We start from the raw sequence: 54,185 nt of genomic DNA, 5'->3' as shown, positions 1-54,185 counted from the left end.
TTTCAAAAATCTATGGCAATAACATAAAGTTCATTGTCAGTATTCTATTAACTACTTTAGTCACGATTGTTATTTTGGAATTTATTTGGTGGGGAATATTTTACTCAGAAGGCTCCATTCCAATTCGAATTTATGTATGGAATATAGCAATCCTAACTTTACCATGGTTGCCAATTATTAGTATTCTAGTCACCCAAAGATGGAAAAAATAGAAACTTTAATCGTAAGCGTCCGCTGAACCCCATGCATATTTTTTTAATTTGGCTCAGGCTTCCAGTTATGTGGCAGTAGCGCTTCAATATCTTTCATTTTATGTGTCGGCAGCCTTTTCAGCACATCACTGAGATAGGCATACGGATCTAAGCCATTCAGCTTGGCTGACTGGATTAAAGTCATGATGTTCGCTGCCCGTTGACCACTACGCAGTGATCCTGCAAATAGCCAATTCTTTCTGCCTAAAGCCCATGGGCGCATTTGATTTTCCACCCAATTATTACAAATAGGCAAATTCCCATCATCCAAATAGTGGCTTAAGGCTTGCCAGCGTTTTAGACTGTAATTGATGGCTTTCGCTGCAGGCGAACTCTTGGGTACTTTATCCTGATATTCTTCCAGCCAGTCATACAGTTGTCGCATGATCGGTTGACTGTCCTGTTGCCTTCGCTGGTGGCGTTGTTCGGCACTACAGTTTGGTAACTCTCTTAATTCCGCTTCAATTTGGTAAAGCTGTTGAATCAATTGCAGGGCTTGTTCAGCAATGAAACTTTTCTTCGTCACATGCAGTTCGTGAAATTTACGACGCGCATGCGCCATGCAACCCACTTCAATGACCTGACCTGATTTAAAGCTTGCCTTATAACCACTGTAATCATCACAGACCAAATGACCCTGCCAGCCTTTCAGGAACTCTTCAGCATGCTGACCTGATCGACTCAGTTGAAAGTCGTAAATGACCGCCTGAATGGGATTGTATTGTGTGGTGGCATAGGCCCAGACATAACCTTTCTTGGGTTTCTTCTCGGCAATCTGCATCACAGTCACTGGTGTTTCATCTGCATGAATCACCTGTTGCTGCAATATGATCTGTTTTAAGGCTTCTGCCAATGGCTCTAGCTCAACCCCGCAGCGACCTATCTGAGAAGCATTGCTTCGCAAGAGATAATGTGAATCTAGACAGATCAACACCTGCGCGCAGAAAGATCTGGCGTTGGCGATACAGAGGTAAATGATCGGCATATTTGGACACCAGCACATGGCTGAGCAGTTCAGGACTGGCAATGCCTTTATCAATCACATAGGCAGGCATCGCTTGCTGCGTCAAGGTATCACACTGATCACAGACCCATTTGCCACGGATATGCTGTTCCTTATAGAACTGTGCCGGTCTGAAATTCAATTTCTCGCTGATATCTTCACCAATACGACGTAATTGGCAGCCACAGGCACATTTTGTCGATGCGGGTTCATGCTCAATACGGAGGGTTAGCAGGTGATCCGGTAGCGGTCGACGTTTAGGTTTGTTGACTGGGGCTTTTTGTGCAGCTGCATCAGTTTTATCCGCATTTAGCCGTTCCAATTCCAGATCAACGGCTGCGATATCTTCTTCGATGGCTTCATCTAACAGGTTGATTTGTTTGGCAGTGAGGTGTTCATTCTTCTGAGCGAATTTGTGCCGTTTAAACAAGGCAAGTTCATGCTCGTATTTTTGCGTAAGAATAGAAAGATGTTGAACTTTGGCATCTAGGTGTTGATTGGATTGTTCAAGTCGTTGTTTATCTTCTACAAGTTGCTGATGCTGCATCGCCAACTGTCTGGTAAATTCCAGCAATTGTTCATGGCTCAGTTGGCTTAAATCGGGCAGCGTATTCATGACTGCAGTATGCCTGAGGTCATGACAAGAATGAAATAGAACATTCGGAGAATAGCAGAATGCATACATCTGGTTTAGAGCAGAGTGACCACCTGTTGTTGTCCAATGCGCTGCCAGGGCAAGCCCTGAATCAATACCTGTAACTGTTCTGCACTGATGCTCATCGTTTCACCCTGATGAATCTTCGCCCAGTGGAACTTTCCTTGTTCCAATCGCCGGGAACACAGCCAAATCCCCAGCCCATCATGCACCAACACTTTCATACGATGGCCACGTTTATTACAGAACAGGTAGGCACAATGCGGTTTGATCGAGCCAAAGGTTTTCATGATCTGGACCATGGCAGTATCTATACCTGCACGCATATCCATGGGTTGGGTAGCGAGCCAGATTTCATCAATGCGGATCATGTCGCCAGTGCCTTGAGTAATTCTGCCAAAGCGGACATTTCTGATACCTGCTATTTCTGTAAGTCCCAAATAGAAATGTCCGGTTTCTCCAAAGTAAAAATGTCCGCTTTTAGAATATGCACTTTTGCGATTATCAAAGTGGACGGTTTGATATATTGGTGTCTATGTCGGATAAAGAACTTAAACGATTGTCGGTCTTGCAAGAAATTTGTGACCAACGCTTAACTCAGTCTCAAGCTGCTCAATTACTGCATATCTCGGACCGTCAGATCAGACGCTTACTGCAAAAATACAAAGCTCAAGGTCCAGTTGCATTAGCACATGCTGCACGTGGCCAAACCAGCAATTCAAGGCTTCCTGAAGAACTCAGGCTCAAATGCCTCAACATTGTTGCTGATCAACTGCATGGTTTTGGGCCAACTTTAGCGCATGAAAAGCTGACCTCCGTTCATGGCTTTGATATTTCCGTGGAAACATTGCGTTCCTGGATGATTGCAGCCGATTTATGGATTCCTCGATCCAAGCGCCTAAAACGCCCATATCAGCCGCGTTATAATCGGGATTGTTATGGTGAACTGATCCAAATTGATGGCTCATACCATGACTGGTTTGAAGGACGTGCTCCTAAATGCTGTTTACTGGTGTTTATTGATGATGCTACAGGGAAATTACAGCACTTACGTTTCTGTGAATCAGAATCAGCCTTTGACTATATGATTTCAACACGTTTGTATATCGAGCAGCATGGTAAACCCTTGGCATTTTACAGCGATAAACATTCCGTCTTTAGGGTGAATCAAAGCAGCAAGAAAGACACCAAGATTACGCAATTTGGACGCGTACTTAGCACACTCAATATCGATATCATCTTTGCTAACTCACCACAGGCCAAAGGACGTGTAGAACGTGCCAATAGAACACTGCAAGATCGTCTAATTAAGGAGATGCGGCTGGAAGGCATATGTTCGACTGCAGAAGCAAATACATGGCTGCCCTGCTTTATTGAGCAATTTAACCGTAAATTTGCCAAGATGGCCTTTAATCCCAAAGACTTACATCGGACTGTCACTGAAACTGCTGATGAATTAGATGATATTTTTACCTGGCGTGAACCACGTAGAGTGAGTAATAGCCTGACGATTACTTATGATAAGTGTATGTACATTCTGGAAAATACTGAAGAAAATCAGAGGCTGCTTGGCAAGTATATTGAGTTTCTAGAATACCCAGATGGTACCTTCGCAATTGAATACCAAGGTAGAAAAATTCGTTACAGCATCTTTGATAGATTAAGCCAGCTCAACCAACGAGAGATTGTTGAGAATAAACGATTAGGTGCTGTTCTCAATCATATTCAGCAACAGCATGAACTATTGGAACAACAAAACAAGCGGAATCGTTCTCAAAAGATGCCAAGCAGACGTGCACAGAAAACTGCAGTTCAACAACGAAATCTGAATCCTGTACTTGACTTGGAAATATCTGTATAGGACATTTCTATTTAGTTTTAAGGTAGGACATTTCTACTTAGGAATAACAATATGTGCTAATAACTAAATAAAATTTTATAAATCAATATATTAATTATCTTTAAAAGAGGATGTTTCTAGGGCTTGTCCTCATTTGAGGAAATAGCTTAAAAATGAGTATGTTTATGCCTAAATTTGATTATTTAGTAAATAATATGATTGTTTTTTGACTAAAATAAGAGCTAATTTGCCTCATAAAATGAAATGAGGACACGCCCTAATATTTTTTTTATATTCTTTTCTTTTTTTACTTTCCATTCATCACTGATTAAACCAAAAAGTTCAATTTGTTTTTCAAAAATGATACGACGGAAATCTTGTCCTCTAATTCTATTTTTAAGCTCAAACTGATACGAATAGCTAGATATAAAATTATCCATTATCCAATAAAGCAACTCTTCAAAATCCTTGGTTGTTTTTTCGAAGTATACTTCTCCTCTTTCTTCAGAAATATACCAATATTTGTCTTCATGGATTAATACATATGGAGCTCCATCATTCTGAACTGCGGGCCAAATTCTTTTTTTTCCAGCCCAATTTTTTCACAAACTTGATCAACCTTAGCTTGAATTTCTAAAAACGTAAGCATTATTCTTTGATTCTCCAAATGTTCTTAATATCTATTTAACATAAATCTCTTATACAAAATTAAAGTTTTAAGACATCTATCCCTACAGAATATAAATATAAAAGCCTTGAACAATATTTCACAAGGATGAGTAACATTTGTGCTCAATTTCTACTTTTATTAAAAATATTGCAAAAATTGGTTTGGCTTGAACAGTTGCAGATGACATTTTCGCGCACCTCATTTCAATCTACCCCTTATCCTGCACCAGACTATGCACATACGCCACCGCCGCCGTGCGGTTTTCAACCGCCAGTTTGGCAAAAACATGCTCAAGATGCTTATTTACGGTACGAGGACTCAGTGCCAAAATTTCCGCAATATCCTTATTGGTTTTTCCTAAAATCAGCCAGTGCATGACTTCTGCTTCGCGCTGCGTCAGTTGCGGACAAAACTTCAGAATATCTGCCACGCTTAAAGTTGCAGTCGCCAGTTTAATTTGCACCAAATAATTTTGATTGCTACGTTCAACTTGCCACGGCGTCAGCAACAAAAGCTGTAAATTCTGGGTCGGTGTGGCATAACTACAACTCATCAAACGCTTCGGGTCTTTGTCCTGTTTCAGTTCGCTAAACCAGTGCTTGAGTCCCTGTGCAAAGCCTGCTCTGTCAGGCAGACATTCTTGTAAAATTTGCTCGGCTTTTTGAGTTTGCCACAGCATTTTTCCTTCGGAATCGAGTGCCAAAATCGCGGTTTCGGTGGCATCAATCACCTGTTTTTGTTGCTGTAATAACTTGGCATGCGTCAGGTGTGTACGCACCCGCGCTAGCACTTCTTCGATATTTAACGGCTTGGTGACATAGTCCACGCCTCCGACCTGAAAACCACGCACAATATGCTCGGTTTCCGACAGCCCTGTCATAAAAATCACGGGAATGAGCTGGGTAATCGGGCTGGCTTTGAGTTGCAGACAGCTTTCAAAACCGTCCATGTGTGGCATGTTACCATCGAGTAAAATCATGTCGGGCTGACAGCGATGGGCAATTTCAATCGCACTTAAACCATCGGTGGTGACCAGCACCCGATAGCCTGCCTGATCAAGGCTTTCATGCAAAAGCCCCAAATTTTCGGGCACATCATCCACAATTAAAATTACCGCATCATGATGATTCATCAATGCTAAAGTCCTGAAGCTGCTGTTTGGCCATTTTGAGGTCAAATTTTTGCACAGATTGTGCCAACTGCAACCATAATTTTTGCTGTTCGGGAAAATCCTGCTGATACTGTTGCAGCGCCTGTTGTGCCCCGCGAATATACCCCTGACTGAGCACGTCCTGTAAATGTGCCAAGGCTTGCGGCAAGCTCTGTACTGAAGTTGCTGATAATGTTTCAGTGACTTTCTCTGAGTTTGATGATGCTGGCTGAGTCGATTGCACTTGATTTGGCAAATTGGGCTGCTGCGCTTGCTGCTCGGCATTCAGCCACGTTAAATCCAGTTTGTCGCCAATTTTGCTCAGCAATAAATTCAGATCAATCGGTTTCAGTAGAAAATCTTCTGTCAGCACCGCATCTTGTGGATTCACCGCACGCTCATTGGCATCGGCGGAAATAATCACGATCGGCACATTGGTAATATGGTTTTGGCGGAGCAAACGTGCGGTTTCCCAACCGCCCATCAACGGCATATTGAGATCCATCAGAATCAGGTCAGGCTGAAACATCGGCACTTGGCGCAGACAGTCAATTCCCGATTCGGCTTCTTGCAACTCAAAACCCAGCGGGCGCAAAAAGTTGGCGACCAGACCACGATCGACCGCTTCATTGTCCACCACCAAAATCCGTTTACGCTCACCGACATAACCCACGATCTGATTGCTATGCAGGTTACGAATCGGATGAATCAGGTCTTTGGATGGTAAATACAGCTTGATATGAAAACTGGTGCCCTGATTCAGCTCGCTGCTCACGGTCAGTTGTCCGCCGAGCAAATCCACCAGTAATTTAACTATCGGTAGCCCTAGCCCTGTCCCCGAAAAACCGCCCTGCACCACATTACGCCCACGTTCAAAAGGCGTGAAAATGCGCTGCAAATCTTCCTTGGCAATCCCGCAACCCGTGTCCTGAACGGTAAAATAGGCGGTCTGAAAACGGTAATCCACCTGTAAACGGATTTCGCCTTTACGGGTAAATTTCAGGGCATTACCCAACACATTAATCAGCACCTGTTCCAGACGTTTTTTGTCGCTACGCACATATTGTGGCAGGTGTTCACTGATCTCACAGACAAATTTCAGATGCTTCTGCTCGATCTGCGGCTGAAACATTTGCACAATTTGCTGAATAAAATCAGGGAAATGGATATCCACCATATTCAGGGAAATCTTGCCTGTTTCGATGCGCGCCAAATCCAGCAGACCATCAATCAATGATGTCAGGTGCTGCCCGCTACGGCTAATCACCCCCAAAGCCTTTTCGCCCTGTTCCGAGAGTTTTTCCTGCTTTTGCAATAACTGGCTATAGCCCAAAATACTGTTCAATGGCGTGCGTAGTTCATGGCTAATCCCAATCACATAACGGCTTTTGGCCTCGTTGGCTTTTTCTGCCTGAATCCGCGCATCTTGCAAATGTTGCGAGGTGACTTCATGCGCCGCTATTTCTTCGAGGAGCAGGCTATTTTGCTGCTCACTTTCCTGTTCGGCATTTCGGCGGCTTTCATCATTCAACACCAGCCACCACGCCGCTACACTGATCAAGAGAAATAAAATGCAGTAAATTTTCACAAACAGGGCAAACAGTTGCTGCTGCCCTGCAGTATGAATCGCGTCCAAGCTGCTTTTTTCCTGCAAATACACCAAGCTCAGACAGACCGCCAGTGCCAGCACCAAACTCAGCATCACCAGTAAATACAGACTCAAACGCGTATTCAGGCGCTGTGCCCAGCGACTAGGCAAGTAACGAATCAGCAGACTTTTCCATTGCTCCGACCAGCGCGCATGCGGTTTGCAACGGTCATGGCAACGCGCTTCCAGCGAGCAGCACAAGGAGCAAATTTCCCCGCTATAGGCAGGACAACTCGCCATATCGGCTACTTCATATTCACGCTGACACACCACGCAGGTTGCCACTGAAGTCATCGCTAAAGCTTCAGGCTGACGGGCAAGGTAATATTTGCCTCGGGTCAAATAAGCAATGATCGGGACACTTAGCATGGCTGTACCCAGTGCAATAAAACTCGCTAAGCCTTTTGCCAGTTCTCCGAAAAATCCCAGATAACTCAGCATCGACAGCAAGGATGCCAACAGCAGCGCACCCACCCCGACAGGATTAATGTCATACAGATAGGCACGGCGAAACTCGATGCCTTTCGGGCTTAATCCTAAAGGTTTACAAATGATTAAGTCTGCAACCACCGCACCCATCCATGCCAATGCGATATTGCTATACAACCCCAAAATCTGCTCAACCGCATGGCTAATGCCCATTTCCATCAGCATGATGGCAATCAGGATATTGAAAATCAGCCAGACTATCCGCCCGGGGTGGCTATGGGTTAAACGGGCAAAGAAATTTGACCATGCCAGTGAACCTGCATAGGCATTGGTCATGTTGATCTTGATTTGTGCTAGACACACCAGTAGCACCGTGAGCCAAAGCGCGACATCTGCCGAGGAAATGCCCTGCTGAAAAGCCACCCAATACAGATAGGTCGGATTGCTGAGTTCAGTCTGCGGTACGGCATAGCGATAAGCCAATACCATCAGCAACATGCCCATCAGGATTTTGACAAAACCAAAAATAATCCATGATGGCCCACCCAAAAACACCGCCAGCAACCATGAACGCGGATGTTGTTCACGCGGTGGTAAAAAGCGCAAATAGTCGGCTTGCTCGCCAATCTGAATCACAAACACAAACAGCAAGGTACAGGCTGCGCCAAAATACGTCAGGTTAAATGCGGTTGAATGTGAGGTAACGCCAATAAACTGCATACTTTGCTCAAGCAGTTGTGGCTGTTTCCACCACACAAAGATCCACGGCAATAGCAGTAAAATCAGCCAGATCGGTTGGGTAATGGCTTGAACTTTATTGATAAATCCAACCCCTTTCACTACCAAAGGCAAGATGATCAGGGCGGAAATTAGATAACCTATGCTCTGCGGGATATGCAGCGCCAACTCCAGTGCCATCGCCATAATTGCAGCTTCAAACGCCAGCAAAATAAAAGTGAAACTGGCGTAAATGACCGAGGTAATGGTCGAGCCGATATAGCCAAAACCCGCGCCACGGGTGAGTAGATCTACATCGACATTGTATTTGGCAGCATAGTAACTGATCGGCCAACTGGTCAGGAAAATCAGGCTACACACCACAATCGCTGCCATCAACGCATTGCTAAAACCATATTGCCACAGCAGGGTCGCGCCAATCGCTTCCATCGCCAGAAAACTCACCGTCGACATGGCGGTATTTGTTACCCTCCACGGCGACCATTTCCGTACCGAGCGCGGTGCATAGCGCAAGGCAAAATCTTCAATACTCTCATCCGCCACCCAAATGTTGTACTCACGGCGGGTTGGAATCACCCGTTGCGGGGCTGAAGGTGGCGTTGGCGATTTCGGCATGATGGAATTCCAGCAAGGCATGAACATTCAAGTGCTGCTTGCACTTTGCCAAAATTTGCCGATTTTGACCATGCTTTTATCCTGCGTACAGATACGCAATATAACGTATTTTCGATTTTGCCCCGACACGCCACACTGAATGCAACTCAAAAATTCAGCATCGATATCGGGGAGGATGGCGATTATGAGCGTATCTCAACATTCAGATGTAAACAGCCTGCAAGGCAGCAGTGACAATCAAAAAGCAGTCAACGAAACCCTAGAAGACTATACCCTGCGTTACGCACCACACAGTTTTAGACGCTGGAGTCCGAAAGTGGTGGCAATTACCGCACTCGGTGGCATTGCCTATCTCGCGGATTTCTCGATTGGTGCGAGTATTGGCATGTCTTACGGTACCACCAATGCCGTATTCTCGATTTTATTTGCCGCGATCATCATTTTCCTGACTGGGATTCCACTCGCCTACTACGCTGCACGTTATAACATCGACCTCGATCTGATTACCCGTGGTGCAGGTTTTGGCTACTTCGGTTCGGTGCTGACCAGTATTATTTTTGCCAGTTTTACCTTCATTTTCTTTGCGCTCGAAGGTTCAATCATGGCGCAAGGTTTGCTACTCGGTCTCGGCATTCCGCTGTGGGCAGGCTATTTGCTTTCAACCTTTATGGTGATTCCACTGGTGATTTACGGCATGAAAGCCTTGAGTAAATTACAGGTCTGGACGACTCCTGTCTGGTTGATTTTGATGATTGGCCCTGTCGCCTATCTCATCAATAAAGAGCCGAATCTGGTCGGTCAGTTTGCTCAATTTACAGGTCATGACGGCTTTGCCCCTATGGATATGGCTGCAATTATGCTCGGTGCAGGCGTGTGTTTATCACTGATCATGCAAATTGGTGAACAAATTGACTACCTGCGCTTTATGCCAGCTAAAACCAAAGACAACAGCAAACAATGGTGGGCAGCCGTCATTTCCGCAGGGCCAGGTTGGGTGATTTTGGGTGCGCTCAAACAAATCATCGGTGCATTCTTAGGCTTCTACTTGCTGACCAAATTACCGGGCGTGAATGCCACTGAACCTGTACAACAGTTCAATGCCGCTTTCCATGACATGCTTCCAGGTTGGTTAGCCTTGGCCTTGGCGGTAATTTTAGTGGTCATTTCACAAATCAAAATTAACGTGACCAATGCTTACTCAGGCTCTTTGGCGTGGACCAGTGCTTACACCCGTATCAGCAAACATTATCCTGGTCGTATTATCTTTGTCTTGGTGAACTTAGCAATTGCCCTCGCACTGATGGAAGGCAACATGTTCGCGGTGTTGGGCAAAATCTTGGGCTTCTACTCCAACTTTGCCATCGCTTGGGTGGTGGTAGTTGCGACTGACATTGCCATCAACAAATATGTTTTGAAACTTTCACCAAAAGAACCTGAATACCGCCGCGACATGCTTTACAACATCAACCCTGTGGGAATGGTGGCTTTCCTTGCCGCAGCAGGTCTTTCGATTGCAGCATTCTTTGGGTTATTCGGGAGCTTCCTTGCAGCTTACTCACCATTGATTGCGCTTGTGGTTGCCTTTGTGCTGACTCCAGTGATGGGCTTGGTAACAGGTGGAAAATACTATATCAAACAAGAGCATGATGGTATTAAAGAATCGCGTTATGACGCTGAGGGAACACCTGTGGCAACTGTGTATAGCTGCGTGGTGTGCGATGAAGCTTATGAACGCCCAGATGTGATGTTCTCACACAAACATAGCGGCACGATCTGCTCACTCTGTAAAACTTTGGACAAATAATTAAAACTACAAAAACTCGAACAACACCCCTTTTTTACCCCCAGCGATGTCCCCCAACATCGCTGTTTTTTTATTTATTGGGATGATGAAATACGTCGACTAAGTGGCATCAAACAATTGCAGTAATTCATCTTCACTAAAGGACGTATTGATCTGACTGTTTTTCGATAAAATCGACTGCGCCAGTTGTGCCTTGTTTTTCTGCATCAACAGGATTTTTTCTTCAATACTCTGATTCATCAGCAGTTTATAAACGAATACAGGTTTGTCCTGCCCAATGCGCCATGCCCGATCCGAGGCCTGATCCTCTGCGGCAGGGTTCCACCACGGATCATAGTGAATCACGGTATCAGCAGCGGTCAGGTTCAGCCCCACCCCGCCTGCTTTCAGGCTGATCAGAAAAATCGGCACTTCACCCGACTGGAAACGCTGAATCACATCATCACGTTTTTGGGTCTGACCTGTCAGTTTGACGTACTCAATGCCCTGTTTTTGCAAGGCATCCCCAATCAGACTGAGCATGCTAGTAAATTGGGAAAAAATCAAAATCTTACGCCCTTCCTGCAACATGTCAGGCAAGGTGTCCATTAAATAATCGAGTTTGGCAGAATGAATTTTGTGACTGTTCATCCCTTCCAAATTCAATAAACGAGGATGGCAACACACCTGACGCAGTTTCAGCAAGGCATCCAAAATCTGAATATGACTGCGTTTTAGCCCACGCTCCGCCAGAATGCGACGGACATTGCTTTGCATCGCAGTACGCAGTGCTTCATAGAGCTTGAGCTGTGCATCATTCATGTCAATATTGACTTCAATGGTGGTTTTCTTCGGTAGCTCTTTCGCCACTTCATTTTTCAGACGGCGTAAAATAAACGGACGGGTACGTAGCACCAGTTTTTCTTGCAAATCAATACGCTGCTGTCGCTCAATCGGGTAACGGTATTTACGGTTAAAGTGGTCCTGAGTCCCCAAGAAACCGGGCATTAGAAAATGGAACAACGACCACAACTCACCCAAATGGTTTTCTAGCGGCGTCCCTGTCAGGCACAAGCGATGCTGTGCTTGTAACTGCCGCGCAGCTTGTGAGACTTTGGCATTCGGGTTTTTAATGTAATGCGCTTCATCGAGCACCACCATGTGAAACTTTTGATCTTTCAACAGATGAATGTCACGCGCCAACAGCGGATAGGTGCTAATCACCACATCATATTCAGCCAAACGCTGAAAATGCACATGACGGTTATGTCCGTGCAACACCAGCACTTTAAGTTGTGGTGCAAATTTTTGTGCTTCTTTAAACCAGTTTGAGGTCAATGAAGTCGGGCAAATGATCAGCACAGGGGTTTTATTGAGCTGCCCTGCCTGCTGCTGCAACAAGATATGTGCGAGGGTTTGCGCGGTTTTCCCCAAGCCCATGTCATCAGCCAAGATACCGCCATGACGGGTTTCAGTCAAAAACTGCAACCAGCCCAAACCTTGCTGTTGATAACTTCTGAGTTCTCCACAGAAACCTTCAGGCGTTGCCAAAGCCTGCTGCTCACCTTGCTGCAAACGCTGAATAAACTGTTTTAAACGATCAGCATGGTACAGATTCAAATTTAAATCGGTGGCTTGGGACAGCAGCGCGACATCATAGACATCCAGTTGAATGTCATCATCCTGATTAAACAACTGATTCAGATGAACCAAAATCGGCTTAATGTCTTTAAAGTAAATCAGCAGACTCGGCGCATTGCTGATTGGAACCACAAAATAATGTTCTTCATCAAACTCATGCAACCGCTGCATGTCGAGCAATTTCGGATGCAACTGAATCAGACGTGCCAGTAGTTCCGCCAGATTATGCTTATTGCCCCGTTGATCCTGAATGGTCATGCCGATGTTAAACCATTCATAACGCTCATCGGCTTGGCTCAGAGCAACATCGACATGTTGAGCAAGCTGTAAATTAAACAGGCTTTGTGCGCCATGCTCGACTGTCCAGCCCAATTTCTCAATCAGATTGATCGGAAGCAATGCTGCAATCAATTCATGCGCATCAATACAGACCAAATTTTGAGTATCAATATGCGGAAACTGAATATGCGGAAGTTGTTCAAACCAAGCTGTATCGGGTAAACATTGCCAAAATTTTTCGAGTAATGCCTGTTCTTGTTCAAGATCACGCATTTGCCGCACAGGCTTTTGCTGTTGCTGTCCAACAAAACTGTCTTCAGGCGTATTGGCTGCGACACGCCCCGCAGGATAGTCAAAAAATACACTGGCACAAGCCAATTCATTTTTTGAAAACATCCGATCTATCTGTATGTGATCACCAAAACGTAGAACTGCTTTGGGCTGCCCTGATATTTTTTTTAGTTTTTGGTCTGAGGATGCCAGCGTTACATTTTGATCGATCCGATAGCGCTGTAAAGTCTGCTCCATTTCTTCAAGTAAATGACTTGGAATCGATGGCATTTTCAGGAGATCATTGATAATTTCATAACGATATTCTGCATCGACCAGACCAATGGTTTTCTGCTTGGTATCGACATAAGTCACAGGCTGTGTATTTAAAATACGGATGTGCTGGGCATGTTTTAACTCATGCTTACTGCCTAGCGCATAAATATCGGCAATCAACAGTTCAGACTGACCATCTGCCTGCGTTTCCCACGTAAAGTCCAGTCGATACACCGCATCTGACCACTGCAATGTAGGGTTTTTATAATCATTGGCATACAACCAGCCAAACTGTGCAGCTTGCTGTAACAAGTTGGCGGGCAAGCCTTTGAGGCTTAAGCTATGTGGCGGAAGCAGGTTATCTTTTTCGGTATTTAATGCACTATAAATCTGCTGGAACAGTACACGTTCTTGCACCGTGGCATCGACATGTGAATTTAGAATATTGGCATAGTTGGTATATTGTTTAGCTTCACGCAATTCGCCCTGTTTGTTGCGGCGAACCTTATACAGTTGCAGGGTATTTAGCCCTGTTTGCTGACGCTCTACGATATAAATGAAATGATTTTCATCTAAAAATGCAGGCGTTTCCGTGCTGACCTGAAAGTGACTGAGTGTCGACTCAAAACGCTGCGACCACGCGGAACGGTTTTCCAGAGCAGGTGAATGAGCAATCAACTGATGCTGCACGGCATACTGCACGATAGCGGCAGCATGTTTACAGTGATCACCTACAGGGCAACTACAACGGGTCTGTAGAACCTGTTGTTGATTGGCATCAACGGTTACACGGGTGCGATAAGGCTGCCGCCCCTGAACGTAGGCATCGATTAACCATGTGTTGCTTGGCTGAGCGCGTACTGAAATTTGTTCGGCATCAATCTCACTGATATATCCACGACTTCGCTCAACGGTCGCACGATCAAAAGTTGAAAGTAATTGAACAATCTTCATATTTCCCAAACGTCATGACACTAAACTAAAACGCAAGCAGCTATAGTAACGATATTGGCTTTAAAAGTGCATGCTTTTTTAGGAACAATAAAAAAAATCTCTTTGCTCATTGAAATTCATAAACAGAAAAGATGTGTCTCTTTCAGCCCAGTCAATCGCTAAAATTTACTCTAATTATTTATGATTTAGATTTTTTGTCTTTTGCATAGACAGCAATACCCATTTTAAAGTTCACAAAAGCTGCACCTCATTTTTCTAGGGCGTGTCCTCATTTGAAAAATTAGTTTAAAAGGTTTAAAAAGTGATTTAATCCCTTTTTATTTGTATATTTATCAATGGCACGTACTCTACTCACCGATGATATTTGGCAACAAATCCAATCTACGATGCAATTTCATGGTTGTTATTGTTCAAAGAACAGTAGAAATATCATGGAAGCCATCTTATGGAAATTACGTACTGGTGCGACATGGCGTGATATTCCTGAAGAATTTTGTCCTTGGAAAACAGCATATAACCGCTTTAATCGTTGGGCAAGCAAGGGCTTGTGGGATAAATTTTTTTTAAACTACGAGGCGTACTGGATCAAGAATGGGTATTCATTGACGGAAGCTACATACGCGTGCATCAGCATGCAAGTGGAGCTCGGCATGGTTTCGAGCGAGCAATTGGACAGTCTAGAGGTGGAAGAACCACAAAAATCCATATTGCAACCGACGCGAATGGATTACCGATTGATTTTAAAATCACTGGAGGTGAAGTCCATGACAGCCAAGTTGCGGAGCAGTTGATTGGTAAGATTGGTCAGGCAGATTATCTGATTGCGGATAAAGGCTATGATTCAGAAAAAATTAGGATGTTGGCAAGAAAGCAAAATATTGTGCCGATCATCCCAATGAAATCAAATAGTAAGAGAGAAAATAAAGAATTTGATCAGTACTTATATCGTTTAAGGCATTTAGTTGAAAATGCCTTTGCGAGATTAAAACATTTCCGAGCGATAGCAACCCGATTTGACAAGCTTGCACGAAATTACCAGTCTATGGTTTACATTGCTTGTATGTTGATTTGGTGCAAAGCCAAATGAGGACACGCCCTAATCAAATGATTTATTTTTTAAATAAGCTTATTTTCATTTTTGACGTTGTCTCTCTCTTTCTTTTTTCGTTCTAGTTTATTTTGTACCCAGAATATAGGGAACATAAAAAGAAGTGCGAATACTGTCAAGCCATCTATCCCTTCACGCTGGATGCTTAATTGTCTTTCACCCTCTTTTAGACTAATCCATGTTTTGCCATCAACTTTTAGTGCAACCAATCTTTGACTATAGCCAATAGCTTGATCTTGTTTGAACCACAATACCTCAGCAGGCTTACCTGTATTAGCTTTAAGCTCATCAAATTTTTGATGAATCAAACAATTATTACGCCTCTCCATTGGGCTACGGCAGGTAAAATAATTTGTTTGACCATGGCTTGTAATTCCGACTAAATAGCCTGTTCGAGTGCTAAGCGACTTATAATTTAAAGTCCCGACTTCTTTATAAAGCTGATTTTTTGGAGGTAAATTTGAATGATATTTAATGACATACCACGGTAAGACAAAACTATAGAAAATAAAAATTACTGCAAAAATTTTAAACCAGTATTTTTTAAAAATTTTCCATAACCATGTCATTCTGGTTCTAAAGTTCACAAAAGCCATCCCCATTTTTAAGTCATCAATTTTTTAAATAAATCTTGTCTTGGTTTGTTTTAAATTTTTCAAATATTCAAAAATATATTGATCAAAGTTTATTTATAACAAAATTCATATCTAAATAAGCGTGAATGATTGTCGCATGTAGCAGACCATAATCCCATCAATTATATCGCGCTACCATCTTGATTTACATAAAAAAAGAACCTGAATTATCAGGTTCTTTTTTAACAACTATATCTCTAGTAGGTGTCAGAACGGCAAATCGTCATCTAGATCTGCTGGTGCAGGGGCTGCCGCTGGTTTTGGTTTCGCAGCTTGATTATTGAAACCACCTTGTGCATTGTTGTTGCCATAACCGCCTTGGTTCGCATTATTGTTGCCTGCGCCATAGTTGTTAAAACCACCGCCTTGTCCGCCCGCTTGCTGGTTATTAAAGCCCGTGTTTTGACCATAACCACCGCCGTAGTTGTTACCACCTTGCTGATTATTATTGTTAAAACGAGGTTGACCATAACCAGCGTTATCACCCGCGCCCTGTTCAGACTGACCACGGGTTGAGTCTAACATTTGCATTTGATCGCCACGGATTTCAGTGCTGTAACGCTCCTGACCATTTTGATCTGTCCATTGACGGGTACGCAATGAACCTTCGATATACACTTTCGAGCCTTTACGCAAATATTGCTGTGCAATTTCACCTAAACGGTTATGCAAGACAATACGATGCCATTCTGTTTGTTCTTTTCGCTCGCCTGTACTTTTATCTACCCAAGAATCACTCGTTGCGATAGAAAACTGGGTTAAAGACCCACCATTTGGAAAGGTCTTAGTTTCAGGATCTCGACCTAATGTACCGACTAAAATAACTTTATTAACACCACGCATTCGCTACTATCTTCCTATATGTTTCTATGTTTTACTTTATAAGAGTTATCTTCAAATGACTAGCTCTTTGCCTAACAAGTGCGTTAAATGTTGTCGTGCAGATTCATCGAGCTGCTTTTTATCTAGTTTCACGTAAGCGACTTGCTGATCCAGCATGACCACCACTTCTTCAATACCATGAATTCCCAAAAGCTGGGAAGTCCATTCATCCGTTTGTTTACCCTCAGGCAAACGCAAAATCACAGAAGTTAAATAACGTGGTTGCTGCAAACCAAAGCTGACCAAGGTCCAGATCACCGCAATTCCAGCCAGAATGCCCCAACCTGTTGACGCATTATGTAACATTAATAATTGACCGCCGAGCGTCCCCCCAAGGAATGCACCAAAGAATTGAGCACTGGCATTCACGCCCATGGCTGTCGCTTTGGATTGGATCGGTGCAGCTTTCGACAACCAAGATGGCAATAATGCTTCCATCACGTTAAAAGCGACAAAGAAGATGCCTAAGCCAAGCAGCAAGGTATATTTCGAGTGATAACCAAAAGTCAGCACCAACAAGCCCACAACCACGCCAACAATCGCACCCAAGAAAATGCCACGCATCTTACGGTGTTTTTCAGCAATAATGATGCTCGGAAACGAACAGAATACCCCGATCAGCAACAAGGGTAAGTACACCAAACCATGTTTTGATAAAGGAATGCCTGCATATTCGATCAATTGCGATGGCACATAAATAAACATCGCTGTGAGCAGTAAATGCAGTGAAAAAATAGAAAAATGCAGACGATTCAGATCTGCCATTTTCAGCACATGTTTAAGCTGCTGCAAATAACCATGTTGAAAATTACGATGGTGACGTGTGGTTTTCGGCACCAAAAACAACATCATAATGGCACACAGCCCCATGATGGTGGTGACCCAGAACAATCCAGAAATCCCCACAATATGCGTCAACCAAGGCCCGATACTAAAAGCGACCACAAAGGACAATCCGATACTCATGCCCATGGCTGCCATGGCTTTGGTACGGTTTTCTTCACGGGTCACATCGGCAAGTAATGCCATGACCACCGCAGACACCGCACCTGCCCCTGCAATTGCTCGTCCTAAAATCACCCCATAAATGGTATGTGACATGGCTGCAATCGCACCGCCCAATGCGAACAACAATAAACCAATTACCACCAATGGCTTACGACTAAAACGGTCTGCCCATAAACTAAATGGAATTTGTAAAATGGCTTGAGAAAGCCCATAAACACCAACAGCAAAACCCAGCAATGCAGGAGTTGCATATTGATAGGTCTGCCCCGCCACAGCAAACACAGGAATAATCATGAACAATCCCAACATGCGTAAGGCAAAAATACTGCTTAAAGCAAAAGTGGAACGACGTTCTAAGGCATTCATCATATCAATCTGTAATCTCTTGGGGGACGTTTGAGCAAAGCATAAAAAATGGGGCACAAAATATTGTACCCCATCATTTTATACATTTTTCTGAAATTTGGCTTAATCAGTCGTAGGATGTTTACGATATTGAATTGAGGCAATCACTGCCCACACAATAAATGCAATCCCAATCAAACCTGTCACCACTTCAGGAATATGCATGCCTGTACCACTGGCAAACATAATCACCGCCAATGCACCGATTGCATAGTGCGCGCCATGTTCCAAGTAAATATAAGCATCTAACGTGCCTTTTTCGACCAAATAAATCGTCATGGAACGCACAAACATCGCACCAATCGCCAGTCCGAGCATAATGATCACCACATCAGAGGTAATCGCAAATGCACCGATCACCCCGTCGAAACTAAACGATGCATCTAGCACTTCAAGGTACAAAAAGCCGCCAAAACCTGCTTTGATCAGACCATTGGCAGCATTGCCTGCATTGCTTTCATCTTCATCGACTTCAGGTTCACCACCCAGTAAGTGACCCAAAACTTGTACGCCAATATAGACCACAATCCCCCAAATCCCCGCCAGTGTTACAGCTAAACGTTCGCTTTCAACCACATGGTGCGCCATGATCAACAGTGAGATCAGGGTTAAAAATACCGACATCGCAGGCACATTCGCCAAATTGGCAAGACGCTTTTCAAGCCACTTAAACCAGTGGGTGTCTTTTTCTTCATCGAGGAAGAAGTTTAAAAACACCAAGCCAAGGAATGAGCCACCAAACGCTGCAATTTCAGCATGGTGTTCAATTAAACGCATCGAATAGGTTTTTGGATCATTCAACGCCATGCTGACCACATCCATCATGTTCATGTTGGCTGTCACCGCCACAATCACAATTGGGAACACCAGACGCATACCAAATACCGCAATAATCATCCCCACGGTGAGGAAAATCATTTTCCAGAAATGATCCCAACTGCGAAGCACTGAAGCATTGACTACAGCGTTATCGAAAGACAAAGATACTTCCATAATCGCCAAAATTGCGGTGATAGAAAGTGCTTGTAACATCGTTGAAAAGCCTGCTGCAGGTCCATGAGTAAAGCCCCAATATGCTGCAATCGCTAAGCAAACGATGGTGAAAAAAAACGAGAAACGAAAATGTTTCATGAACTGACCTATAAAACTAAAATGACCCGTCGCAGTGACATGGATCAACACAAACTACTGCACATTATACCTACTTCTGTTTTTGATGGATTTAAAAATCAAGCGCTAGCAAAACCCGTTATAGTGCTACTTTTGTTTCATCATGGAGTTAACATGCGTTTTTCAGAACAACTCTGGCAAAATAACCTTGCCCTATATCAAAAAATTGTTCAGCACCCATTTAATCAAGAACTGGCACAAGGCACATTAAAATCAGAAGCCTTTCAACATTATATTATTCAAGATTCACACTATTTACTGGCCTATGGTCGGGTACTCGCAGTTGCTGCTGCCAAAGCCTTTGACGCAGATGACATCATGCAGTTTTCTGAAGGCGCTAAAATTGCGATTATTGTCGAGCGCAGTTTGCATGAAGGCTTTATGCAGCAGTTTGGAATTAGCCCTGAACAGTTTGCCCATACCCCTTTGAGTCTGGCTTGTCATCACTACACCTCATTTTTATTGGCAACCGCATGGTCGGAAAGTTACCCTGTAGTTCTTGCTGCGATTCTGCCGTGTTTCTGGATTTATGCTGAAGTGGGTCTGGCAATTGTTGAAAAGTCAGCTGCCAATAACCCGTATCAAGCTTGGATTGACACTTATGCAGGTGAAGAATTCCATACAGCAGTTCGTAATGTAATTGCCACCATCGACAAGGTGGCTGAACGCTGTGATGCCGATACTTTGGCAAAAATGCAACAGGCTTACCGACGTGGCGCTGAACTTGAATGGCTGTTTTGGGACAGTGCCTACCATCAACAACATTGGCTAGGTCTCGATCCTGCTTAAGCCGATTAAAGCACCTTTCATCAGGTGCTTTTTAATTGTGTCATATATCTGTAATTTCATATATACGGATATTCATATATAATATTTTCTATCGACGATGTATCTTGAGTATTAGACATGACAACCCACATTAAAATTTATCATAACCCTGCATGTGGAACCTCACGCAATACCCTCGCCCTGATTCAAAACACTGGTGTAGAGCCTGAAGTGATCGAATACCTGAAAAACCCACCTAGCCAAGCAGAACTGGTGAACATGATTGCCGATGCAGGCTTAACTGTACGTGAAGCGATTCGTAGCAATGTTGAACCGTATGCCAACTTACACCTTGAAGAACCTCATTGGTCAGATGATGCTTTGCTGCATTTTATGTTGCAGTATCCGATTTTGATTAATCGCCCTTTTGTGATTACTGAAAAAGGAACGCGTCTGTGCCGTCCGTCTGAAGTGGTTCTGGATATTTTACCGTTGCCGCAGCTCGGTGCTTTTTCTAAAGAAGATGGCGAACAGATTATTGATGAACACGGACAGCGTGTTTCAGGTTAAGTGTATGGATCAAGTTCAATTTTTTAAATGCCTTGCCGATGAAACTCGCCTCAATCTAGTGCTGTTGGTGGTTGAACATCAGGAATTATGCGTGTGCGATCTGACTGAAAAACTTCAGCTCAGTCAGCCCAAAATCTCACGCCATTTGGCACTGCTACGTAATTTAGGCGTGCTCCAAGACCACCGTAAAGGTCAATGGGTCTATTACCGCTTGCATGAACAACTTCCAGTCTGGTGTATTGAGATTTTACAGATCGTTCAGCAGCAAGCTCCCCTTTCATTCGCAACCACACTGTCAACGCCAGTGCATTGTTGTGACTAATTTTTAGATGAACCTTACTATGGCTCAATCTCGTTTATCGTTTCTTGATCGTAATTTAACGCTGTGGATTTTTCTGGCGATGGGACTTGGCATTGCGATTTCGCAATTTTTCCCGCAAGCCTCTACAGCAATTGATCATTTAAGTGTGGGTTCGATCAATCTGCCGATTGCAATTGGTCTGATTTTGATGATGTATCCACCACTTGCCAAAGTAGACTATGCCGCACTGCCTGAAATTTTTAAAGACAAAAAAACCCTGACCTTGTCTTTGGTGCAAAACTGGTTGATCGCACCTGTACTGATGTTTGCGCTCGCGGTGATTTTTCTGCATGACTCGCCTGCGTACATGACAGGACTAATCCTGATTGGGCTAGCACGCTGTATCGCAATGGTACTGGTCTGGAATGGTCTGGCTTGTGGTGACAACCAGTATGTTGCAGCACTGGTGGCATTTAACAGTCTGTTCCAAATTCTGTTTTTCAGTACCTACGCATGGTTTTTCCTGAGCTTCTTGCCGCCTTATTTTGGTTTAAAAGGTCAGGTGATCGATGTCAGCTTCCTCGACATCAGTAAAGCCGTGCTGATTTATTTGGGTATTCCATTTTTTGCAGGCTTTCTGACACGTAGCATCTTGGTCAAAGTCAAAGGCTTAAATTGGTATCAAAGCCATTTTTTACCCAAAATCAGCCCCATCAGCTTACTGGCACTGCTGTTTACCATCGTGGCGATGTTTAGCCTGAAAGGGGGTGAAGTGCTGAGCTTACCAAGTGATGTATTGCGGATTGCCATTCCACTGACCATCTACTTTATTGTGATGTTTTTCCTGAGTTTTGCCATGAGCAAATGGCTCAGCAATAACTATGCACGCAGTACTGCAATTTCCTTTACTGCTGCGGGAAATAACTTTGAACTGGCATTGGCCGTTGCAGTGGCAACCTTTGGACTGGCTTCACCTGTGGCATTTACCACCGTGATTGGCCCTTTGGTAGAAGTACCTGTGCTGATCTCACTGGTCAGTGTTAGTTTCTGGATTCGCAAGAAATTCTTTAATAGCTAATCTGATGTATTCTCTCAAGGCAGCTATACAATATAGCTGCCTTAATTTTATAAACTCTAGGCAATCTAGCTATTTACGCACCTAACAATTTGCGGAACTGATCAGGTGGATAATGCATGCGTTTTTTAAACATATTAATAAATGCCGTCGGTGTGCTATAACCAACTGATAATGCTATAGATTCAACTGTACAGCCCTGCTCTAACATTTTTATCGCATGCATGAGCTTCATGCGCTGTTTCCATTCATGCAGTGACATACCCAATTCTTTTTGACTATAACGGGTCAGGGTTTTTTCTGTCATATGCACCCGATCAGCCAATTCTGCCAATGAATCGGTACAGGCAGGATGTGCCTGCAAATAATCCAGTAATTCGGCCAAGGCGGGATGTGAAGTCGTCGGCAAATAACTGTCAATCACATCGGCATGTTTAAGCTGCTCAGACAGCACCAACAGCAAATGCTGGTTTTCTTCAGTCAAAGGCAAGGTTGGTGGAGACTGCTTTAAATGCTGTAACAACGCACGAATCAATGGTGTTGTCATCAAGATACAAGGGGTTTCTGGTAAATGTGTACAGTCCTGCTGCTCTATATAAAAAACACTGTGTGACATTTCTCCCCAGTTCAGCGAACCATGTTCCGTATAAGGTGGCAGCCAGATTGCATAAGAAGGTGGAACCACATAACAGGTTTCAGCAACTTTTAATTCCAGTGTGCCCTGAAATACATAAATAAACTCTCCCCAACGATGTCGATGTTCCTTATAACTTACGCCCAACTGGGTATCGATAAAACGAATCCAGCGATTGGCGGGTACTTCGTTGTAAGGCGTCATTTCTTGCAAGTTCGCGGCAAGTCTTTTTTTCATAATTTGACCGAATGTATAAAAAGAGCGATCGATTGTCCATTTTGGATTATATCTTTGATTCTGATCAAAGCTAGCATAAGACATCACTTCTACCGTGGTGGGTAAAACGATGGAACTTCGTAAGTCGCTGGATTTACAAGCAGGCGGCATCATGACAGCTTTAACCATGATCTGGGGCTTGCAACAGATTTTTCTGAAAATGGTCGCAGCCGATATTGCCCCCATTTTGCAACTTGCGATTCGTTCAGGTTGCTCAGCCCTGCTCATCATTCTGTTATTTCGCCATCAGGCTCTGTCAGGCTTTTTTCAGAAAGCTTTATTCAAAGCAGGCTGCAAAGTAGCGGTGCTATTCTCACTCGAATTTTTATTGGTCGCAGAATCTCTCCATTATACCTATGCCTCTCACAGCATTGTGCTGCTGTACACAGCACCGATTTTTGTGGCATTGGCACTGCATTTTCAGCTCCCCAGTGAACGTCTGAATCGGATGCAATGGCTCGGCATTGGCATCACCTTTTTGGGATTATTGGTGGCTTTTTTATGGAATGATCGGAGCAGTTCACAGGACATTGGGCGGGTTTTATGGGGTGATGCTCTGGCACTCGGCGCAGGAATCGCACTTGGAGCCACCACGGTCACTGTGCGGCTCAGCGTATTATCTGAAGCACCTGCAACACAAACGCTGAGTTATCAACTGATTGGTAGTTTTATCATTCTGTCCTTGTTTGCACTACTGACAGGTCAGACCCTGATTCATGTTACCCCGCTGGTACTCACCAGTCTGACCTTCCAGATTGTGGTGGTTTCCTTTGCCAGTTTTCTGGTCTGGTTCTGGCTGCTCAAGCAATATGTGGCTTCAGGTTTGGGTATTTTTTCATTTTTAACGCCCATTTTTGGCGTGCTGTTTAGTGTGATTTTGCTGCATGAGCACGTTGAACTGAACTTTATTGTCGGCGCGGTTTTTGTCTTTCTCGGCATTGTCGTGATGAACTTTTTTTCTCGGAGAAGCCGAACATGAATTCACAACTTTTTGCGACTGCCTGCATGTTGCTGTCTATGGTGTCTTATCAGGTCAGTGCCAGTTTCGCCAAACAAATGTTTAGTCATGTCAGCCCATTAACCGTGACCATGTTTCGGCTGTGTTTTGCTGCGATCATTGTGATTGTGATATTTCGTTCGTGGCGGATTCTTCCCAAATTTAAAACCCTAAACTGGTCAAATCTGCTGTGTTATAGCGCCTCATTGGGGCTAATGAACTTGTTATTTTACAATTCGCTGAGTCACTTACCTTTAGGCTTGGCAGTTGGTTTAGAGTTTATTGGGCCTTTAGGGCTGGCTTTATGTTCGATTCAAAGCCGCCGTGATCTGATTTGGGTGAGTTGTTCGATTTTAGGAATTGTGTTGATTATTCCTTGGGGGCAACACAATGGTAATTTCTCGTTTATCGGTATGTGCCTTGCAATTGGTGCAGGTCTGTTTTGGGCAGCCTATATCTATTTTGGGCATAAAGTGGTTCGGCAAAATATCGGCATGCACATGCTCAGTATTGCGATTAGCTTTTCCGCGCTGCTGCTATTGCCTTTAGAACTCTGGCAACATCCGTATGAACTGTTTGCAGTGCAATATTGGTGGCTTGGACTGATGATTGCGATTTTAGCCACAGCCCTGCCTTATGCACTGGACTTGGTTGCACTCAAGCATTTGGCACGACTGCATTATAGTATTTTAACCAGTCTATCACCCGTGATTGCCGCACTCACAGGCTGTATTTTACTGGCTGAACAACTTACGGTTTTTCAGTGGATTGCTTTATTGCTGATTGTCACAGCCTCCATTGGCATTGCTGTGAGCAGTCAGCGACCTGCTTCCGATTAAGCCCACAAATACCAGCCATACAACAAAATTCCTGCTGCGACTGCCCAAGCCAGTGTTGCCAGACTTAAACAGCTCAACACGGACATTTGGGTGACCAGCAGATACACCGCAATCAGGTAAATTGCATACGGAATCAGTGACCATAAGCCAAACAGTGCAGTACGGCGCAGCGCATCCGCCCCTTGCTGCTGAAACACAATCACATGGGCAATCAGAGCAAAAGTCGGGAACAGTGGCACAAGCCCTGCAATATAAAAAGACTTGCTTTTCGACAGCACTGAAATCAACAGCACCACCAACGCGCCCAACATACATTTAAATGCTAATGCCCACATAAATCCTTCACCACCTTGCTCATTCCGATCTGCATTTTACAAAGATTTGGACACTTGCCCATGTTTTATTGCAATCAAGGCTTGCTTTTAAAATGCCAATCCCGCATCATTAAATAATAATCATTATCAATTAAGCTTGAGATGACCGCCATGCCACAAGAGACACAAGGTACAGAAGCCCTGAGAGCCATGATCACCCTGCGACAATGCTGGTTTAATCATGAAGAAATCTATATTCATCAAGGCTGTTTGCACTGTGGTTCAGCCGCTACTTACTTGTTGTATTTTACCAATCGGAACATTCAAAAGCAGATACTTGATTTTATCGGGCGCTATAACTGTAACCATTCCAAGCACTTGGACTTGCTCGATTTCAGTCATTTCCAAGACGACTATGAACTGTTTTTATCGCAACTTGAGCAAAGTGTGATTCATTATGCTTTTGCACACCAACAACCGCGTCAGCTTGCTTTTGAACAGGTTGAATCCATTTTCGAGCGCGAATTTCATCGCGCTTGTGCCTAGTTTTAAATTAATTGGCTTTCCTCCATCGCACAGGTTGTCCTGTGCTTTTTTTATTTCTAAATGCCCGATTTAGATTAGATACAGCACACACAAAGTCAGCAATGCGGGAACAGCCTGAATATAAATAATTTTCTTGCTGGCAGTGAGTCCACCATAAATCCCTGCGACCAACACACAGCCTAAAAAGAAGGTGGCAATCGCGCGGGAAAAATCGGGGTTGCCGACCAGCAATGACCAAAACAATCCCGCAGCCAGAAAGCCGTTATATAAGCCCTGATTTTGTGCCAAAACTTTGGTCAGTTTGGCTTTTTCCAAGGTGTTGCCAAAGGCTTTTAAACCTTGGGGCTTGTCCCATAAAAACATCTCTAAAACCAGAATATAGACATGCAAGATGCCAATCAGCGCAATCAATAGTTTTGCAATCCACATTTTTATTTTCCTTCTTCACTTGTCCGACACAATCTGACGCTTAAAACTGTTTTGCTACAGCTTGAACAATTTTAAATCGTTATCATATAGCAGTTTCTACTTGCTTATTACCGAGAGATCTTATGAGTCACAGTCATATCCGTATTCGAGGCGCACGTACCCATAACCTGAAAAATGTGTCCCTCGATATTCCACGCGATAAATTTGTGGTGATTACGGGACTTTCGGGATCAGGGAAATCCTCACTGGCATTCGATACCCTCTATGCCGAAGGACAACGCCGTTATGTCGAATCACTGTCTGCCTATGCCCGTCAGTTCTTATCGCAAATGGAAAAACCCGAAGTCGACTCGATTGAAGGCTTAAGCCCCGCAATTGCCATTGAGCAGAAATCGACTAGCCATAACCCACGTTCAACTGTGGGAACCATTACCGAAATTTACGATTATTTGCGTTTGCTCTATGCACGTGTCGGAACACCGTATTGCCCTGAACACGACTTGCCGATGGTGGCACAAACCATCTCTGAAATGGTCGATGCCGTTAAAGCCTTGGAAGAAGGCACAGCGCTGATGCTGCTTGCTCCTGTGGTGCGTGAGCGTAAAGGTGAATACAGCACCCTGTTTGAACAACTGCAAAGCCAAGGTTTTGTGCGTGCCCGTGTCGATGGCGAAATCATTGATATCGACAGCCCGCCTGAATTGGATAAAAAGAAAAAACACAGCATTGAAGTGGTGATCGACCGCTTTAAAGTGCGTGATGATCTGGGCAACCGTCTGGCAGAATCCTTTGAAACTGCCCTGCGCCTAGGCGGAGACTTGGCGATTTTAACGTGGATAAAAGGTGAACAACCTGACCGCGTGTTTTCAGCGCGTCACTCCTGCCCTGAATGTGACCGTGCTGTGGCAGAACTTGAGCCACGCATGTTCTCATTCAACAACCCATTTGGCGCTTGCCCTGTCTGCGATGGTTTAGGCACACGTAGCCATTTCAGTGCGGAAAAACTGATTCCCAATCCGCATCTTTCTATCCATCAAGGCGCGATTCGTGGCTGGGATCGCCAGCGTCCTTACTACTACAGCATGTTAGAAAAAGTCGCCGCCCACTATGGCTTTGATTTAGATTGTCCATGGCAAGACCTCAGTAAAGATACTCAAAAGAAATTTCTGAATGGTACAGGCAAAGAAAAAATTGACCTGAGCTATATCGATGAACGTGGACGCAAACACAGTCGTGTCATGGCATTTGAAGGCGTATTACCCCATCTGGAACGCCGCTACCGCGAAACCGAAAGCAACTATATCCGTGATGATTTGGCACAGTACTTATCCAATGCCGCCTGTGATGCCTGCGGGGGTTCACGCCTGAATGAAATTTCACGGCATGTCAAAGTTAAAGACCACAGCATTGAACAAATCACTCGCATGTCGATTGGCGATGCCGCCAGCTATTATCAAGACTTAAACCTTGAAGGGGCAAAAGGCGAAATTGCCGATAAAATCTTTAAGGAAATCCGCGAACGCTTACAATTTTTGGTCAGTGTCGGACTCAATTATCTCAGCCTTTCACGTTCAGCTGAAACCCTGTCAGGCGGTGAGGCACAGCGCATTCGACTCGCCTCACAAATCGGTGCGGGCTTGATGGGTGTGATGTATGTCCTCGATGAACCGTCGATTGGTCTACATCAACGGGACAATGACCGCCTGCTGCAAACCCTGATTCGCCTGCGTGACTTGGGCAACACGGTACTGGTGGTTGAACATGATGAAGATGCGATTCGTGCCGCCGACCATATCATTGATATTGGCCCTGGCGCAGGCGTCCATGGCGGGGAAATTATTGCCGAAGGGACTGCCAAGCAACTGGCAAAAAACAAAAACTCGCTAACTGGACAATACTTGGCAGGCAAACTGAAAATTGCAGTGCCTGAACAACGCGTGACCCCACCGAACCCTGAAAATACTATTCAGCTTTGCGGTGCGGCTGGACATAACCTGAAAAATGTCACCTTAAACCTGCCTTTAGGTGTGATGACCTGTATTACAGGCGTTTCAGGTTCAGGCAAATCGACTTTAATTAACCGTACTTTACTACCGCTTGCAGCAACCGAACTCAACGGTGCAACCACGCTGACTGCGGAAAAATACCAGTCGATTGATGGTTTACAACACCTCGATAAAGTGGTTGATATTGATCAAAGCCCGATTGGACGTACCCCACGTTCCAACCCTGCTACTTATACAGGCGTGTTCACTCCGATTCGTGAACTATTTGCTCAGACCCCTGAAGCCAAAGCCCGTGGTTATAGTGCAGGGCGCTTCTCCTTCAATGTCAAAGGCGGACGCTGTGAAGCCTGCGAAGGCGACGGTATGATTAAAGTCGCGATGCACTTTTTACCTGATATGTATGTGCCTTGTGATGCCTGTCATGGCAAACGCTATAACCGTGAAACACTGGAAGTTGGCTATAAAGGCAAGAACATTTCCGATGTGCTCAACATGACAGTGGAAGATGCCGCCGAGTTCTTTAATGCGATTCCCGTCATTCACCGCCGTTTAGATACCTTAATGCAAGTGGGCTTGGGCTATATCCGTTTGGGTCAGGCAGCAACTACCCTGTCTGGTGGTGAAGCACAGCGGGTGAAACTGGCACGCGAACTGGCAAAACGCGACACGGGTAAAACCCTGTATATTTTGGATGAACCAACAACGGGTCTGCACTTTCACGACATTGCCAAGTTGCTCGACATCCTGCATGAGCTACGCAATAAAGGAAATAGCATTGTGGTGATTGAGCATAATCTGGACGTGATTAAAACTGCGGACTGGATTGTCGATTTAGGCCCTGAAGGTGGTTCAGGTGGTGGTGAAATTATTGCGGAAGGTACGCCTGAGCAGGTGGCAGAGGTTGCCCTTTCGCATACAGGACGATTCTTAAAGCCACTGTTACAGGTAGATTAACCTTACTTCAACCTTACAAAAATCCTATATTCCGCTAAAGGATGCACAGCAACCCTGTGCATCTTTTTTTATGGTTTAGTGCCCATTTTGTGACGAATACACACACTGTAAAATTTCTTTCAAAATTATTTGCTTTTCTTCCAATAGTTTTGTAACTTTCAATGTAATATTGTGTAATTAAAGTAACATAATGTAATAATAAAAAAATTAATTAAATTATTGATATATATCATTTAATTACAATATTTTTCAAATAAAAATACGAATAATTTTAAGAACAATAATCATTATATTTTAATAAAATTGTGTTTTTACAAATCATAAAATCATGTTTGATTATTTTATTCGATGATAAATTGTTCATTTAATGTACGATTTTACTTACACAATTTATTCATATTTCTAATAGCTGTTTGTTAATACGACAAATTTTAAAATAAAAAAATTCAAATTTATGTGTTGTTTTTTTAACCAGTGTTAAAATTTAAGAATCCTGTTTACAAATATAATCCGTTTACATTCATTGACTTAATATTTTGTAACAATAGAATAACCTTCAGAATGAAACTAAACATACTGGAACTCAACATGAAAAAAATCGGTTTAGCCGCTGCGGTTCTACTCGCTATGACTGGCGCTCACGCGTACCAATTTGAAGTACAAGGTCAGTCTGAATATGTAAATACAACAGAAAATGACAAAAACTTCACTGGCGATCTTAAAGGTACTTATTACTTCAAAGATGTTGATGCATCTAAAGGACCTTTAGCTGAAGCTGCATTCTTGAACAAAGCATCTAACGTATCTTTAGCTTACCATTATGGTAAATACAATAGCTCAGAAGTTAACTTTCAAAATAATACTATGGGTGTAAAAGGTGAGGCATACTTCACGACTCCTTACACTGCATCAATTCCGTTATATACAAGTGCATCGTACAATCATACTAACAGAGACTATAAAAACGGCGATAGTGATGATAATGGCGACCGCTATGCATTAGAAGTTGGTGCAATGCCAACCGACAACTTCTTGCTTGCAGTAGGTTACACACGTACAAATACACTTGCACTCGATACTTCAGATGTCTTGAGCTACGGTATTGCAAAGGCATACGGTGAATCAGCATATAGCGATCATAAAGACTTTACGACTGCTCGTGCAAAATATGTAGGTGCAATTGACAATACAAATATGTCGATTGGCTTTGAAGCAAAAGGCATTTTCAACAGTGATCGTGGTGCTTATAGCTTAAAGACTGATTTGTTCTTGAACCCAGCATTAAGCGTTGGTGTTTCATTTGCTGATACTTCTAACCTTGATTCTGGTTTCGACCACGTTTGGGGTGCTGACGTAAATTACTTCGTCACTCCAGTAATTTCAGTTGGTGCTTCTTATGTGAAAGCAAATGCAACTGATGGCAATACTTTAGATACAGACACTGTTGGTCTAAATGCAAAAGCACGTTTCTAAGATTTAGAGATTTTCTCTAAACCAAAAAAGGACTCACTCGAGTCCTTTTTTATATCTGGTCAGTACCAAACTAAACGTCTAGTTAAAACAAACTTAAAAACTGCATTTTTTCACAACTCTAAAAAATTCGTTCACGTTTACCCTGTAAATCTTGAAATGATTTTCAACTTAAATTACTCAACACTAGAATTAAAACAACAAATGAAATAGGTGAACCAATGCGACTACCAAGTCTTATGATGATGATTGGATGCTGCGTACCGCTCATTGCCTGTGCTCAAACCAATCCGATTTTGAAAGGTCAAGACAACTGGATTGGCACTTGGCAAAGTCCTCATAGTGAAATCCAGATCCACCGCGATGGTCAATTGCAGTACCATGAAAGCCAGCATCAGGAACAACATACTGCGCATAGCCAATCTGAAAGTGAAGAACAATCAGAAATTAGCGCGCCTATTACTGTATTAGATCCCCACTATATTCAGGCAGGCAACCCTGATTTTGCTCATCGCTTTAAAATTGATAAAGCACCCTATTTGCTCAAAGGACACTGGCAAGCTGTGATTGATGGTCAACAATATACCAAAAAATAAAATGTGCTAAATCGTAACTTTGCATCGCTTGGTTACTGACATTCCATGTAGGGGCTGCTAGCATTTAATCCATATTTTTCTGCTGTCATTCCCTCATGGAACTTATCAATTTCATCCTACACATTGATCAACATCTACTTGAATTTATTAAACAATATGGTGTCTGGATTTATGCAATTCTGTTTTTGATCGTTTTTGTTGAAACAGGTCTTGTGGTTATGCCTTTCCTGCCTGGGGACAGTATGCTATTTGCAGCAGGTGCTTTAGCTGCATCGACAGGTCAAATGGATCCATGGTTATTAATTGCTTTACTGTTTACTGCCGCAGTCCTTGGCGATACGCTGAACTACCATATTGGGCGTTATATCGGCCCACGTGTTTTTGAAATGGATTCACGTTTTATTAAAAAAGAGCATCTGCTTAAAACTCACCAGTTCTTTGAAAAACATGGTGGAAAAACCATTATTATTGCACGCTTTATGCCTTTCATCCGAACCTTTGCTCCTTTTGTCGCAGGTGCAGGTCGCATGAGTTATAAACATTTTTTAGCATTCAATGTCATTGGTGGCTTTCTTTGGGTGGCTTCATTTATCACGGTAGGTTATTTCTTTGGCTCTCACCCTTTTGTAAAAGAGAATTTTAGCCATTTAATGCTCGGCATTATTGTTTTTAGTCTGCTACCTGCGGTCTTCGAATTTGTGCGTGCCAAACTCAAGGCTCGAAAACACCATTAAAATGCCATAGGCAAGTATTCAAAAGGTCGATGTTTCGACCTTTTTTATGCTCATGATTTTTTCACTGTCGTGATTGGACAGTTTTTCAAATGCGCAGCTTGTACAATCGCATCTTGCTCACCCAACAATTGCGCTGTTTCCGAACGCTTCGTATTGGAAGATTGACCCAGATTGAATGAAATTGTCGGGCCAAAGCCCCAGCCACCGCGACCAAATCCACCCCCTAAACCCAAGCCAATACCCACACCTGTACGCCTTGCAGGCGCTACCCCATGCTCAATATATTGTTGAATCCGATTATATTCACTCTGTAACTGCGTACAATTAAGCGCTTGATACTGAGTTGGTGAAATATAACTGGGTTGAATAGGTGTTGCGCAGCCTGTGAGTACTGCCGCAATCAGAACACTTGATACAATCGCCCAATATTTCATATTCTTCCTCAAGCTATTTTTTCAATTTCTGCAAATAGTGCGGCATAAGCTTGGCTCAGTTTATGCTCAGGCGCGAGATAAATTAAAGGTTTATTTTTATGATGTGATTCTTTCATGATCACCGAAGGCGGTAGCATATTGTTCAAGATCGGCAGACCTTGATCTTTGAGTTGCTGCACCACTTCACGTGGCAACTTTGCCTGAGCCTGAAACTGATTCACGACAATGCCTTCAATTTCTAAGCGCTGATTATGATCATCTTGCGTTTCTAGAATATTTTCAATGAGTGTTTGCAAGGCACGCTGAGAAAACACATCACAATCAAATGGAATCAGCACACGATCTGCCGAAATTAATGCCGATAAAGTAAAGAAATTAAATGCAGGGGGCGTGTCGATATAAATACGGTCATATTTACCCGAAAGTTCTGCAATTGCATCGCGTAATTTATAGATTTTATGTTTAGTTTCAAGACTATGCTCTAATGCTCCTAGACTTGGACTCGCCACAATGACATCGAGATTGTTAAATGGAGACTGATGTACATAAGCGTCCAAGCCTTGTGATTTAGATTTTAACAACGCTCCCAAAGTATTTCCGATTAGGCTTTTACCTGTTGCCCCCAAAACATCCTGATAAAAGCTCTCGATATTCGGTTCGAGTGCTTGTTGATGACCATTAAAATTGGCTGCATCCCCAAGTAAGTACTGGCTGGCATTGGATTGTGGATCAAGATCAATCACCAAGGTTTTAAAGCCTTGCTCAGCACTAATACTGGCAAGATTGACGGCAATACTAGATTTACCAACGCCACCTTTTTGATTAAAAATAACGCGTGTCAGCATAGTTTTATCCTAATTATTGTAATGGGTTGAATGCTCTAGTCTAACCTAGAGCTTTATGTCGATGCCTAAAGCTGTCCAACAATTATGAAAATACAGGTTTCAACTTGACCAAGACTAAAATAGCAACTAAAGCAATCCAAGCAATCACCATGCCTGCCCGACGCTGTGCCAATAAAATCCCTTCTTTACGGCGAAATGCTTTGATCAGTGAAGAAAACATCACCACAAACAAAATGGCTTTGGCGTAAAACCAAGGCTGCACCTGAAAATGCTTCATCCATAACAATGTACCGCCTGTCAGCAGCAGCAAAGTAAAGGTTGAATGTTGCAGTGCGATCACAAAGCGCGGCGTTTGTCCTGCGAGTTGTTCATTCTGCATACGAAACAAACGTAAGGAGCTTAAGGTCAACATCAGTAACAACAATAAAATGCCGATGCCATGCACAATCTTAAGTAACAAAAAAGTCGTCATGCAGCACCCTTAGCCTTTAGGTGCATGAGCACATTCGGGACTTGCAGGAGATTGCCCTTCCCACTCACTTGGCAAATAGGCATGAATGGCTAAAGCGTGAATGGCAGTCGGAGCAAGGAGTTCAGCAGCTAAGGCATAAATTTTTTGATGCCGCTGTACAGCACGCAGCCCTGTAAAAGCGTCACTGACCATCACCACTTTAAAATGTGATTCTTTACCAGGATAGTAACCACCATGCCCTGATGACTCATTAATGACATCCAAATGAGTCGGCTGGAGTTGCTGTAAACGTTCGATGAGTTGCTGCTCTAAAGTCATGAGAAACTGCCTGTCGTACCAAAAGATCTTTGTTTTGAGTATAGCAATTTTTCTTGGATTCACAGGGCTTTCTCATGGATGTATCACTTAGATTGATCTGTCGCTTTATTTTTTGAGAATTTTGCTTGTATTTTACTCAATTAATTCAATAAATTTTGAAAACTTATTGATTCTGAATCTACTTGATGTAATATATGCGTCACGCGGGAATAGCTCAGTTGGTAGAGCATAACCTTGCCAAGGTTGGGGTCGCGAGTTCGAGTCTCGTTTCCCGCTCCAGATTTGGTGTTTTAAGTGTAAGTTTTAGTAAAAACTGCTCAATATGCGGGAATAGCTCAGTTGGTAGAGCATAACCTTGCCAAGGTTGGGGTCGCGAGTTCGAGTCTCGTTTCCCGCTCCAAATTCAAAAGGCACTTATCGAAAGGTAAGTGCCTTTTTTCTTTTTGATTTATATATCAAATAAATCCCAGTTCATCAGCCATATTAAGCATTGATAAAAAGTGGTCACTTAAACGTTATTATCCTCATCATACAACTATACTCAAAACAATCTACCCTCACTTTTTCTTGTTAAAAAATCAATTTGCAATATCAATTCGCTATGCTTTGGTCAGAGATTTGCATACTAATTTTGAGCACTTTGAAGAATACGCTCACATTGAGCAATTATGCTTTATCAATCAGACCCAATATGCTATCCATACATAGCACCATACAGAACAATATCAGATGAAATACAACATATTAATTGCCGAAAGTTACTCCTGCCAACGCGACTTGATCCTAAATCTGATCAAGTCCTCACTCCGTCCTTATTTAAAAATTTATGCCTGTCATCGCCAGTGGCGTTCCGATATTCTCGATGTTGCCGATGAAAGCTTTTTAGCGCCTCAACATGATCCTATTCCATTTATTTTAAAATTTTGTCTAGAACATGAAATTTCACTGGTTTTCTGTGGCAAAAATACCAGCATTTTTGAGCAGCAACGTGCCTTATTTGAACAGCAAGGCATTATTCTGATTACAGGTGCAACACGGCCTGAAAGTATTGAACAGATTAGCAATAAAGCATTATTTACTGAGATGTGTGAGCAGCAGCATCTGCCTGTGACCCCTGCTGTAGCCGCTTATAATTATGCAGAGTTACAACACGGTATTACCGAGATGCAACAACGCTTTCCAGAGCAGGATGTCTGTGTCAAACCTATTTATGGTGTTTATGCCGAAGGCTTTTTTTGCCTAAAGCAAGATGCTGAATTGTTTACTCAATATAAATATCCCTTTGTAACCACCTTACGGCAATTCTGTGAAGCATATGCCGCGCTTGCTGTCCCTATTCCTTATTTGGTCATGCCATTTCTGGCAGGTGAAGAATGTTCAGTCGATATTGCCTGTAGTCAAGGTCAGGTTTTGGCTCATGCCACTCGCATTAAACGTACAGGTTATCAAGACATTACTGTAGATGGACCTTGTGATGATATTTGCCAGCGTTTGGTCACACTCTTTCAACTCGATGGTTTAATTAATATCCAATTGAAACAGAATGATCAACAGCAGTGGTTTATTTTAGAAATTAACTCACGTCCTGCAGGTGGTTTCGCCTACTCACGCCCAACAGGCTTGAATTTAATTGCAGAACTGATTTCTCATAAACTGAACTTGCCATTTCAACGGCAGATTGATCAACCCAATATTTCAGTTCGCCCTATTACAACCGTGATCGAAGGAAAATAATCACGATGCACCAAGTACAATTACAACGTGGTACTTTAACTGTCAGTCCTCTTCGCAGTCATGCCGATTGGCAACTGCACAGCCTGCTGGATTTTGCTGAACGCATTAACCCCAAGCGGGCATTTTTGTTTGTTTCTCGAGTCTTAGGAAAACACATTCCTGTAAAGCCGAACCAAATGCAAAAAAGTTATCAGGATTTAGCTGCACTTATTCCACCTGCGCCTCAGGCACCTGTCACCATGATTGCGATGGCAGAAACGGCGGTTGGACTTGGTGCAGGAATTTTCCGTGAATATCAAAAGCACTGCGCCAGTGCCTGCTTGTTTGCGACGACTACCCGTCATATCCAAAGTGACTTACCGATTTTTGGAGATTTTTTAGAAGAACATAGCCATGCGCAAGATCAACTGATTCATTCCAGTCACGATGCCGTCAAGCATCAGCATTTACTCAACACCAAAACCTTGATCGTGGTGGATGATGAAATTTCCACAGGCAAAACCATTGCCAACTTAGTCAGTAGTTTACAGGCTGCGGGTATGCAGCAGATTGAACAGGTGATCAGTATTTCTTTGGTGGACTGGACAGGCGATCAAGATATTCAGCAGATTGCCAACATTCCCAATCATTCCATTAGCCTGATGTCAGGATGTTGGGCATGGCAAGATGCACTTGACCCCAAAGCCGTCCACATGCCGAATGTGAATATTACTGCACAAGGTCAACATGCGGTGATTGCACCCAATACGTGGGGGCGTGAACCAACCTATCAACTTGGGCAGGCGTGGCACAGCTTACAGCCTCGTGCTACAGGAGAGAAAATTTTAGTGCTTGGCTCATGTGAATTTACGTGGATTCCATTCCTCATGGCAGAAGCACTCGAGCAGCAAGGCGCTGAGGTTTATTTCAGCTCCACTACTCGCTCCCCGATTGCAGAGGGTCATGCGATTCAGCAGCGTTTAGAGTTTCGTGACAACTATGGACTGAACATTCCCAACTTTAGCTATAACGTCGATGCTAGCGCCTATGACCGTGTGATTTTGGTGATTGAAACTGGGCATGAAAGTGTAGATCCAGCCTTGTTACAACAGATTCCAAATCTGGAGGTGGTCAGTTATGTTGCCTAAACAGCCGATTATTTTGGTCGATTTGGATGATACCTTGTTCCAGACGCATCGACGTCGCTCACCTGAACAGCATGACCGTGTCGCCAGTTTAGACCGACATGGCAAGCCTCTTGCATTTATGTCGGGTAAACAGCAACTCATGGTGGACTGGCTCATGGCACATAGCGAACTCATTGCCGTTACCGCACGTTCGGTTGAATCTCTGTTACGGGTACAAATGCCATTTCCACATGGAGCTATTTGCCTGAATGGTGGGGCGATTGTACTCAGCAATGGAGAAATTGATCGCCACTGGCAACAACAGCAGCGCAATGAACTGGCACATCTGCAAAACCGCATGCAACAGCTTTGTGATGAACTAGAACAGCATGCCGAAGGTTTGGGCACAGTCCGTACATGGACGGAGCAAGATGATCAGCACCATATTTATGTGGTGGCTAAGCAACATCACAGTGAAGCACCTTTTTTACATAGCTTGACCACTCGACTGCCTACCGAACTTTGGCAAGATTTTTATTTACATATCAATGGTCATAATCTCGCCATTATTCCCAAAACAGTATCGAAACGTCGCGCTGTAGAATACCTGTTACAACAGCTCGACCCTGAGGGGCAGCGTGTGTATTTGGGCTTTGGTGATAGCCTGTCCGATTTTGATTTCCTGCAACTTTGTGACTGGTTTGGTATGCCAAAAAACAGCCAGCTCAACCGCTTCACGCATCAGGCCTTGCAACAGGATTATCAACAAAAAGGATTTTTTGGTCATGACTAATGCTGCTACTGATCTCTCTCAAACACTCGGATTTTCAGGTTCATATCCTGCCCATGAAGTCCGCTTTCTGCTGAATATTTTGCAGATGCAGCCGACCAATATTGAGGAAAAAGAACAACTGATTCAATCGGGTAAGAAGCACTATTCCAGTATGCTCAGCGCCGAACATCCACCCTCTGCCACCCATTTGCAGCATTATGATTTAGCCATGCAACTCGGGGCGGCGCGTATGGCCAAAGAGGTGCAAAAACTGGGAAATCGGTTGCTTGAACTGTATGCCCCTGAGCCAATTGTCTTGGTGAGTTTGGTGCGTGCAGGTGTCCCTTTGGGTGTATTGCTGCGTGATTATTTGGCAGCACAAGTGCCTTGTTATCATTACGGAGTGAGCATCATCCGTGATCGTGGCATTGACCATGCCGCACTGGATCAAATCATTCGCCTGCATGGTGCTAAAAACATTGTATTTGTGGATGGTTGGACAGGTAAAGGCGCAATTACCCGTGAACTGAGCAGGAGTTTGCAGGACTATCCCGAGCTTTGGGATGCACAAAGTGGTTTACCGCGCTTACTGGTACTCAGCGATTTGGCAGGCTGTGCATGGTTAGCTGCCAGTCAGGATGACTGGCTGATTCCTTCAGGCGTACTGGGTTCAGTCATTTCAGGGCTGATTTCACGTAGTGTTTTGCCTGAACATGCACAGCAAGGCACATGGCATGGCTGTATTCAATACCACACACTTGCCGAACATGATCTGTCCAACTCATTTGTTCAGCAAATTCGTAGCCACATTCAACAACAGCCTGAGCAACAAAGCTGTCTGTGGGGCAATACTCAGCGTCAACAACAGCAACAGCAAAGCCAACAGACCATTGACTGGCTGATGCAGCATTATCGGGTTGAGCAGGTCAATCATATTAAACCAAGCATTGCAGAAGCGACACGTGCAGTATTAAGACGTGTGCCTGAACGGATTTTACTGAAAGATGCCGATCATCCATCGACCCAACTGTTACGCCATTTTGCCGAGCAACAGCAAGTTGCCATCGACGTGCTCGGTGAGCAGCTTGGCCCTTATCAAGCCGTGACTTTAATTAAAACCATGCCCAAGGATTGTTCATGATGAAACTACAACATGCGATTGAATTGGGTGCGACACTGTATGTGCCTGCGACCCACAACAAACTTTGGGAGATTGCACAAGGCATGCTCTATCCCGAACTGAAGTCGATGGTGATTTGTCTAGAAGATGCTGTTTTAGAACAGGACTTAGAACGTGCTCTGCTGAATCTGAAACAGTTTTTACTCAAGACCCAATTTGCCGATGTACAGCATCCTGTGCATGTATTCATTCGCCCACGCAATACTGAAATTGCGGAAAAAGTACTGGCATGGCAATTGAATCGCAGCTTTTGCGGTTTTGTACTGCCAAAATTTACCCTGCATACCGCACAGACTTGGCAGCAAATTTTACCTGCTGAGCTGCAATACATGCCAACCTTGGAAACTGCCGAATATTTCGATACAGGCTATTTACTCGAAACTAAACAGTATTTGCAGCAAGAGTTCGTACCTGTGCTGTGCTTAAGAATCGGGGCCAATGATCTGTTGTCCTGTTTGCATTTGCGCCGCCCAAAGCATGTCACAGTGTATGACACCCCGATTGCTCAACTGATGCAGCAGATTTTAGGCATGTTCATTCCCGCAGGCTTTCAGCTCAGTGCGCCTGTATTTGAACATATTGAACAACCTGAACTACTCGAAAAAGAACTGGAACTCGATACCTTGCATGGTTTACTAACCAAAACCGCAATTCATCCGACTCAGGTCAGTTTGATTCATCAAGCTTATCGGGTGCGGCATGATGAACTGGCAGATGCAGAGCAGATTTTGCAGCATGATGCCAAAAGTGTTTTTAAATCGAATGGCTCTATGCTCGAACCTGCCACCCATCGCAATTGGGCACAGCGTATTGTGCTGCGAGCACAGCACTATGGCGTGATTCCTGCGCCACATGAACCGACATTTGCCACACTGAAAATTATTTAATAGAAATAAAAAAAGCCTGAGTAATACTCAGGCTTTTTCAATGGTTTAGCTGCGAGTGCTTAGAGATAATTCACAATATGTGGCACGATCTCATGCAAGGTACGACCGTTACAGCTTTCACCGAGCGCCGACATTTTCCATGCACCGTCATGACGATACACTTTGGCAATAATCAGCGCGGTATAATTGCCTTTTGCAGATAAGTTATAGTGGGCAATTTGCTGATTGGTACTTTGATCGACCAGACGACAGAAAGCATTTTCTACTTTTTCAAAGGTTTGCCCACGGAAACTGCTGATCGTAAACACAATAGACTGTACATTGCTTGGCACTTGGCTCAAATCCACATGTACGACTTCATCATCGCCTTCACCTGCGCCTGTCAAGTTATCACCTGAATGCACAATGCTGCCATCACGACTACGTAATTGCCCAAAATAGACATTATCTAATTGTTTTTTATTGGCATCGAAAGTAATGACGGAAACATCGAGATCAATGCTTTTATTGCCACCACCAAACAGACCAAACATACCACCACTTTTAGCAACGTCCCAACCTGCACCTAAAAAGATTTTAGACAGGCTTGAACCATCTTGTTTCGCCAGTGAGATTTTCTGACCTTTAACCAAGCTAATGCTCATTTTATTTTTTCCTATTGTTTATCGTTGACCTAAATTGAGTACTGACGCCAACCAAGTAATATAACTGTTGCGATTTCTCGAACAAATGATGACTTTACCATAGCCTTGGAATTTCAAGACCATACCTTCGCCACTGGTGACACTATTTAACAAATTCCCCAACATGCCACGATTTCGGGAACTTGGCATGCCGATGTTATAACTGAGCGATGAATCCCATGCCACGACATGCCCATTATCAATCACAGTTTCGCCATTTTGTGAATTGACCTCGACTTCCATCAGCGTACCGCAACCTGAAATACACAGTTGCCCTTGCCCAGAAGTTTCCATCACCACAAAACCGCCATTGTCCCCAAACAGGCTACCCCCCAAATTGGTCTGGACTTTGGCTTTGACATTGACCTGTTCAGTCGATGCGACAAATGCCCCATCGGACAGTACATATTGCTGCTGACCGATATTTAAGATCTGCATGTCGCCATCAAGATTGGGCGAGAGTAAACATTCTCCTGCCCCAAATGAAGCTTTGATTTCTTGTTGAAATAACGATTCACCTGTAGTGAATTTACGTACAAAAGACTGGAATAAGCCGCCACGTAACTGACCGCCTAGTTCCAAATTGGATTCCATCATGACCATGGCATCCGATTCACAATAAACCTTTTCACCCTGACGCATTGACACATGTAAAAATGGTTCAGGGCTACCGACCAGATTAAATTCAGCCATGTTGAAATCCTCTTAATTTAAAATTTGTTTGGCTTTGGCTTGCTCGAGCCATTGTGGAAATTCTTGCAGCATCAGGTCATACAATTCTGACTCCGACAGGCTATCGAGTTGATCAATCGCAAAGAAATTGCAGTTGTCGACCACTCGATCGGTTAAGGTATCGAGCTTTTCTAAAATGCCATAGCCCCGTCCGCCTATCCCGATAAACTGCCAAAAGATTGGCTGATTGGAGTTTTCACGCAGTAAGCGCTTAATCTGTGCTGCACTACTGACGCCACCATCGGAAATGAACACGATATAAACAGGTAAGTCGCTCGGCTGTTCTTTGAGGAAATACTGCACCACGTCCTGCATCACCGCAGGCTCGTTGTTGATACATGCCCCTGCCTTCCATTTTTTATAACCGCCTTGTTCACGATTGATAAAATCGGAAAGATTGTGCAAGGACACATCACTTAAACGTAAAGGACGTTCAGCAAATGCCCAACATTCAAAATTGGCATCATCATCAAAGTTGATCGCCAATGGCATCACCCGATCTAACACACGTTGTACATCACCACGGCGATACTGACCGAGCATTGAACCTGAATAATCCAGTACCAACGCCACCCGTGCCTTTACCCCAATCAGTTGGTTTTTTTCCAGACTGATCAGGGATTTTTTGGTTAAATCCAACAAATGGGGAGCATCTGCCTGTACCTTATCCAAAATAGCTTTTTTGCGTAAATCGACTTTAGACACGGAGGTCGGCTCAACAGGACTTGACGCTGCACTCACTTCTGCACCAAAATGTTCAACCAGTGCCTGTAATCCCCCGCTAAAGCCTTGACCAATGGCAGCCAGACGCCATAAATCATTTTTAAAATAAATCTCTATCAGCATCAGCGCTTTTTCTTGACGAAAACTTGTTCCTAACAAGCGATAACTAGCGACCACTTCAGACTTGCTGTTGATTAGCTCCACCACACCACTTTGAATGTCTTGCATGCTGAGCTGTGGATTGTCCAATGTGGCACAAAACACCAAACGGGAAACGGTGTTGGGGTTGGTTTTTGCTAAATCGATTTGAAATTCATGAATGCTACCTGCTTGGCTATAACAAACCTCTTTGTTTGGCGAACTCGGTTGATTATAGAAAACCATGTAATCATCATGAATCAGTCGATCCTGCTGGTCTAAAGCAAAGCAAGACAGATCAAGATGGTGTGACGTGTTGAATTGAACGCGTATACGAAATTGCTGTTGTTCGAATAAATTTTTCAGCGGGAGCTTTTGCCCTGAGATGAGTTCCATGTGTATTGGTCTTGTCGATTAGCACTTGAAAAACTGCGGCTAGACAGCTTTTCAAGTGCTAAAAGATTACTCTTTTAGCACCGTGACGGGGTGGTTATACCGCTACGCCATAGCTCGCAGCCAATGCGCCCAAGCCACCATTGAAGCCCTGACCGACTGCTTTAAATTTCCACTCACCGTTGTGACGGTACAATTCACCAAAAATCATCGCAGTTTCTGTGCTGCCATCTTCTGACAAGTCAAAACGTGCCACTTCTTCATTGGCATTGTCTTTGTTAATGACGCGGATATAAGCGCGGTCGACCTGACCAAAGTTTTGACCGTTTTGTTGACCTTCGTGAATGTTCACCGCAAAAATCACTTTTGCCACATCCGCAGGCACTTTTGCCAAATCTACTGCAACGGTTTCATCATCACCATCACCCTCACCTGTACGGTTGTCACCTTTATGGGTCACTGAACCACAGTCTGACTGTTTTTGGTTAAAGAAAATGAAGTCGCTATCACGGCGCACTTTACCATTTTCACCCACAAGGAACGCAACCGCATCAAGGTCAAATGCCTTACCATCAGTTACGCGTGGGTTCCAACCTAAACCGAGGTCAACCAGATTCATGGTTGGTGCAGTTTTCGATAAGTTAATGTTGCCGCCTTTAGATAGGTTAATCGCCATGATTCAAATTTCCTTCTGCTGTATCAAATTAAATTACTGTTGTTTTTTACTATAAGAGATCGAAGATAAAACCGCCCAGACAATAAAGGCAATCCCGATCAAGCCTGTGACCACTTCAGGCACATGCACACCTGTACCACTTGCGAGCATAATGAATGCCAACGCACCAATCGCATAGTGTGCGCCATGCTCTAAGAATATATAGGCATCCAGCGTACCTTTTTCAACTAGGAAAACGGTCATAGATCGAACAAACATTGCACCGATGGCTAAACCGAGCATGATAATCACCACATCATTGGTAATTGCAAATGCGCCGATCACCCCGTCAAAACTAAATGAAGCATCTAAAACTTCCAAATACAAGAAGCCTCCAATACCCCCTTTGGCAACAGTTGCCACAGTGTCACCCACTGAAGTACCTTGTTGATTGTTCTCGGTTTCTTCATCTGAACTTTCGCTACCTTCGAGCAAGTGACCAATCACCTGTACCCCAACATAGACCACGATGCCCCAAATCCCTGACACGACCACAGCAAGTTTGGTGTCTACATCGACAAAGTGCGCCATCACCAACAAAGAAATCAGCGCCAAAAACACTGAAACTGCGGGAATACTCGCCAAATTCGCCAGTTTGGACTCAAGCCAATGAAACCAGTGTGAATCTTTTTCATCGTCAAATAGGAAGTTGAGGAACACCAACAGCAAGAACATGCCACCAAAAGCAGAAATCTCAGGATGATGAGCCATGAGTTTTTCTGAATAGCTTTTCGGGTCATTCAGTGCCAGTTGCGCGACATCGACAATGCTCATATCGGCGGTGACGCCCACAATCAACAACGGGAACAGTAAACGCATACCGAATACGGCAACGATAATCCCCACCGTTAAAAACAGGGTACGCCAGAAATGGTTCCATGTTTTGAGCACAGAAGCATTGACCACGGCATTGTCAAAAGACAATGACACTTCCATCACGGCGAGAATCCCCGTGATGGCTAATGCCTTGAACATGGTCATCAGTCCAGCTTCTGCACCATGAGTAAACCCCCAATACGCAGACAGTGCCAAACAGATAACGGTAAAAATAATCGAAAAACGAAAATGTTTCATTCAGCCTACTCAGTTAGATATTGATGCCATATTGATGGCACATCATGCGTAACCCGCCCGCATAGCCCTGTCCGACCGCACGGAATTTCCATTCACCGTTATGGCGGTACAATTCACCAAACACCATCGCGGTTTCAGTCGAGTAGTCTTCGTTTAAGTCAAAACGAACAATCTCATGTTGCGATGCATTGTTCACAATACGGATAAAGGCATTTTGCACCTGACCGAAGTTTTGGCGGCGCGCTTCAGCATCGTGAATGGTCACGGTAAAAATGATTTTGTTTACATCGGCAGGTAAACGGGTTAAATCAATTTTGAGGCTTTCATCATCGCCATCGCCCGCACCTGTACGGTTGTCGCCTGTGTGTTCGACTGAACCTTCAGGTGAACGCGGTTGGTTATAAAAGATAAAATCGTGTTCGCCACGTACTTTGTCGTTCGCACCCAATAAAAATGCCGAAGCATCCAAGTCAAAGTCCACGCCATCGGTTGCGCGTGCATCCCAGCCTAGACCCACAAGCACTTGGGTCAATGACGGATCAGTTTTGCTGAGTGAAAGATTGCCGCCTTTATTTAATGTAATTGCCATTTTATTGTTTCCTCTTATTTCAACTATTTACGCCCAACTGTCCATCTAAAGCCAAAGCCATAGAATTCGTCGAGCTTTTGCTGGTCATCAAAGTATTGCACTTGGCGGTTGGCCTGAATTTGCCCACCGACATTTTTTAATTCCACAATGGCACAGGTATTGAGGTAGCCGCCTTCATTGACAGGCACTTCAATCGGAGGCTGATTGGGAAGCTTCATGTTTACAATAGCATCGGTTGCCGCCCAGTTTGCTGCGCCTTCGTAAATATATGTATAAATAACAATACGTTTAATCTGATCCCAATGTTCGCCATTGATCCACAGATTTTCACCATTTAAAGCAGAGCCTGTGCGGTCATCGCCTTGCAACTCGGCATAAGGCGATTTTTCATAGCTGCCAAAACGGTTACCCAGTGCCTGAATAATATGAATCGCGCCGTTTTGCATCTCAATCATCGCACCCAAGTCCAGATCGACCGATTGCGAAGCACTGAGTTTACGGAAGAAACTCTTGCCGCGATCGCCCCCTGAGCGGTTCCAGTTCAGATTCACCTCAACCTTGCCAAATGAACCGTTGTGCTTGGTGAGGTTAATCGATGAATTGGGCTTGTCTAAACGAATCTTGGACAGATTGATCGAACTCGGTGGCGGTGTTGGTTGGGCACTTGGTGCTGCTGTGGTCGAACTAACAGGCTGACCAAAAATATTCTGATTGCTGCTTGGGTTTGAACTTGGTGGTGGTGCAGGTGCTGCCGATGGTTCAGCCACATCGACACCAAAATTTTCTGCCAGTGGTTTCAAGCCACCGTTAAAGCCCTGATCGACAAAACGATATTTCCAACGACCATTATGATTATAGACTTCCGCCAAGATCAGTGCCTTTTCAGTTTTGCTCTGAGTATTGATCTCGGATGTTGCAACCACATGACCATCGCTGAGTAAATCAATGCTGAGTTGCTGCACATCGCGAATATGTGCAGACTCGCTGAGCGTGGCACAAATCGCGATCTTACCAATCGCACTGTCGAGCAATGCAGTATTGATACGAATGCGAGTTACAACATCGGGTTTGCTCCCCACTTCAAACAATTGCACACTTTGATTTGGAGTTTGGGTTTGTCCATAGAAAATCATGTCGGCATCACCACGGACTTTTTGCGTGGTCTGTGCCAGCAAATAGGCGGTAATGTCTAGATCTATGGTTTGGGGAATACGCGCTCGAATTACAAGCTCGACTGACGGGGTCGCTAAAACCGTATTTGCACCTGCAATAAGCTGCTGCATGATACACCTTTAAAAATAGATTCGATTTGATGTCTAAAAATAATATTTTGGCTTTTCAATATAAATCTTTATAGAAAAACAATACTTTATATAGACTTTAATTATAAAGAACGATTTTATTTATATCACAGATTCAGGATCAATTCTCTCTATCATCTGCAATAAAAAATACACCCCCAAAGTTGACATAACTTTGAGGGTGTTGGGGGAGAAATATGTATTAAATTAATTCAATGTAGCATTAATAGCGAACCGCGACTTTCGGGTTGGAGTTCCCCCATATCGTGTAGACATCGGCAAGGAGCGCGCCGTTATATTCTTCAAGATCACTTTGCTTGACTTCGGCATTACCTTGTCGTCCGAACAGGATCACTTCATCTTCAGCACGAATATCTGGAAAATCTGTGACATCCACCATAGTGGTATTCATGGAGGTTCGTCCAACCACAGGCACTTTATGCCCACGAATCAACACATACGCCTTGTTACTAAAAGCACGGCGATAACCGTCCGAGTAACCTACAGGCAAGTTAGCCAAGTACGAGTCACGCTTTAAGGTATAAGTCTGGTCGTAACCCACCGTTGTGCCTTTGGCATAATGATTAACGGTTGCGACTTGGGTCTTGAAGGTCATGATTTTTTGGTATTCGGTGCGTTCAGGAATACTGTCGCCATACAGCACACCACCTGCCCGTACCATATCCAGATGTGACTCAGGCACAGTCAAGGTTGCAAAAGAATTGGCGGTGTGTAAAGTCAGGTGCTTACGGTCAAGCTTGGCAGTATGAATCAGCCAGTTGGTTTGTGCATTGAAAATCGCCAAATGTTCACGTACATAGTTTTGATCTTCCACTGCATAATGACTCATGATGCCGACCAGTTTTAAATGCGGCAATTTGGTCATGGCAAGTGCCTGTTTCTTGGCTTCAGGCATTTGCAAATCTAAACCGTTACGATCCATACCACCTGAGTTCAACGCCAAATGATAGGCTAAGGTCAGGTTTTGTTGCGTTGCCCATTGGGATAAACGCTGTGCCTGTTCAAAGTTCCCAAGTAACTCTTCAACATGCAGCGATGCGGCATTTTGAATTTCATGATCGGTAGCGGCACGCAAGCGCAAAATGCGTCCTGTATAACCACTTTGACGTACCACTGCGGCTTCGGCATTACTGGTAATTCCGACGCAAGGTACATTCAGTTTGATAATGCTCGGCATCAGTAAAGCAATGCCATGTCCATACGCATCGGCTTTCATTACTGCACAAATTTGGCTTTTGTCGTGTAACTGCTGCTGTAAAGTCTGAATATTTTGCTCAAAGGCCTGTACGTTAATTTCCACCCATGCATTGGCTTGTGGCGCGATGGTTTGCTGTGCAGAAATCTGATTGGTCAGCGGTAAGGCTGCGAGGACAGGTTGCAGGCTAGAACAGGCAAACCCAAGCATTAACGTCAGTTGTGCAATTTTTTTGTTCATGATGATGTTCCCGTAAATAATAAATATTTTTAATAGATTGATTTTGTTATCCCGACCCCGTGCAAAACCGAGTCAGGTGTATTGCGGATGAATATTGATATTTTTAGGGGAAGCAACTGCCTATCTCCCCCGAAACAAGGCAGTTGCTGATGGTTCGGTTTTATTTTTTATTCTTGTTCAGATTCAATGCGACGACCATTCTCCAAAATCCAAGCCCGTTCGCTGTCTTTACGACCACGGCGCTTATAAGCAATCAATAGTCCGATAAACCAGATTGGTGAAGCGAACAGTGAAATACGCGTGTCATGATCAAGACACAGAATCGCCACCACAAACACCATAAATGCAATGCCTGCCCAGCTCATAAAAATCCCTGCTGGCATTTTATAAACTGATTGTTCATGCAAATCAGGACGTTGTTTGCGGTAAGCCAAGTACGATAGCAAGATCATGGCAAAGGCAAATACCGTTAAAATCGAAGTAAATGCCGTCACTATATTAAAGGCAGTCATGACATTTGGCGTAACAAACAGAATCAGTGTTCCTGCAACCACACAGCCCATTGAACATAAAATCGCTTGCACAGGGACTTTACCTTTCGACAAGGTTTTAAAGCGTTGCGGTGCATCTTTTTCAACTGCCAAACCATACAACATACGACTGGTGGCAAAGATACCGCTGTTTGCCGAAGACATCGCTGAGGTGATCACCACAAAGTTCACCACAGACGCTGCCGCAGTTAGTCCAACCAGTTTAAACATCGCCACGAATGGACTTTGTGCTGGGTCAACATGCTGCCAAGAAATCACCGAGATAATCACCAGTAAAGCACCGATATAGAACAACAGAATCCGCCAAGGAATCGAGTTAATGGCTTTTGGAAGAGATTGCTCAGGGTTTTTGGTTTCTGCTGCGGTGGTTCCGACCAGCTCAATCCCCAAGAATGCAAATACCGCCATTTGGAAACCACCCAAGAAGCCTGTCACGCCATGCGGTAAAAAGGCATCGGGATTGGTGACATGTGACAGCGATGCTTTCACACCATTCGGTGAAACAAAGCCGATGCTCACCAAGCTAATCCCCAAAATAAGGAAGGCAACAATCGCGACAATCTTAATCATGGCAAACCAGAACTCGGTTTCACCAAACATTTTCACAGTCAGCAAATTAAGCGTAGTCAAAACAGTGACCGTCGCTAAGGCAGGCAACCAGACAGGCAAGTCGGGATACCAGAACTGCATATAACCGCCAATGGCAATAATATCAGCGATGGCGGTGACGATCCAACCTAGCCAGTACGACCAACCTAGAAAGAAGCCTGCCCACGGGCCTAGATAAGCAGTGGCAAAATCCACAAATGACTTATAGTTGGTGTTGGACAGCAACAACTCTCCCATGGCACGCATGACAAAGAAGAAGAAAAAGCCAACGATCATATAGGTCAGTAAGACCGAGGTTCCCGAGGAAGAAATGGTCTGCCCCGAACCCATAAACAGTCCCGTCCCGATTGCACCACCAATAGCAATCAACTGGATATGTCGGTTGGTTAAGGCACGGTCAAGATGCGGTTCTTCTGCCAAATGATGATGACCAATCAGATCACCATCCCCCATTAATGCGTGATTATCGTTATGTTCCCGATTCATCGCCACTCCTAAGCAAGCGTTGCGCTATTGTCAACTGGTCATGATATCCATTCATTTCTGTGCTGTTCGATGTTGGGGGCTAAGCCCCTCAATCCTCTGTCAGCATCAGCCCTGCACGTAATCCTTTTTGTACGTGTGGGTTAGGAAATAAAATCCATTCTTTGGCGTGCTGCGCCCGTGTTTCCTGCTGTTGCTGGGTACACAATAAGTCCCCCTGCTCGAACACGGTAAAATTCGGGGCATCATCACTGAGGTACAGCTTGAAGTCATCATGTTGTTTGAGCAGTGAATACTGCACGTTGAACTGACGCATCGCACTGCTTTTACCACGTCGTGGTAAAGGTTGATTTGCCACCACACTGCGTAACATGGCATCCGTTGCTTGGAACTGAGTCAGGTCATTGCAGCCAAATGGCAAGGCTTTGCCCAGCTCCAGCGTGCAGCTAGAGGCTTGGCAGGTTTCTGCGGTTAACTGGCTAAAGGTACGTCCAAGGCTTTGGTGATGAACCAAGGCATCCAGATCGGCAGCCTCTAGCGAGTTTAAAAATTCAGGATCGAACGCTTCGGTCTTATAAGGCAGTAAACCGAAGGTCGGGAAAAGTGATGCACGAATGGCGGTGTGCAAGTCATAGTGCAGACGAATCGCCTGTGGGTCACTCTGCTGCATAAAATGCTGTACCAGTTGCTCCAAGCCTTTGGCACGCGCAGTTTCAGCACTTTCCGCAAAGCCACTGACACCGCCCATAAACATACGGTTCAGGTCAGCCGTCAGGTAGCGTTCGCCCTGACGCATTGCGTCTGGATTGCCCAAGATAATCAGCAAACGCACCTGCAAGCTAAGCTTGCCCGAAAACAAGTCAGAACAAAGCTGATTCAGCAATTCAATCGGTGCAGTTTCATTGCCATGAATACCTGCCGAAAGCACCACCACCTTGTGATAGCCCTGTACTGGGGTCAGTTCCAGTACACCTTCAGCCAGCCAATGCCAAGTAAAACCGTGCTGCTGCCCCTGCTGTGGCTCAGGGAATTGTCCACTGAGCGTCATCGCCAAGAAATCCTGCATCACTGCCCCGCCTAAATTTGTTGGAATGGGTAGATTGAACCTAAATTCATCAACACCGTTAGCTCATCGAGTGCCTGACGGCTTTCGATCAACAACTGTGGATCAACCAAATCGGCTTGGGTTAAACGGTCACGGTAATGACGATCCACCCATTGATTCAGTGCGGTAAAGAGTTGTTCATTCATCAACACTTTCGGATTCACCGCGTGTAATTCCTGTTCATTCAAGGCAACACGTAAACGTAAGCAGGCAGGGCCACCGCCGTTTTGCATACTTTCACGTAGGTCAAACACCTTAATGTCATCAATTGGTGTGCCCATTTGAATCATGTCGTTGAGGTAGCCCCAAACTGCTGCATTTTTGCGAGATTCTTCAGGCACCACAATGCTCATACCACCATCAGGACGCGTTAAAATCTGACTGTTAAACAGATACGTCGCGACGGCATCATCCACCGAAACCCGCTGAGTCGGCACTTCAATCGCAATCAGTTCTTGCTCAATGGTCGCCATTTTGCGACGGATTTCATCGAGGGCTTGTGCCTGATGTAAAAATGCCTGTTGATGGTGGAACAACACTTGCTGGTTGCTCACCGCAATCACGTCATTATGGAAAACGCCCTGATCAATCACGTCAGGATGTTGCTGTACAAAAACGGTGTGCGCGGCATCCAACTGATGCAAACGGGCAATCGCTTCACTGGCTTCGCGAGTCTGACGCGCTGGATAGCGTTTTGGCCCAGCTTCACCATTGAAATGCTGCTGCCCATAGACAAACACCTGCACACTGCGATCCGCATAGCTTCCGCCCAAACGGTTGTGGTTGGCTGCGCCTTCGTCACCAAACAGTGCCACTTGTGGCAACGCTGCATGATGCGCGAAATGCTGCTCGTCACGGAAAATTGCCTTTAAAACCTGCGAGGTGGTGTCGGCTTCAATCGAACGGTGAAACTTGTTGTTCAGATTGGCTGCGGTGAAATGCACTCGGCCATCAGCACTGTCCGCAGACGGTGACACGGTTGCAGCATTGGCTGTCCACATGCACGACGCTGAGCTGAGTGATGAAAGCAGTTGCGGTGCATATTGCATCGCCTGTGCTAATACACTGGCATCATCGCCACGGAAACCGAGTTTGCGTAACATCGGCAAATGTGGGCGCTCATGCGGCACCAACACGCCTTGCTTCAAGCCCAAATCACTGAGGGCTTTCATTTTTGCTAAACCTTGCTTGGCTGCAAGTTTCGGGTTCGACACCAGATTGCGGTGTTTGGTTGAGGCTTCATTCCCAAACGACAACCCTGCATAGTGGTGAGTGGGGCCAACTAAACCATCAAAATTGACTTCGTAACCTAACATTTTCTTCTCCAATTTCCGTGGCTTATTCCAACACCAACCCTGGTGTTAATTTTTCAGGTAAGCTCAGGCTGTCTGTTTCCAGTGAAGCCATTGGCCATGCGCAGTAATCCGCTGCATAGAACGCACTTGGACGATGGTTGCCCGATGCACCGACACCGCCAAACGGTGCAGCACTCGATGCGCCTGTTAATGGTTTGTTCCAGTTAACAATCCCTGCACGCGCTTCAATCAACAGCTCATCAAACAAGGCGCGTTGCGTTGCAATCAGACCGACTGCCAAGCCAAAACGAGTTTTGTTCGCCAGTTCTACCGCCTGTGCAAAATCGTCATAACGCTGAATGCAAGTTAACGGGCCGAAATATTCTTCATCAGGCACATTCGCAACGTCTGTCACTTCTAAAATGCCTGCGCTGAGTAAGCTGCTATCGGCTTGTAAACGGGTCATGCTGAGCAATGAGGTTGCACCCAAATCAACAAGAGCTTGCTGTGCCTGTAGCATGCGCTCAGCCGCAGCCGATGAAATCACGCCGCCCATAAAGGGTTGTGGTTCAGCATCCCAAGCGCCAATCTGGAGCTTGCCAGCCACCTCAACCAAACGCTGGACGAAGGCATCACCTTGCGCACCACGTTTCACCAAAATTCGACGGGCACAGGTACAGCGTTGTCCCGCAGAAATAAAGGCCGACTGAATCGCGACATTCACCGCAGCATCGACATCTTCAAAATCTTCCACGATCAGCGCGTTGTTGCCGCCCATTTCAAGTGCCAAGATTTTCTCAGGTGAGCCTGCCAACTGACGGTTCAACTGGTAACCTGTATTGGCGCTACCCGTAAACAATAAGCCATCAATTTCAGCATGTTGTGCAAGCGCTTCACCTGTTTCACGACCACCTTGCACCAAGTTCAAGACACCCGCAGGTAAACCTGCCTGTTGCCATAACTTCACAGTTTCTTCGGCAGTCCACGGGGTGAGTTCACTCGGCTTAAACACAATGCTGTTGCCTGCAATCAATGCAGGGACAATGTGTCCATTGGGTAAATGCCCAGGGAAGTTGTACGGGCCAAATACCGCAAGTACGCCGTGTGGGCGGTGACGTAACGATGCCACACCATCTGCCATGCTCGTGCTGCTCGCCCCTGTACGCTGTTCATAGGCACGTAGCGAAATCGCCACTTTCCCAATCATGGCTTGTACTTCAGTCAAGGTTTCCCAGTACGGTTTACTGGTTTCTTGGCTAATGACTTCCGCCAACTGGCTTTTGTTCTGCTCAAGCAAACTGGCAAAACGTTGTACCACTTCAACACGCGCGTCCAAGCTTTGACACGCCCAGTGTTTAAATGCGCTGCGGGCTGCCTGACAAGCGGCATCCACATCGGCTGAATTTGCTGAATTTGATTTCCAAATCAACTGGTTACTCACAGGGTTGGTTTTTTCTAAGGACGTACCTCGCCCTTGCAGCCATGTTCCTGCAATATATAAAGCCTGTTCTGACATGTTATTTTTCCAATGGATTAAGTGCCAAAATACGTACCGACTGCCCTTCAATCACTTCAAGCTGCTGTGCCTGCTCGGCAGTTAAATACAGCGTTTCATCGTGCAACTGACCTTGAATCAGCAAGGCGCGATAGTCGTAGTACGCTTCGTTTGCAACTAAATAATGGGAACGGGATTTTTTGCTGTCGACTGCACCGATGCTGACGCTGACCAAATGGCTGTCCTTGACGGCACGTAAGTCATCCAGTTCAGCTTCAATGGTCGGCCCTGCATCAAAAATATCGACATAACCCTGATAACGTAGACCTTCTGCCTCAAGCACGCGGTAGGCAGGCAACGTATGCGGATGCACCTTGCCAATCACATTGCGTGCGCTCTCAGGCAGCAAGTCCACATACAGCGGATAACGCGGCATCAGTTCAGCAATAAAGACTTTTTGCCCAATACCACTTAAATAATCCGCTGTAGAGAAGTCCATATTAAAGAAGTGCTTACCCAGCTCATCCCAAAATGGTGAGCGCCCCTGCTCATCGGATACCCCACGCATTTCTGCGAGTAGATGTTGTTGAAAAAACTGACGAAATGCCGCAATAAACAAGAAGCGGATTTTCGACAAGAATTTGCCATTGTTGCTATGCCGATAATCAGGATCAAGAAACAAGGTACACAATTCGCTATAACCTGTATGGTCATTACTTAAGAACAGTGTTGGCAAAACTTTATAGACATTCAACGCCTTCGACGCATGCACCTGTGTACCGACATGAAAGTTGTACCATGGCTCGGTCAGACCGACTGCGACTTCCAAGGCACTGACCCCGACCACACGCCCATTGGACTGGTCTTCCAGCACAAACAGATAACCCTGCTCATGTTTGCTGGCTTCACCATTTAAGGTGTTACGGGTACGTTCGATTCGTGCCGACAAGATCTCTTTATTTGGTGGCAAGGAAGTCAAGCCTGTGCCTGCCTTGGTGGCAAGCTGATAAATGTCGTCTAAATCGCGGTGCTCGGCGTGGCGTACGATCATCATGGGGCAATATCCTTATTTTACGAGACGGGCAACAGCACGTTCAAAACGTTGTAATCCTTCAATGATATCCGCTTCAGGGATAATCAGCGATGGCGTAAAACGTACTACGTCTGTGCCTGCCA

50 protein-coding genes, 2 tRNA genes and 1 pseudogene (1 of these 53 only partly in view) are annotated in these 54,185 nt (G+C 44.5%); 22 read left to right on the top strand and 31 right to left on the bottom strand.

Annotation, left to right across the window (positions count from 1 at the left end):
- The coding region (locus tag LVY74_RS14265) for a hypothetical protein (RefSeq protein WP_237815603.1) at window positions 1-212 on the top strand (212 nt) is incomplete at its 5' end.
- Window positions 213-255: 43 nt separating this feature from the next.
- On the opposite strand, the pseudogene tnpC reads toward LVY74_RS14265, so the two are convergent.
- Together tnpC and tnpB are read right to left on the bottom strand one after the other, a co-directional pair.
- Window positions 256-1,870, bottom strand: a pseudogene (tnpC, locus tag LVY74_RS14260) (IS66 family transposase).
- Window positions 1,871-1,944: 74 nt separating this feature from the next.
- A complete protein-coding gene (gene tnpB / locus LVY74_RS14255) occupies window positions 1,945-2,349 on the bottom strand; it encodes an IS66 family insertion sequence element accessory protein TnpB (RefSeq protein ID WP_237815602.1) in 405 nt (134 codons plus the stop codon).
- Between the two features lie 95 nt (window positions 2,350-2,444).
- Here tnpB and LVY74_RS14250 point away from each other — a divergent pair, with 95 nt between their 5' ends.
- Window positions 2,445-3,770, top strand: a complete 1,326-nt coding sequence (locus LVY74_RS14250) for an ISNCY family transposase (protein WP_237815601.1) — start codon at window positions 2,445-2,447, stop codon at window positions 3,768-3,770.
- Between the two features lie 221 nt (window positions 3,771-3,991).
- Here the strand turns inward: LVY74_RS14250 and LVY74_RS14245 are convergent, their stop codons facing one another.
- From LVY74_RS14245 to LVY74_RS14235, 3 genes are all read right to left on the bottom strand, one after another.
- Window positions 3,992-4,285 carry an Imm63 family immunity protein gene (locus tag LVY74_RS14245; protein ID WP_330848026.1) on the bottom strand — a complete coding sequence of 98 codons (294 nt, stop codon included), beginning with the start codon at window positions 4,283-4,285 and terminating at the stop codon, window positions 3,992-3,994.
- A 342-nt stretch (window positions 4,286-4,627) separates the two neighbouring features.
- Complete coding sequence (locus LVY74_RS14240; RefSeq protein ID WP_237815600.1) at window positions 4,628-5,551, bottom strand: response regulator transcription factor; 924 nt, start codon at window positions 5,549-5,551, stop codon at window positions 4,628-4,630.
- The gene (locus tag LVY74_RS14235) at window positions 5,538-9,020 is read right to left on the bottom strand and encodes a hybrid sensor histidine kinase/response regulator (protein ID WP_237815599.1); all 3,483 of its coding nucleotides are present in this window, start codon (window positions 9,018-9,020) and stop codon (window positions 5,538-5,540) included. The genes LVY74_RS14240 and LVY74_RS14235 overlap by 14 nt, the downstream gene beginning before the upstream one ends.
- 163 nt (window positions 9,021-9,183) lie before the next feature.
- Here LVY74_RS14235 and LVY74_RS14230 point away from each other — a divergent pair, with 163 nt between their 5' ends.
- Window positions 9,184-10,803 (top strand): purine-cytosine permease family protein, encoded by a 1,620-nt coding sequence (locus LVY74_RS14230; protein ID WP_237815598.1) that lies wholly within the window; start codon window positions 9,184-9,186, stop codon window positions 10,801-10,803.
- 99 nt (window positions 10,804-10,902) lie between these two features.
- On the opposite strand, the gene LVY74_RS14225 is transcribed toward LVY74_RS14230, so the two are convergent.
- Window positions 10,903-14,202: a DEAD/DEAH box helicase gene (locus LVY74_RS14225; RefSeq protein ID WP_237815597.1), complete on the bottom strand. Its 3,300-nt coding sequence runs from the start codon at window positions 14,200-14,202 to the stop codon at window positions 10,903-10,905.
- Window positions 14,203-14,537: 335 nt separating this feature from the next.
- On the opposite strand from LVY74_RS14225, the gene LVY74_RS14220 reads away from it, so the two are divergent.
- Window positions 14,538-15,289, top strand: a protein-coding gene (locus tag LVY74_RS14220; RefSeq protein WP_442862802.1) for an IS5 family transposase whose coding sequence is annotated in 2 segments (ribosomal slippage) — window positions 14,538-14,769 and window positions 14,769-15,289 — 753 coding nt in all. Because the reading frame shifts where the segments join, the coding sequence is not laid out codon by codon here.
- A 29-nt stretch (window positions 15,290-15,318) separates the two neighbouring features.
- On the opposite strand, the gene LVY74_RS14215 is transcribed toward LVY74_RS14220, so the two are convergent.
- From LVY74_RS14215 to LVY74_RS14200, 4 genes are all read right to left on the bottom strand, one after another.
- Entirely contained in the window at window positions 15,319-15,879 is a 561-nt protein-coding gene (locus tag LVY74_RS14215; protein WP_237815595.1) for a hypothetical protein, read from the bottom strand.
- A gap of 273 nt (window positions 15,880-16,152) precedes the next feature.
- Window positions 16,153-16,788 carry a single-stranded DNA-binding protein gene (ssb, locus tag LVY74_RS14210; protein ID WP_151778161.1) on the bottom strand — a complete coding sequence of 212 codons (636 nt, stop codon included), beginning with the start codon at window positions 16,786-16,788 and terminating at the stop codon, window positions 16,153-16,155.
- A gap of 51 nt (window positions 16,789-16,839) precedes the next feature.
- Window positions 16,840-18,204 (bottom strand): MFS transporter, encoded by a 1,365-nt coding sequence (locus tag LVY74_RS14205; RefSeq protein WP_151709634.1) that lies wholly within the window; start codon window positions 18,202-18,204, stop codon window positions 16,840-16,842.
- 99 nt (window positions 18,205-18,303) lie between these two features.
- Window positions 18,304-19,371, bottom strand: a complete 1,068-nt coding sequence (locus tag LVY74_RS14200; RefSeq protein WP_237815594.1) for a DUF475 domain-containing protein — start codon at window positions 19,369-19,371, stop codon at window positions 18,304-18,306.
- Between the two features lie 153 nt (window positions 19,372-19,524).
- Between LVY74_RS14200 and tenA the strand changes: the two genes are divergently transcribed.
- From tenA to arsB, 4 genes are all read left to right on the top strand, one after another.
- Window positions 19,525-20,199 carry a thiaminase II gene (gene tenA, locus LVY74_RS14195; RefSeq protein ID WP_237815593.1) on the top strand — a complete coding sequence of 225 codons (675 nt, stop codon included), beginning with the start codon at window positions 19,525-19,527 and terminating at the stop codon, window positions 20,197-20,199.
- Window positions 20,200-20,316: 117 nt separating this feature from the next.
- The gene (gene arsC, locus LVY74_RS14190) at window positions 20,317-20,748 is read left to right on the top strand and encodes an arsenate reductase (glutaredoxin) (protein ID WP_151778157.1); all 432 of its coding nucleotides are present in this window, start codon (window positions 20,317-20,319) and stop codon (window positions 20,746-20,748) included.
- 4 nt (window positions 20,749-20,752) lie between these two features.
- The gene (locus tag LVY74_RS14185) at window positions 20,753-21,070 is read left to right on the top strand and encodes a metalloregulator ArsR/SmtB family transcription factor (protein ID WP_237815592.1); all 318 of its coding nucleotides are present in this window, start codon (window positions 20,753-20,755) and stop codon (window positions 21,068-21,070) included.
- A gap of 19 nt (window positions 21,071-21,089) precedes the next feature.
- Window positions 21,090-22,127 (top strand): ACR3 family arsenite efflux transporter, encoded by a 1,038-nt coding sequence (arsB, locus tag LVY74_RS14180; protein WP_237815591.1) that lies wholly within the window; start codon window positions 21,090-21,092, stop codon window positions 22,125-22,127.
- A gap of 73 nt (window positions 22,128-22,200) precedes the next feature.
- Here the strand turns inward: arsB and LVY74_RS14175 are convergent, their stop codons facing one another.
- Window positions 22,201-22,995 (bottom strand): AraC family transcriptional regulator, encoded by a 795-nt coding sequence (locus LVY74_RS14175; protein WP_237815590.1) that lies wholly within the window; start codon window positions 22,993-22,995, stop codon window positions 22,201-22,203.
- 109 nt (window positions 22,996-23,104) lie between these two features.
- On the opposite strand from LVY74_RS14175, the gene LVY74_RS14170 reads away from it, so the two are divergent.
- Entirely contained in the window at window positions 23,105-24,013 is a 909-nt protein-coding gene (locus LVY74_RS14170) for a DMT family transporter (RefSeq protein ID WP_237815589.1), read from the top strand.
- Complete coding sequence (locus LVY74_RS14165) at window positions 24,010-24,870, top strand: EamA family transporter (RefSeq protein ID WP_237815588.1); 861 nt, start codon at window positions 24,010-24,012, stop codon at window positions 24,868-24,870. Before LVY74_RS14170 ends, LVY74_RS14165 begins: the two co-directional genes overlap by 4 nt.
- On the opposite strand, the gene LVY74_RS14160 is transcribed toward LVY74_RS14165, so the two are convergent.
- Window positions 24,867-25,205, bottom strand: a complete 339-nt coding sequence (locus LVY74_RS14160) for a GlpM family protein (protein WP_237815587.1) — start codon at window positions 25,203-25,205, stop codon at window positions 24,867-24,869. The two genes, LVY74_RS14165 and LVY74_RS14160, sit on opposite strands and share 4 nt — an antisense overlap.
- 150 nt (window positions 25,206-25,355) lie before the next feature.
- Between LVY74_RS14160 and LVY74_RS14155 the strand changes: the two genes are divergently transcribed.
- Window positions 25,356-25,730 (top strand): hypothetical protein, encoded by a 375-nt coding sequence (locus tag LVY74_RS14155; protein WP_237815586.1) that lies wholly within the window; start codon window positions 25,356-25,358, stop codon window positions 25,728-25,730.
- Between the two features lie 69 nt (window positions 25,731-25,799).
- On the opposite strand, the gene LVY74_RS14150 is transcribed toward LVY74_RS14155, so the two are convergent.
- Window positions 25,800-26,159, bottom strand: a complete 360-nt coding sequence (locus LVY74_RS14150; RefSeq protein ID WP_237815585.1) for a DUF1304 domain-containing protein — start codon at window positions 26,157-26,159, stop codon at window positions 25,800-25,802.
- A gap of 122 nt (window positions 26,160-26,281) precedes the next feature.
- On the opposite strand from LVY74_RS14150, the gene uvrA reads away from it, so the two are divergent.
- The 4 genes from uvrA (at window position 26,282) to LVY74_RS14130 (ending at window position 31,919) form a co-directional block, all read left to right on the top strand.
- The gene (gene uvrA / locus LVY74_RS14145; protein WP_237815584.1) at window positions 26,282-29,119 is read left to right on the top strand and encodes an excinuclease ABC subunit UvrA; all 2,838 of its coding nucleotides are present in this window, start codon (window positions 26,282-26,284) and stop codon (window positions 29,117-29,119) included.
- Window positions 29,120-29,707: 588 nt separating this feature from the next.
- Window positions 29,708-30,592 carry a porin Omp33-36 gene (gene omp33-36, locus LVY74_RS14140; protein WP_237815583.1) on the top strand — a complete coding sequence of 295 codons (885 nt, stop codon included), beginning with the start codon at window positions 29,708-29,710 and terminating at the stop codon, window positions 30,590-30,592.
- A gap of 218 nt (window positions 30,593-30,810) precedes the next feature.
- Complete coding sequence (locus LVY74_RS14135) at window positions 30,811-31,185, top strand: hypothetical protein (protein ID WP_237815582.1); 375 nt, start codon at window positions 30,811-30,813, stop codon at window positions 31,183-31,185.
- Between the two features lie 95 nt (window positions 31,186-31,280).
- A complete protein-coding gene (locus LVY74_RS14130) occupies window positions 31,281-31,919 on the top strand; it encodes a DedA family protein (protein ID WP_237815581.1) in 639 nt (212 codons plus the stop codon).
- A 50-nt stretch (window positions 31,920-31,969) separates the two neighbouring features.
- On the opposite strand, the gene LVY74_RS14125 is transcribed toward LVY74_RS14130, so the two are convergent.
- From LVY74_RS14125 to LVY74_RS14110, 4 genes are all read right to left on the bottom strand, one after another.
- The gene (locus tag LVY74_RS14125) at window positions 31,970-32,353 is read right to left on the bottom strand and encodes a hypothetical protein (protein ID WP_237815580.1); all 384 of its coding nucleotides are present in this window, start codon (window positions 32,351-32,353) and stop codon (window positions 31,970-31,972) included.
- Between the two features lie 8 nt (window positions 32,354-32,361).
- Window positions 32,362-33,198 (bottom strand): ParA family protein, encoded by an 837-nt coding sequence (locus LVY74_RS14120; RefSeq protein WP_237815579.1) that lies wholly within the window; start codon window positions 33,196-33,198, stop codon window positions 32,362-32,364.
- An 82-nt stretch (window positions 33,199-33,280) separates the two neighbouring features.
- Window positions 33,281-33,670, bottom strand: coding sequence for a SirB2 family protein (locus tag LVY74_RS14115; protein ID WP_237815578.1), 390 nt, complete (start codon window positions 33,668-33,670; stop codon window positions 33,281-33,283).
- A 9-nt stretch (window positions 33,671-33,679) separates the two neighbouring features.
- Window positions 33,680-33,988: a BolA family protein gene (locus LVY74_RS14110; protein ID WP_237815577.1), complete on the bottom strand. Its 309-nt coding sequence runs from the start codon at window positions 33,986-33,988 to the stop codon at window positions 33,680-33,682.
- 203 nt (window positions 33,989-34,191) lie between these two features.
- Here LVY74_RS14110 and LVY74_RS14105 point away from each other — a divergent pair.
- The 7 genes from LVY74_RS14105 to LVY74_RS14075 all read left to right on the top strand — a co-directional run bounded on the left by LVY74_RS14105 (window position 34,192) and on the right by LVY74_RS14075 (window position 39,667).
- A tRNA-Gly gene (locus LVY74_RS14105) sits at window positions 34,192-34,267 on the top strand.
- Between the two features lie 45 nt (window positions 34,268-34,312).
- Window positions 34,313-34,388, top strand: a tRNA-Gly gene (locus tag LVY74_RS14100).
- A gap of 329 nt (window positions 34,389-34,717) precedes the next feature.
- Entirely contained in the window at window positions 34,718-35,722 is a 1,005-nt protein-coding gene (locus LVY74_RS14095) for an ATP-grasp domain-containing protein (RefSeq protein WP_237815576.1), read from the top strand.
- A 5-nt stretch (window positions 35,723-35,727) separates the two neighbouring features.
- Complete coding sequence (locus tag LVY74_RS14090) at window positions 35,728-36,849, top strand: phosphoribosyltransferase domain-containing protein (RefSeq protein ID WP_237815575.1); 1,122 nt, start codon at window positions 35,728-35,730, stop codon at window positions 36,847-36,849.
- Window positions 36,839-37,621 (top strand): HAD hydrolase family protein, encoded by a 783-nt coding sequence (locus tag LVY74_RS14085; RefSeq protein ID WP_237815574.1) that lies wholly within the window; start codon window positions 36,839-36,841, stop codon window positions 37,619-37,621. The genes LVY74_RS14090 and LVY74_RS14085 overlap by 11 nt, the downstream gene beginning before the upstream one ends.
- A complete protein-coding gene (locus LVY74_RS14080; protein ID WP_237815573.1) occupies window positions 37,614-38,741 on the top strand; it encodes a cysteine protease StiP domain-containing protein in 1,128 nt (375 codons plus the stop codon). Before LVY74_RS14085 ends, LVY74_RS14080 begins: the two co-directional genes overlap by 8 nt.
- Window positions 38,738-39,667 (top strand): HpcH/HpaI aldolase/citrate lyase family protein, encoded by a 930-nt coding sequence (locus LVY74_RS14075; RefSeq protein ID WP_237815572.1) that lies wholly within the window; start codon window positions 38,738-38,740, stop codon window positions 39,665-39,667. The genes LVY74_RS14080 and LVY74_RS14075 overlap by 4 nt, the downstream gene beginning before the upstream one ends.
- 59 nt (window positions 39,668-39,726) lie before the next feature.
- On the opposite strand, the gene LVY74_RS14070 is transcribed toward LVY74_RS14075, so the two are convergent.
- The 14 genes from LVY74_RS14070 to LVY74_RS14005 all read right to left on the bottom strand — a co-directional run.
- A complete protein-coding gene (locus LVY74_RS14070; protein ID WP_237815571.1) occupies window positions 39,727-40,311 on the bottom strand; it encodes a TerD family protein in 585 nt (194 codons plus the stop codon).
- 18 nt (window positions 40,312-40,329) lie between these two features.
- On the bottom strand, window positions 40,330-41,043 hold the full coding sequence (locus LVY74_RS14065; protein WP_151709002.1) for a TIGR00266 family protein: 714 nt from the start codon (window positions 41,041-41,043) through the stop codon (window positions 40,330-40,332).
- Between the two features lie 12 nt (window positions 41,044-41,055).
- Complete coding sequence (locus LVY74_RS14060; protein ID WP_237815570.1) at window positions 41,056-42,339, bottom strand: VWA domain-containing protein; 1,284 nt, start codon at window positions 42,337-42,339, stop codon at window positions 41,056-41,058.
- 94 nt (window positions 42,340-42,433) lie between these two features.
- Complete coding sequence (locus LVY74_RS14055) at window positions 42,434-43,012, bottom strand: TerD family protein (protein WP_151777590.1); 579 nt, start codon at window positions 43,010-43,012, stop codon at window positions 42,434-42,436.
- A gap of 33 nt (window positions 43,013-43,045) precedes the next feature.
- The gene (locus LVY74_RS14050; RefSeq protein WP_237815569.1) at window positions 43,046-44,125 is read right to left on the bottom strand and encodes a DUF475 domain-containing protein; all 1,080 of its coding nucleotides are present in this window, start codon (window positions 44,123-44,125) and stop codon (window positions 43,046-43,048) included.
- A gap of 13 nt (window positions 44,126-44,138) precedes the next feature.
- On the bottom strand, window positions 44,139-44,714 hold the full coding sequence (locus tag LVY74_RS14045) for a TerD family protein (protein ID WP_237815568.1): 576 nt from the start codon (window positions 44,712-44,714) through the stop codon (window positions 44,139-44,141).
- 23 nt (window positions 44,715-44,737) lie between these two features.
- On the bottom strand, window positions 44,738-45,997 hold the full coding sequence (locus LVY74_RS14040) for a TerD family protein (protein ID WP_237815567.1): 1,260 nt from the start codon (window positions 45,995-45,997) through the stop codon (window positions 44,738-44,740).
- Between the two features lie 241 nt (window positions 45,998-46,238).
- Entirely contained in the window at window positions 46,239-47,471 is a 1,233-nt protein-coding gene (gene alr, locus LVY74_RS14035) for an alanine racemase (protein ID WP_269091417.1), read from the bottom strand.
- A gap of 167 nt (window positions 47,472-47,638) precedes the next feature.
- On the bottom strand, window positions 47,639-49,117 hold the full coding sequence (locus tag LVY74_RS14030; protein ID WP_237815566.1) for an amino acid permease: 1,479 nt from the start codon (window positions 49,115-49,117) through the stop codon (window positions 47,639-47,641).
- 88 nt (window positions 49,118-49,205) lie between these two features.
- A complete protein-coding gene (gene astE, locus LVY74_RS14025) occupies window positions 49,206-50,180 on the bottom strand; it encodes a succinylglutamate desuccinylase (RefSeq protein WP_237815565.1) in 975 nt (324 codons plus the stop codon).
- Window positions 50,181-50,191: 11 nt separating this feature from the next.
- Window positions 50,192-51,535: an N-succinylarginine dihydrolase gene (astB, locus tag LVY74_RS14020; protein ID WP_111893989.1), complete on the bottom strand. Its 1,344-nt coding sequence runs from the start codon at window positions 51,533-51,535 to the stop codon at window positions 50,192-50,194.
- Window positions 51,536-51,557: 22 nt separating this feature from the next.
- Complete coding sequence (gene astD, locus LVY74_RS14015) at window positions 51,558-53,030, bottom strand: succinylglutamate-semialdehyde dehydrogenase (RefSeq protein ID WP_237815564.1); 1,473 nt, start codon at window positions 53,028-53,030, stop codon at window positions 51,558-51,560.
- A gap of 1 nt (window position 53,031) precedes the next feature.
- Entirely contained in the window at window positions 53,032-54,063 is a 1,032-nt protein-coding gene (gene astA / locus LVY74_RS14010; protein ID WP_237815563.1) for an arginine N-succinyltransferase, read from the bottom strand.
- A 12-nt stretch (window positions 54,064-54,075) separates the two neighbouring features.
- Window positions 54,076-54,185, bottom strand: partial view of an aspartate aminotransferase family protein gene (locus LVY74_RS14005; RefSeq protein ID WP_237815562.1) — the end only. It continues 1,105 nt past the right edge of the window; 110 of the gene's 1,215 nt are visible here — the last part of the coding sequence; its start codon lies beyond the right edge, outside the window; the stop codon is at window positions 54,076-54,078.

Origin of the sequence: Acinetobacter sp. ME22 (assembly GCF_022012315.1) — a bacterium.
Lineage (GTDB): Bacteria > Pseudomonadota > Gammaproteobacteria > Pseudomonadales > Moraxellaceae > Acinetobacter > Acinetobacter brisouii_A.
This window is presented reverse-complemented; position numbering and strand designations above follow the sequence as displayed.

What these genes read in the sequence shown, in the direction of transcription:
- LVY74_RS14130 (WP_237815581.1), top strand. Translation starts at nt 31,281, where the DNA reads ATGGAACTTATCAATTTCATCCTACACATTGATCAACATCTACTTGAA.
- LVY74_RS14080 (WP_237815573.1), top strand. Translation starts at nt 37,614, where the DNA reads ATGACTAATGCTGCTACTGATCTCTCTCAAACACTCGGATTTTCAGGT.
- LVY74_RS14065 (WP_151709002.1), bottom strand. Translation starts at nt 41,043, where the DNA reads ATGGCTGAATTTAATCTGGTCGGTAGCCCTGAACCATTTTTACATGTG.
- ssb (WP_151778161.1), bottom strand. Translation starts at nt 16,788, where the DNA reads ATGCGTGGTGTTAATAAAGTTATTTTAGTCGGTACATTAGGTCGAGAT.
- LVY74_RS14075 (WP_237815572.1), top strand. Translation starts at nt 38,738, where the DNA reads ATGATGAAACTACAACATGCGATTGAATTGGGTGCGACACTGTATGTG.
- astD (WP_237815564.1), bottom strand. Translation starts at nt 53,030, where the DNA reads ATGTCAGAACAGGCTTTATATATTGCAGGAACATGGCTGCAAGGGCGA.
- astA (WP_237815563.1), bottom strand. Translation starts at nt 54,063, where the DNA reads ATGATGATCGTACGCCACGCCGAGCACCGCGATTTAGACGACATTTAT.
- arsC (WP_151778157.1), top strand. Translation starts at nt 20,317, where the DNA reads ATGACAACCCACATTAAAATTTATCATAACCCTGCATGTGGAACCTCA.
- LVY74_RS14230 (WP_237815598.1), top strand. Translation starts at nt 9,184, where the DNA reads ATGAGCGTATCTCAACATTCAGATGTAAACAGCCTGCAAGGCAGCAGT.
- LVY74_RS14040 (WP_237815567.1), bottom strand. Translation starts at nt 45,997, where the DNA reads ATGCAGCAGCTTATTGCAGGTGCAAATACGGTTTTAGCGACCCCGTCA.
- LVY74_RS14085 (WP_237815574.1), top strand. Translation starts at nt 36,839, where the DNA reads ATGTTGCCTAAACAGCCGATTATTTTGGTCGATTTGGATGATACCTTG.
- LVY74_RS14235 (WP_237815599.1), bottom strand. Translation starts at nt 9,020, where the DNA reads ATGCCTTGCTGGAATTCCATCATGCCGAAATCGCCAACGCCACCTTCA.
- uvrA (WP_237815584.1), top strand. Translation starts at nt 26,282, where the DNA reads ATGAGTCACAGTCATATCCGTATTCGAGGCGCACGTACCCATAACCTG.
- astB (WP_111893989.1), bottom strand. Translation starts at nt 51,535, where the DNA reads ATGTTAGGTTACGAAGTCAATTTTGATGGTTTAGTTGGCCCCACTCAC.
- LVY74_RS14205 (WP_151709634.1), bottom strand. Translation starts at nt 18,204, where the DNA reads ATGATGAATGCCTTAGAACGTCGTTCCACTTTTGCTTTAAGCAGTATT.
- arsB (WP_237815591.1), top strand. Translation starts at nt 21,090, where the DNA reads ATGGCTCAATCTCGTTTATCGTTTCTTGATCGTAATTTAACGCTGTGG.
- LVY74_RS14045 (WP_237815568.1), bottom strand. Translation starts at nt 44,714, where the DNA reads ATGGCAATTACATTAAATAAAGGCGGCAATCTTTCACTCAGCAAAACT.
- LVY74_RS14055 (WP_151777590.1), bottom strand. Translation starts at nt 43,012, where the DNA reads ATGGCGATTAACCTATCTAAAGGCGGCAACATTAACTTATCGAAAACT.
- LVY74_RS14175 (WP_237815590.1), bottom strand. Translation starts at nt 22,995, where the DNA reads ATGAAAAAAAGACTTGCCGCGAACTTGCAAGAAATGACGCCTTACAAC.
- LVY74_RS14155 (WP_237815586.1), top strand. Translation starts at nt 25,356, where the DNA reads ATGCCACAAGAGACACAAGGTACAGAAGCCCTGAGAGCCATGATCACC.
- LVY74_RS14165 (WP_237815588.1), top strand. Translation starts at nt 24,010, where the DNA reads ATGAATTCACAACTTTTTGCGACTGCCTGCATGTTGCTGTCTATGGTG.
- LVY74_RS14070 (WP_237815571.1), bottom strand. Translation starts at nt 40,311, where the DNA reads ATGAGCATTAGCTTGGTTAAAGGTCAGAAAATCTCACTGGCGAAACAA.
- LVY74_RS14185 (WP_237815592.1), top strand. Translation starts at nt 20,753, where the DNA reads ATGGATCAAGTTCAATTTTTTAAATGCCTTGCCGATGAAACTCGCCTC.
- alr (WP_269091417.1), bottom strand. Translation starts at nt 47,471, where the DNA reads ATGAACAAAAAAATTGCACAACTGACGTTAATGCTTGGGTTTGCCTGT.
- LVY74_RS14240 (WP_237815600.1), bottom strand. Translation starts at nt 5,551, where the DNA reads ATGAATCATCATGATGCGGTAATTTTAATTGTGGATGATGTGCCCGAA.
- omp33-36 (WP_237815583.1), top strand. Translation starts at nt 29,708, where the DNA reads ATGAAAAAAATCGGTTTAGCCGCTGCGGTTCTACTCGCTATGACTGGC.
- LVY74_RS14115 (WP_237815578.1), bottom strand. Translation starts at nt 33,670, where the DNA reads ATGACGACTTTTTTGTTACTTAAGATTGTGCATGGCATCGGCATTTTA.
- LVY74_RS14110 (WP_237815577.1), bottom strand. Translation starts at nt 33,988, where the DNA reads ATGACTTTAGAGCAGCAACTCATCGAACGTTTACAGCAACTCCAGCCG.
- LVY74_RS14030 (WP_237815566.1), bottom strand. Translation starts at nt 49,117, where the DNA reads ATGAATCGGGAACATAACGATAATCACGCATTAATGGGGGATGGTGAT.
- LVY74_RS14090 (WP_237815575.1), top strand. Translation starts at nt 35,728, where the DNA reads ATGCACCAAGTACAATTACAACGTGGTACTTTAACTGTCAGTCCTCTT.
- LVY74_RS14050 (WP_237815569.1), bottom strand. Translation starts at nt 44,125, where the DNA reads ATGAAACATTTTCGTTTTTCGATTATTTTTACCGTTATCTGTTTGGCA.
- LVY74_RS14200 (WP_237815594.1), bottom strand. Translation starts at nt 19,371, where the DNA reads ATGAAACATTTTCGTTTCTCGTTTTTTTTCACCATCGTTTGCTTAGCG.
- LVY74_RS14120 (WP_237815579.1), bottom strand. Translation starts at nt 33,198, where the DNA reads ATGCTGACACGCGTTATTTTTAATCAAAAAGGTGGCGTTGGTAAATCT.
- LVY74_RS14125 (WP_237815580.1), bottom strand. Translation starts at nt 32,353, where the DNA reads ATGAAATATTGGGCGATTGTATCAAGTGTTCTGATTGCGGCAGTACTC.
- LVY74_RS14135 (WP_237815582.1), top strand. Translation starts at nt 30,811, where the DNA reads ATGCGACTACCAAGTCTTATGATGATGATTGGATGCTGCGTACCGCTC.
- LVY74_RS14095 (WP_237815576.1), top strand. Translation starts at nt 34,718, where the DNA reads ATGAAATACAACATATTAATTGCCGAAAGTTACTCCTGCCAACGCGAC.
- LVY74_RS14170 (WP_237815589.1), top strand. Translation starts at nt 23,105, where the DNA reads ATGGAACTTCGTAAGTCGCTGGATTTACAAGCAGGCGGCATCATGACA.
- LVY74_RS14160 (WP_237815587.1), bottom strand. Translation starts at nt 25,205, where the DNA reads ATGTGGGCATTAGCATTTAAATGTATGTTGGGCGCGTTGGTGGTGCTG.
- LVY74_RS14225 (WP_237815597.1), bottom strand. Translation starts at nt 14,202, where the DNA reads ATGAAGATTGTTCAATTACTTTCAACTTTTGATCGTGCGACCGTTGAG.
- LVY74_RS14060 (WP_237815570.1), bottom strand. Translation starts at nt 42,339, where the DNA reads ATGGAACTCATCTCAGGGCAAAAGCTCCCGCTGAAAAATTTATTCGAA.
- LVY74_RS14250 (WP_237815601.1), top strand. Translation starts at nt 2,445, where the DNA reads ATGTCGGATAAAGAACTTAAACGATTGTCGGTCTTGCAAGAAATTTGT.
- astE (WP_237815565.1), bottom strand. Translation starts at nt 50,180, where the DNA reads ATGCAGGATTTCTTGGCGATGACGCTCAGTGGACAATTCCCTGAGCCA.
- LVY74_RS14150 (WP_237815585.1), bottom strand. Translation starts at nt 26,159, where the DNA reads ATGTGGATTGCAAAACTATTGATTGCGCTGATTGGCATCTTGCATGTC.
- LVY74_RS14215 (WP_237815595.1), bottom strand. Translation starts at nt 15,879, where the DNA reads ATGACATGGTTATGGAAAATTTTTAAAAAATACTGGTTTAAAATTTTT.
- tenA (WP_237815593.1), top strand. Translation starts at nt 19,525, where the DNA reads ATGCGTTTTTCAGAACAACTCTGGCAAAATAACCTTGCCCTATATCAA.